The following is a 57113-nucleotide window of genomic DNA, read 5'->3' as shown; positions in this document are numbered from 1 at the left end:
TGACCGACGTCACGGTCAACCGCAGCACCCGCAACACCCGCCGCTACTTCGAACACGTCAGGAACTGGCCGGAACGGTTCGTCGTCCTCGGCGACGCCCTGGCGGCGTTCAACCCCATCTACGGGCACGCCATGTCCGTGGCCGCCCAGGCCGCGCTCGCGCTCCGCGACCTTGCGGCAGCCGACGGAGTCGACGCGCCCCACCTCGCGCGACGAGTCCAGAAGGCCATGGCCAAACCGGTCGCGGCAGCCTGGGACCTGGCACTCGGACACGACGTTTTCTATCCGGGAGTCAAGGGAAGTGCCCAGAACACCCCGACGCGCAAGGACAAGGTCCTGTCCGGCTACACCTATCGCCTGCTGAACACGTGCTGCGGCAGCTTCACCATGACCAAGGACTTCTTCGACGTCACCTCCCTCCAGGCCCCGCTGACCACCCTGGTCAAGCCGCGCGTCCTCCTCGGTGCCCTGCGCGGCCCTCTGCGCCCGCCCCTGAGCGGACCGCCCCTGACGGCCCAGGAGCTGGCGTTCGTACGGACCGCCGACCCGAAGTGAGAGGGAGCGCCAGGCGCGTGTGTGCGGGACATAGGTGAAACTTCAGTCGCTTCAGTCGCTCCGAGGGGGATGAGATGCCCGCTGAACTGCGGTCTTCCCGCAGCGACTCAGGACAACCGATGCCTGAGCGCCCAGTCGACGGTCTCCGGCTGGCCCGCTGGTGCGTCGCAGGCGGCTGGCCCGTGCTCCCCCTCACCCCCGGCCGCAAGACCCCTGCCGCGAACTGCCGCGACTGCGCCACCCCGGGCCATACCCACAGCGGCTGTCCCTGCCTGCCCGCCGGCCGCTGGTGCCACGGCTTCCACGCCGCGACCCTCGACGGCCGCCGTATCGAACGATGGTGGGGACGTACCCCGTCCCCGGGAGTCGGCGTCGCCTGCGGGCCGGCCGGCCTGGTCGTCATCGACATCGACGCCCACTTCGGCGAACTCCCTCCGCGCGACAGGATCCTGCCCGGCATCCCCGTCGGCGAGCACATCGACCTGTCCGGCCTGACCACCGGCTACCAGTCCCTCGCTGTACTCGCGGCGCTGCGTGGCCACACATCCCCGGCCGAGGACGCCTCCACCCTGCGTGTCCGTACTCCCTCCGGCGGCATGCACGTCTGGTACGGGGTCACGGACGGCCGCCGCTGGCAGTGCTCCACCGGCTCCGGCAGGCGCGCCCTGGCCTGGCAGGTCGACGTACGCGCCCACGGCGGCTACATCATCGCCCCCGGTACGACGACCACCGCCGGCACCTACCGGCCCGTCGGCACCGCACTACGGCCCGCCCCGCTACCCGCCTGGCTCGCCGAGGAGCTGCGGCGCACCGGCCACCTGGCCGAGCCCGCCGCCGCGACCCCCCGGCGGGTACCGCCGCGGGCGCGTCAGGCCGTCCTCGCCGCCGGCGGGGGCCTGGACCGCACCTCCCGTCTCCTCGCCGCGCTCCTTTCCGACGTCGCGGCCTGCTCCCAACTCCCGGAGGGGGTCGGGTTCACGGAGAAGCTGAACCGGGCGGCCTACACCCTTGGCGGACTCGCCGCCGCGGGCCACCTCACCGATTCCGCTGCAGAGCAGGCCCTGCGCGAGACGGCGGAAGCCGCCCGCCCCGGCCAGGACCGCCGTGCCGGCCAGATCATCCGCAGCGGCATGACCGCCGGCGCTCAGCGCCCCCTGCACCTTGGAGACCGTCGATGAGCCTGACCACCGGTACGCACGGCTCCCGCTATGCCTTCGACCCCGAGGCCGTCGCCGCCCAGATCCTCGCCCAGAGCAGGCCTGCACCCGTACCCGCCCCCAGCGCCGCACCAGCGCACGCCACTCCCGCGGGCCTCCTCCCCGACACCCTCACCGACCGAGGCAATGCCAAGCTCTTCGTGCGCCTCTACGCGCGCGACTATCAGTACGTGCCCGGGCTGGGCTGGTTCAGGTGGGATGCCACTCGCTGGCAGGCTGATGAGGACGACACCGTTGTCTGGGCGGCCGGTGACCTCGCCGAAGCCATCGCGACCACCGACCCGCGAGGCGTCCACAGCGACCAGGCCCTCCACAAGCACCGGCGCCGGGCACTGAGCACTTCCGGTATGAACGCGATGCTCACCCAGGCGAAGGCCGCCCCGGGCATGGTCCTGCGCGCGGAACTCCTGGACGCCGATCCCTACGCCCTGTGTACCCCGTCCGGGATCGTCGACCTCCACACCGGGCTCGTCCGCACCCCGCAGCCGGACAAGGACTTCCATTCCCGCTCGACGTCCACCGGCCCGAAGTCGCAGCCCACGCCGCGCTGGGACCGGTTCCTCGCCGACACCTTCGGCGGCGATGCCGAAGGCCGGGAGATGATCGACTTCCTGCACCTGATGCTCGGCTACTCCATCACCGGCGATGTCGGCGCGCAGGTCATGCCGTTCCTCTTCGGCACAGGCCGCAACGGCAAGTCCGTCCTCCTGGACGTCCTGATGAAGCTCCTGGGCGATTACGCGGACGCGGCCCCGCCCGGCTTCCTGATGGCCCGTACCTTCGACGGCCACCCCACCGAGCTCGCCGAGCTCCACGGACGGCGGGTGATCGTCTGCTCGGAGGTCAAGCCCGGCGACAAGTTCGACGAGGCCCGCGTCAAACTCCTCACGGGCGGAGACCGGGTCAAGGCCCGCCGGATGCGCCAGGACTTCTTCTCCTTCGCCCCCACCCACAAACTGTGGCTCATCGGAAACCACCGCCCCGAGGTCGGCACGGGAGGCTTCGCGTTCTGGCGCCGCATGCGCCTGGTCCCGTTCGAGAACGTCGTCCGCGACGACCGGAAGATCGACAACCTGGCCGACATCCTCGTCACCGAAGAAGGCCCGGGCATCCTCGCCTGGCTCATCGACGGAGCCCGCCGCTACCTCGCCGGCGAGAAGGACCTGACCGGCCCCGCCCCCGTCCGCATCGCCACCACCGCCTACGCGGAAACCGAAGACCACACCGGCCGCTTCTTCGAGGAGCGCTGCACCTTCCACACCGACCACCGGGCCGAGCAGGCCCGTCTCTACAACGTCTACCGCACCTGGTGCCAGAACGAAGGCGCGCCCACCATCTCCTCCCGCGCCTTCGCGGCACGGGCACGCGAGCTCGTAGGTCTGGCCTCACCCAAAGAAATGATCTTGTCTAACTCGAAGAAGTACTATCCCGGCATCGGCTTGCTGGCAGAGGAGGAGAACGCGTGAGCTCCCTCATCTCTGACGACGAGATCCACCACGAAGTCGACCTCATCTGGCTCGAGGACATCACCGAACTCGACTACGTCCGCCAGTCCCTCGACCGTCTTCCCACCCGCCGAGGCAAGCCCGCCTACCACCGCGACGGCCGCCTCGTCGGCTACGCACAGCTCAGCAGCCAGGCCAAACCCTCACGCTCCAGCGGCACCTTCCGCCGCCGCCTCTTCTGGCTCCTGCCCCACGACCGCGACACCGTCCCCGACGGCCTCTGCGCCACCGGTGCCCCCGCAGAAGCAGTCGACCCGACCACGCTGGCCGCCGGCAGCCGAGGCCGCAAGACCGACCGCTCCGAACGCCCGGCCCAGGCCGCCGAGGCCTGACCTTTAACGTTGGCGCGCGCCCGATGGCGGCAGAGTTATATCCAACTGGGTCATCCGGAGAGGCTCCGGGGTTTTACGCTGGGCCGGTGACCGAGACGCTGCCCCCGGCGGGTGTTGACCTCTTTGACGTCGAACGGCTCCGGCTCGCGGAGGTGGAGGAGCCGAAGCTGTCACAGTCGGATGCTCTGGCCAGAGACCGGGTTTGGGACCAGGCGGTCCAGGCCAACCCGGCCCTGTTCGACGGGCCCGTGGTGGCCTGTGCCGGGCTGGAGCGGACGGGCCCGCGCATCCTTTTCCTGTCCTGGGTGCGGGTCACCTACCGGCATTACGCGCTGCGTCGCGTTCCCGGCGCCACGGCGTTGCCGTCGTTGTTCGTGAATGTCGTCCAGCCGGCCGATGACGGCCGTGTGCTGGCGGTCAGGATGTCGTCCTCCACGGCTGCGCCGGGCCGCTGGCAGCTGCCGGGTGGTTCCGTGGAGCCGCCCCAGGACGGCGAGGTGCTGGACGAGTGGGGACTGGCGGGCCAGGCGGCGCGGGAGCTGGTCGAGGAACTGGGGATCGGCGCGGCCCCCGAGACGCTGGGGCTGTGGGTCGTTACCCGTGGGGAAAACAGCAGTGTCGGCCTGACCTACCTTGCTCCGGCTCTTCCCGAGGCAGCGGTGCGCGCGGCTTTCGCCACCGCGGCGGCAGCCGAGCGGGCCCAGGGGTGTGAGCCCGAACTCGACAGCATTGCGCTGGTGCGCTCACCGGATGAGCTGGCCGGCCTGACCGGGCCGCATGCGGACTACCTGGAGCCGGTCGTCCGTCGCTACACCGCCGGGCGTTGAGGCGCGGCGGGGCAGTTCAGGCGCCGGCGAGGAAACCGCGTCCACGTTCGTCGAGTTCGGCTACACACCGTAGGCCGCGGGCGCGGAAGCGTGCGAGGTCGCCGCGCATGCGTGAGACGGCCTTGCGGGTCCGGACCGATCGGACTCCGCCCATGTGGTCGATGGCCCGATGCCAGGTGGTGCACGCCTGTTCGATGCTGCCGCGTTTGAGGTGCATCTCGGCACCCGCCACCAGGTCCAGGGCGACGATCCGCGCGTACGTATCGGCCGGCCGGGCTGTGGCGGCCGGCGCGTAGTGGTCGGCGGCGGCCCGGTGGTCGCCCAGGGTCTCGTGCACCTTTGCGGTGCGGGAGTACACCGACGCAGCCGGCGGTCCCCAGGCCAGCGCCCAGAACGGCACTTCGTCGCCCGGGGCGCTGGTCAGTAGAGTGCGGGCGTGCTCGGCAGCGGCCAGGGCAGCTCGGTGTTTGCCGTTCTTGGCCAGGGTGTGGGCGTGGACGACGCGGCCGTCTCCTGGAAATCCGTGCCCGCCCCGAGCTTCGCGGTGAGGACGTCGGCTGCGGCCATGGCGGGATCCGGCTGCACGGCCTTCGCCTCGGCGGGACGTCCGGGAGCGGGCCTGGCGGCTGGCCGTGGAGGGCGGCGTGGAGGAGTCCCAGGAAGGCGCCGAGGTCACGGACCTGGCCGGGGGCAGTTCGACTCCCCGCACGTGGACGCCGTCCGCCCCGGGCAGGACGCAGCGTCGCCGATCCAGAGGGCCAGGAGGCTGAGGGCGGCCAACCGCGCCAGCCCTCCTGGCGGCCGTGGCCGGACGATCTGGGAGGACATGCGGGTCAGCGGCAGCTCGCCACCACCGGGCAGTCTCAGGATCGGACCTCTATGGCTGTGTGATGGGGAGCGGGTTGCCTGTCGCTCGATCAACGACTTTGCGGGCATCCAGCGGTTTCTCGAGCGTGAAACTCACCGGCTCCAGTCTGATGTTCGCCGTGCAGGCTTCCCCCTTCTTCTCATCTGTCGTGAGCGTCAAGGTCAGGGAGACCGCGGTGTCGGTCTCGGTCCCTGAGAGCCTGCCCTTCTGGCAGCCCCCCACCGGAATGACCGTCGTGAGGGTCCGGCCGTCCGCGCTGATGGTGGTCGCTTTCGTGATGGGCTGGGAGGCTGAGGAGGGCCCTGACTCCGGGATGCCGCCTTGGCCGGCTTGCCCACAGCCACCGAGTGCGAAAGCGCCGACCAGGGCCGCCAGGGTTGCCCGCGCGCGAAGTGAGCGTGGATTCATGCCGGTGTGACGCATCAGGCTTGCTCCCGGTTCCTGCAGGGACAGCAGCGCGTGAGGGCGGGTGGCCTCCTTCAGGATCGCCACCCGCCTTCACTGCCGAGTTACGTGGTCGGGTTCAGCTTCAGACCGAAGTGGTTGAAGATGTCCGTGGCCTCGGTCCAGTAGACGTAGTTGCCGGCGTAGGTCTGGTACGGGCTGGAGAGGGCAGAGACGACCCCGCGGGCCTGGCGTGTGGAACCGGTCTTGGTGAAGACCATGGTGCCGCTGTCGCCGTGGGCGACGGTCCATTGGGCGTTCGGAAGCCGGGTGCCCTGAACCCCCCTCGCGGTCCAGCCGTTGTCCATGGAGTAGGTGATGTCATCGTTGATGACCCGGATGCCGCAGACAGTGCCTTGCTGCATGAAGAAGGATGCCGCACCGCTCTGGCACACGTCGGGGTCACCGTTGTGCGAGTAGGCGTAGCTCGTCACCGGTGCGTAGCCGGTGGACTCGCTTACGTCGGCGTTGTTGTCGGCGCCGATGAGCATTTCGGCGTCCCAGTTGGTGGCGAGGCCGGAGACGGTGCCGACGTAGTTTCCGATCTGGCTGTTCAGGCCGTCGTAGAAGTGGCCGAACGCGGGAGTCGGGCCCGCTCCGGTGTAGATCCGCTCTCCGTCGTTGAAGCAGTGCCCGGCGGTCACCATGACACGGACGTTGTCGCTCTTGCGGACGGCGGGCAGGCCGGCCGAGCAGTAGGAGCCGCCGTTCGTGATCACGTCTCCGGCGATGAACGGGCTGCTGTCGTGCCACTTGATGTCGGCCCAGCTGGCGGGCGCGATCTTCTGGCCCTGCATGAAGTTCAGCGGCACGTCGCCGGCGTTCAGAGCCTTCGGGGTGCTGGCGATGGCCGTGGCCGGAGCATCGACTGCCACATCGAGTGAGGACCCCTCAGCATTGACCGCCACTGAGTGAATCTCGTAGGGGAGGCTCCTCGCCGCGGACTTGGCGAACAGCTTGTCCCGGGCCTCGTGCAGGGCGTCGAGGGTGTAGCGGACCTGCTCGACGACGATCTTCTTCGTGTCGATGCCGACATCAGTCTGCCGGGCCGCCGCGATGAGCTTCGCTGCGCGGGACGGATCGGTCAGGTAGACATGCACCACGTTGTGCGGGGCATCGATGCGCACGCCCGCGTACGTGTCGGACTGCTTGGCCTTGCCCGCAGTGTCGACGGCATCGGCGAGATGCCGCAGCGGCTCCAGCAGCTTCCCCCGCTGCTCAGGATCCATCGCGGCGATCTGGACCTCGGTGTGCTGCGCTGGTACGGGCTCGGCTTGGGCTCCTGGCGCGGTGACGGTAAGCAGCGCCAGACCGGCTGCGCCGATTCCGATCGCGGATTTCACGGTTCTCTTCACTGACCCCCCAGTTGCGAAGATGCGCAGCTCCTGACCACAGCCGCCCGATGACGCACTGGGCCCATGGTGTGGCGCAGGAGCCGCGTGGTGACGGTGGGAGCCTACTTCGAGAATCAGACTAACGTTCGCGATTTTGCGGCCGGTCTGCGATGCCACGGCGCGAGGCTGACCGGGATCAGTCTTTGAGGTGCAACGAGGTACCGCCAGTCGACAATCCAATTGAAGAGATGGGGCAGTTGAGGTGGCCGCCGACCCCCGGTGCAGACCGCAGGCCGTATGGGGCCGGTGGTATATGGCGGCAGCAGAATGGCGTGATCCAGCGCTCGACGACCCAGACCTGCATGCGGGTCACCACGAGTACCGACGCGGCGGCGCCCTGGCCTACCTCGCCGCCTACGACGTCCACCACGCCCGCGTCCTCGCGCGCTGCGAGCCCACCACCGGCATCGTGCCCTTCATGAACCTGGTCACCCAGGTCATGACCAGCGAGCCCTACGCCAGCGCGAAACGCGTCCTCTGGATCGTCGACAACGGCTCCTCCCACCGCGGCAAGGCCGCCATCGACCGCCTGGCCAAGGCGTTTCCCAACGCCGTCATGGTCCACACCCCGGTCCACGCCTCCTGGACCAACCAGATAGAGATCTTCTTCTCCATCCTCCAACGCAAAGTCGCCGCACCAGCAACATGGTCAACCCCCGCAGGACTTCGGGCTGTGACCACGTAGCCTGAGCGCGTTCAAAAATCGTGTTGGGGTGGGCCGGGCACTCGCGCCCGGAAACATGGTGGGGAACCAATCAACTTCAAGCGCATGGCAGTTGTGGCCGCCGCCGCGGCGGTCGGCCCGACGGTACTGGCCGCCACGCTCGCGATGGCGTAGGAGAAGCCCGCCGTCACCGCGCCGGACGCGGCACTCAGGGACGAAGCGCCGGGCACGGGGGCGCCCGACCAGTCGAAGCCCTCAGCAGGCGAGCCGAAGGCCGCTGCTCAGCCGGCTCCCGCGGGCAAGGCAGAGCAGAAGACCGCCGATGCCACCCGCGCTTCCGCGGCGGGCCCGAAGGTTTCGATGCAGGGCGTTCCGAAGAACTTCAAGCCCGGCGGCAGCCCGGTGCAGCTCACGGTGACCGTCGACAACCGGGGCGGTGGGGCCCTCGCCTCGTACGTCCCGGCCGTCGGAATCTCGCAGTACGACGGGATCGTGAAGCCCCAGCACATCAAGGCCGAGCGCCGCCTGCCGAACGGCACCTGGCAGCCTGTCACCCTCCGACTCGACCGCGGCGAGACGGTCTACGAGGTCGAACTGGGCGAGCGCGCCATCGCCCCGGACGAGGTGTACACGGTGGAGGTGCGCCTGGCCTTCACGGCGAACAGCCCGGCCGCCCCGATCGAGGTCTACGTAGGCGGCGAGGGCCGGAGCCAGGACGGCAGCCGGGTGACCTCCCGCTTCACCTGGTTCGACAGCGTGGTCGGCGAGGGCGGTGGCACGGGCGGTGGTGCGGAGACCCCGGTCTTCACCGGTCCGAAGCTCGGCCTGCAGGGGCTCCCGCGGGACGGCTTCCGGACGGGGCAGGACTGGCGCGAGTTCTCCATGCGCGTCGATAACACCGGGCACGAGGCCATCGACGACTACCAGCTGGATCTGACGCTCTGGGTGAAGGGCGGGTTCCTCAAGTAAGGAGACGTCGAGCCGGAGGTGTGCGCCCCGATCGCACCGGGAGGTGGGGCTGGCACCCGGTCGTCTCCGACGGTTCGGAGGAGGTGTGGACGCAGCGGCTCGCCACCGTCGACGTCGAGGAGAACGAGACCTTCGACCTCAAGCTCCGGATGATGTTCGACAGGAACACCGCGGCGCACGAGATCTCCCTGCGCACCTCGGGCCAGAACGGCTGGGGTGAGGGCTCGGTCCACTCGGAGGACGTCAGCCACGGTTCGTGGATCAGGCGAGCCGCGTCCGGCCATGTGTTCCTCGAAGGCCCCCGGCTCACCGTTGCCGGTGTGCCCCGGGACGGCTTCAAGACCGATCGCGTGGCGTAATTCCCCAACGCTCCCACCTGGGCCTTTGGCTCTCACGTCCACTCGTCGGCAGTCATGCTGGCCAGAGGTTGGCCACAGCCATGATCATTCGGTGGGTCCGTCACCAGGCCCGGGTTGCCGCAAAACGCTTTCCAACTAACCGCATGGCCGTACATGGGGTCGCGGCTGTGCGGCAGCCCAGACACAGTGCTTGCACGGCGGTGAGCCGAGGAGGCCGTCACCACACTGGACAAAGACCACAGGACAACCGACCCGCCAGCGACACGGGTGCTTGTCGTCCCGCGGCGGGGATCAGTACTACCCGGCGGAGCCCTGGTACCTACCGGAGGGTTCATTCCCGCGGGTGCGGGGAGCAGACCGGGACGCAGACCATCGCGGGCGCCAAGACGGGTTCATCCCCGCAGGTGCAGGGAGCAGTCCGGTTGTGTGGCTGGCGGGTGTCTGTGCAGGGGTTCATCCCAGCGGGTGCGGGGAGCAGGTCAGCCATGCTGCCCTCGAAGGTAACCACCACGGGTTCATCCCCGCGGATGCGGGGAGCAGTCCGCGTGCGCGCCCTCGATCAGCTCCGCCTTGGGTTCATCCCCGCGGGTGCGGAAAGCAGAAGGTCTCGGCGCACAGCCATGCGAACAAGTGGGGTTCATCCCCGCGGGTGCGGGGAGCAGCCGCCCTCGCGGGTCCACGGCTGCTGGGTCTGGGGTTCATCCCCGCGGGTGCGGGGAGCAGGGCTGCTCCGCGAGTGGCTGCGGGCGGCTGTCGGGGTCATCTCCGCGGGTGCGGGGAGCAGGCTTTCTGAGCTGGGACGTTATCCGGCCCGATCGTCTCTTTGCAGCACTTTCAAAGATCCCGGCATTTGAGCATAGGAGCGGCACTCCATAAGGCAGATAGCCGGCCGGCCACCCGTCTGAGTCCTCGTCTGGACCTCTGGCTCCATCGCCCGACAGCCGCGGTCCGGCTGGCCAGAGGAGGAGAGAGATGAGCATGGCTGAGCCCTCCGTGATTCCCCCTCGAAGATCAGCCGCTCCTGGAGCGCGAGAACCCGCCACTGGTGTGGGTGGTGCTGAGTGAGGCTGCCCTGCACCAGGAGTTCTTCCCCTCCTCTGACCTGCGATGTCTGGGGGCGAGGAGTCTGCACTGGGAGGGCTTGGGTGGTTGCCATCGTTCGTGGACGTTGCCGTCAAGCGCTGCCGTCAGGGAGCCAAACCGCATCTGGCGCTGAGCATGCGGCCAGAGCGCTGCTAGCTCGGACGGATAGGCAGCGAAACGTGGGGGCGTATATCGCAGATCTGCCTCTTGCCGGATTCTGCGGAAGTGAAGCAGAAGGCTTGGTAGCCCAAGTAGAGTTCCAGGTCAGAAAGCTGCTCCCTGCGCACGCGGGGATGAACCCCGGCAGGGGCCGAGGAACTCGACGATGGCGAGCCGCTCCCCGCGCACGCGGGGGATGAACCCTGGGCGATCGACTCGCCGCAGCGGATGACCTTCTGCTCCCCGCGCGCGGAGGGATGAACCCGTCCCGGGGACCGTCGAGGTCATCACCGATGACTGCGCCCCTGCACATGGGGGATGATCCCTGCTTGAGATTCTTCGTGGGAACGCGCTCAACATGGTCCTCGCGCACGCGGGGATGAACCCCAGTCGACGCAGATGACGTAGCTGTGCCAGCCCTGCTCCCCGCGCCTGCGGGGATGGCTTTGGTCTGCTCAGCGGCATGCGGGACCTTCCCCGCGTGGTCTTAGGCGAAGGAGCAGAAGGCGACCGCCGCATCATCTCCGGCCTTGTAGCGGGGCCAGCGCTGGCCGTGGGGGTCGGTCGCTTCCACTTCGCGAACCGTGCGGATGAGGGCTGCTGGCCCGTTCCCCCTGAGCTGGTCGAGCAGAGCTTCCCAGCTAGCCATCCGATACTCGGTGACCAGCCGCGAGACGCCATCCGACATGACGGCCGCCGACCGCACGTCGGCAGCGGCGACAGTGCCTGTCAGTGCGTGCGAGGCAGCTTCAGGTGCCGCTGCGGCCACCCAGTAGCCCTCCGGGGTGTTCCGGATCTTCCTCTGGGCAGCTACGAGCCTGGCGACGCTCGCGCGGTGCTCCGGCGTACCTGTCTGGAACTGTTCCGTCTCGGCCCGCAGGTCCTGGCGGACGTCATCGACCCGCAGGTCTGTCAGCACTGTCACTCCGCCGGTGCCCTCCAGAACGATGGGCGAGTCTGCGAGCACGAGGTGATCGAAGTAGCCCGGTAGCTCTCGAAGGATGGCCACGGTCGCCGACGGGGTCCCAGGATTCTTGAGGTCGCACTCGGGATGGAGCCTGGCCACTCCCTCCAGAGCTTCGGCTAGCCCATCCGCGAGCGGCCGGTCAGTTGCCGCCAGCGCTGCCACCAGGTGGCCGCCGAGTTGCGCGACGTACCAGGGCACGCCGTGGCGGCAACCGGTGTCTAGTCCCGCAGTACTGAGGCCGTCCAGCACGAGGGCAAGGGAGGGGGTGCCCCCCACCCAGTCCTCGTTGGGTGCTGATCCCCCAGGCTCGGTCGCAACGCTGACATACATGTCATGCCTCGTGTCGGTAGATGGGGCTGACTCGCTTGCTCTCCAAGACTTCCTGCGTCTTGGGGTCGTAGCGGCACGAAATCAGCGTGGAGAAGCGACGAGTGCGGACCTCCCGGTACAGCTCCGCCAGGTGGTTTTCGAGGTAATGCACCACCCCGTTGGCCCCGATGGCGTGGATGCCGGCGATGTAGATGAACGTCCCCCTGCCGTCGAGGCGCGGGAGGCGGGCAAGGTACCCGACGTCGCCCGCCGACCCGTCTTCGTCCATCGGCGATCGGTAGACCTCCTCCGTCTTCAAATCGACCAGGTGCCACGCCCGGTCTTTCTGGAAACGCAGGTTGTCGTCGCCCTCCAGTACCTGGGCGATGATCGGCGACAGTCGCGGCCCGCAGACCACGACGTGATTGTCGCGGCCCAGAACGGGATCACACCCTCTGACCTGCTACTTCTCTGACCTGGCGGTGGGTGTGGGATTTGAACCCACGGTGACATCGCTGCCACGACGGTTTTCAAGACCGGCGGCGACTGGCACACTCTGACGGCCCGGGTCGACAACACGGGCAAGAAGGCCCTCACGCAGTACGACCTCGGCCTCCGCATGTACCGCCCGGACGCCGCCCGGTGAGACCCCTCCCAGGTCATTGCCGAGGTCTACGCCAAGGACGCGAACGGCAACGTGGGCTGGCAGCCGCTGAAGACGGGGAACGGCGGAGAGACCCTCCTCGGCGTTGGGCTCGGCAGCCGGTCCGTGGCCGCCGGTGAGGTCTACGAGGTCCAGTTCCGCCTCCGCTTCGCCGGCGACACCCCGCCGGGAGACGTCGCCATCCAGGCGGGCGGCTTCGAGCGGGAGCCTTCCCCGGACGAGACCGTCGACTCCGAGTCCCCCGAGTACCGGACGGAGATCAGCTCCACGACGGACACCGGCACCGACGGCAACACCCCCAAGCCCAACGGTGGCTCCATGCCCGCGGAAGGCAACAGGGGCGGCACCACCAGCGGCGGCACCGGCACCGGCGGAACGCTCGCCGAGACCGGGACCGACGCCGCGACCGCCTGGGCACTCGACGGCGGGGGCACGGTCCTCGCACTCGGCGCGGCCCTCGTCGTGGGCACAGGCCGCCACCGCCGCAAGACCGCGTAGGCGCGGCCCGTACCGCCGGCCCGGACACGCTTCCCGCCGGAATCCCTTCGCCGACGGCGCCCGTGAGAGCAAGATGGGACCGGACAGAGGACACACCGCCTGGTCGGGCGTGATCTCAGCGGGGTGAGACAGATGGGCTGGCGGTACACGGACGCGGAGACTCCAGTGCGGCGGGGCGCCGACGGGCACCTGTACATGGCCGCGCAGGACGTCACCGCGATGCTCCGCGACATGGCGCAGGCGTTCGACCTGCAGGCGCAGTCAGGCGAGATCGCTTGGACGGCATCGGGCCAGGCGACCCCGGTCCGGCTGGACGGGGACACGATGCGCACGGTCGCGAGTATCCTCTGCGCGCAGGCCGATGAGATGGACGTCCAGCTCATCGCCATCGCAGGCCAGCACCCCTTCGGATAGCCGCCACAGCGGCTCTGCGCGCCGGGTGTCGACGCAGCGTTCCCCCCACCCTCTTCGGCGTACCCCGGGCCGCCCCGGGGTACCGGTCCGCCTCCGCCCAGTGGCCCTGCACGCCTCTCGGAGCCTGCCGACCAGGCCTGGAGCGGCAAGCCCCGCCCGCGGCAGCACTGGCAGCCAGGGCACAGGGTGCCATCCGACCGGACGACCCCCGTGCGACGGTACGAGCTGGTACTCCCGGCCGATGGCGCCGGCCTGAGTGCGAGCTTGTCCTGGACGTCTCCGGTCAAGCAGTTGGCGGCCGTCACGAGAAGGTTGCGGTGCGCGCTGGAGACGACGCTCGCGCCGCAGAAGTAGACCGTCCCCTTGGAGATCCGGAAGAGCACCCCGGCATCCGGCCCGTCCACGTCCTGCGTCGGCACGCGTGAACCCAGCGTCCCGCAGTCGGCGCCGCGCCTGCGGCAGCCGGGGGCTTCCACAAGCCGCGTGCAGCTGGTCGGTGGCGAGCCCGGGGTCGGCGGGCACGTTGCTGATGTGCGACAGGGACGGGGCTGGGGCGCCGCACCCCCCTCCTCAACCCACTGCGGCCGGGCGGCCGAGTCCGGCGACGAGCCATCCGGTACGGGCGCAACAGCGATCGAGGTCGGCGTCGACTCAATCTTGCCGTCAGGGCCGGCCCCGTCCACATCCGGGACTCGAAGGTGGACGGTGGCCGCGAGTCGGCCGTGATGCCCGGTTCTGGGCCGCGTTCCTCGGCGGGGTCACGGAGGCCTGAACCGCGCCCTCGCGGGCCGGAGCGGCAGAGACGACCGAGCCTCCTGGCATGGCTGCCAAGAGGCTCGGTCGTTCTACCCTGCCCGCCGGACGATCACCTGCCCTGCGGGAGGCAGGAACCGTCGGGGTTGCGCCCTTCGGCCCTGACGTCCACGTCCCCCGGGCGGATCGTGGCGGTGATGCAGATCCGGCCTTCGCCCAGGCCGATTCCGGTGGGCCGGTCCCCGCTCGCGGCCCGGACGTCGAGCCGTGCCGACGAGGGCGGCGCGAGCGCTGCCTTCGTGCGGTCGAGGAGTCGTTCCTCGGTCAGGCCGGACTCCCCCTGGAGCTCCTTGGCCAGCGTTTCCATGGCTGCTCTGCGGGGCTCGGCGGCCTCACGTTCGGCCGGGGTGAGCGACTCCCGCCCCGGCTCCGGCTTCGGGCTGCCGAACTGCGGACCGGCGTGCTCGGCGACCTGCCAGAGGAACACGCCGACGAGGCCGAGGAGGACCAGGACGGGGAGGACGCACCCCAGGAACAGGTATCGCCCTGTCCTCGGGGTACGGCCCCCGGGCTGAGTGGCCATCAGATGGCGCCGTATCCGATGTCGCGCAGCTTCTGCTCCATCACCTTCGCGTAGCCCGTGGTTCCGGCGGTCTTGGGGTGGAAGGACTCCCGGCTCAGGCACGTGCCGCCCGCGACGTCCCACATGCACGCCGACGGCTTGTTGCCCACCGAGTCGGGGAAGTCTCCGTTGTGGAAGTCCCCGTTCCCGTTGGGCCCCGCGACGATGGCGTTGATCCACTCGTCGTTGTCGCAGGTGCCGTGGTTGCTGAAGGTCGCGACGGGGTCGGCGTAGGAGACCCGCTGGACCCCCTGGACGGCCGCCGCCTGCCTCCCGTTGACGTACTTGGAGAGATCTCCGAGCGCCTTCTGCTCGTTCAGGTTGAACAGACCCGCCGCGATGCAGGCCCTGGTCCGGCTCATGAGTTCGGGGTAGCCCATGACCACGATGGTCGCATTGGTGGCGCGGGCCTTGATGCTGTTGACCAGTGAACCGAGGCTGGCGGTCAGCTTGTCCGCCAGGGCTTTGTAGCGCGGCATGAAGGTCGCGTCCGAGGCGCAGTCCCCGGCGCCGGCACACTCCATGACCGCTCCGACGAACGCTCCCTCGTCATTGCCTCCGATCGTCACGGTGACCAGGGTGGTGTTCTCGTCGAGAGCACCGGAGTCGATCTGGGCGATCTCGTGGAACTGTCCCTCCGAGCGGCCGATCGCCGCGCGATTGCTCCAGGATCCGGGTAGGCCGTCCCCCTGGACGTTCCACGTCTGCGCGCCCGAGCAGGCGACGAACGACAGCTCGGCGTCGGTGCTCCAGGCATCGCTCGCCGTTCCGAGCGCTGTCGAGGTGTTGGGCGGGGTGAGCTTGCGCGGCCAGGCGTTGACGCTGCGGCGGCAGGCGTTCCACCGGGCCTTGCCGTGTTCGGTGTCGGACTCCCACGAGTAGCCGATGCCCGGTCCCCCCACGGACCCGGAACCCTCACCGGAGGAGAAGGAGTCCCCGAGCGACGCCACGATGTTCTTCGGCTTGCCGGGCAGCGGCTGGAAGGCGACGGCGTCCCAGGCCACGTCGTCGTCGGCGGTGCCGTCGACAGTCTCGTTGCTCAGTGACACGCTGGGGGTGCCGCTGAAGTTGTACACACCCAGGGAGAGCCAGGTGTTGGCCTTGTGGAGCTGGTTGATGTAGCGGTCCTTGACGATGCCGTTGCCGAGGGCGATCCGGTAGTGGGCCTGCTGGGTTTCGGCACCGTTGTCGGGTAGGTGCACCATGACCCGGCTCCACTGGTTGAGGGTGCTCCCCAGGGTCCAGGTGCCGGTGACCTTCATCTGGTCGATGCGGTTGCTGCTGTTGCGGGTGTGGGCGAACCAGAAGTGGGCGCCGAACCCACCGCCCACCTGGTGGAGGTCCTCCTTCCCCTCATAGGTTCCCAGGGAGTCGACGAAGCTCCAGGACATGGTGCCCGAGTTGGTCCACGACTTGGAGCAGTCGCTGCGCAGGGCCGGCGTGCTCGCGCTCACGTCGTCGATGATCAGGGCGTTGGACGGCAGCCGGCCCGACGTCGTGCAGTCGGGCAGTCCGGAGTTACCGCGGCCCAGTTCGGCCCGGAGCGTCTTGTAGGTGAGCGTCTCGTTGCCGCACTCGACGGCGCAGGCGGTCTTCCACGAGGCGTTGGCGTGGTACCAGTACAGCTTGTAGCAGGCCTCGTCGGCGCACTGCGGCGGGCTACCCGCGTTGCAGCCGTTGCTCGCGTTGCAGAATGTGTCGAGCGGCGGCTTGATCGCCCGCGTGCGGGCTCCCGCGTCACTCCACCAGGCGGCCTGGTATCCGTGGGTGTTTCCGCTGTTCTGCTCGCCGGCGTCACTGTAGGACCGTCCTGTGTCGATGGGGTAGGCGGCCCACCCCATCACCTTCTCCGGGTACGGCCACTTCTGCGGGGTGGCGGCGTCGGAGTAGTGGTTGTTGTCCAGGAAGGCGTTCCGGTCGGCCGGGTACTTCGGGTTGGCCGGGTTGTTGAGCCAGCCCAGACCCCATTTGCCCCCGCTGTCGGGCTTGTTGAAGCCGAGGTTGTAGTTCCAGACCGCGGCGAACCAGTTCTCGATGTACTTGGGGTCGTCGTTGTTGATCTGGATGGTTTGGCCGGGGATGTGGAGCTCGCTCCACTTGTCGGCCAGGGTCTGCGCCGCGACCGCGATGTTGGCGGCGTAGTCCAGGGCGACGGCCCGCTGTTTGTCCGCGGACATCGCGGGGGGCTTGCCGGTTTGGACGCGGTCGGGAACGCTCATGCCGTCGGTCTGCTGGCCCATCCCGTAGCCGCAGTCGGCTTTGGCCCAGTTGATCGACCAGATCTTCGTCGGGTCGTACCCGGGGGTGCCTGGGTAGATGTTCGTCCCGTAGAAGTTCCCGATCAGCGGGTTGCCCGTCTGCCCGGGGAGGGAGTGGTAGGAGGCCTGCCACAGGTTGGACTCCTGGGCGAGTACGCCGAGGAGCACCTGGGCGGGGATGCGGCCCCCGGCCGGTCCACCGATGAGCGTGGACTGGGGGAACATCACCGACGGGGCGACCGAGGAGCCGAGGCCGTCTTGGGCGCGCCAGCCTCCCTGGGTCATCCAGCCACTGGTGAGATTGCCCCGGATGGCCATGTCCACAGCCCACTCGACCTGGTTGGGCGTGGGCTGCAAGGCCTGCTGCGCGGGGTCGTTGCGCGGCACCGAGCAGGTGCGGTCGGCGTCCACGGTCGAGGTGGAGGAGCCCGCCGCGGCCGCTTGCGCGGACATGGCGGACATGGTTGCTCCGGAACCCGCGGCCTTGGGGGCAGCGGTGCCCGGGAGGGCGGGCGAGGGCTGGTCGTCGCCTGATTCCCCGGCGCCGGGTACGACGAAGTCCACGGACTTGCCGGTCGCCGGTACGTGCGCCTTGATCTTGTACGGAGGTGCGTCGGAGGTGTCCGGTGCGGTGAGGGGATCGGCCACGTGGGAGCGCAGCGCGGCGGAGACCGCCTGGTCGACGACCAGCCGTCCGCCGGAGGAGACCTCGCTGCCCGCGTCCGCCGCGATCTTCGCGATCCCGGCCGGGAGCGAGCCGATGCCCTGGGGCTGCCCGGTGATGAAGAGCCGTCCCCGGGTGCCGGCCGCCAGGCTCACCGTGCCGAGGCCGCCGTGCGCGAGCTCGGTCACCTTGGTGCCGGCGGCGCGGCGCACCCGCACGCTCTCTCGGTCGCGGTCCAGGAAGGCGACGGCGCCACTTGCATCGGGATGGATGCGGAAGGCCGGACCGGAGGTCTCTGCGAGCAGTGTCCGGGTGCCGTCGGGCGTGATCCTGGTGAGTTTGCTGCCCAGGGCGGTCACCACGGAATCGCCCACGGGGACGGCCGATGTCGCCTCCCCTGGCACGGTCACCTCACCCGCTACCTTGCCCGTGGCCGCGTCGAGCCGCAGCAGTCGGGTCTTGCCCGCCTCCGCGTCGGCGGACTGGGTCAGGACCGCCGCTTCCCCCGCGCCGCAGCCGGGGTTGAAATAGGCGAGCGACACCGTTTCGCTCAGTTTTGTCACCATGTGGGTTTCGAGGTCGACAACAGCAGCGAAAGCGCCCCGGTCGAACAACGCCGGAGTATTCGTGAAGGCCCGCGGTGCGTACGCGATCACTGCGCGTTTACCCGAGCCCGTCACACAGACGTTGCCTATCCAGGCGTCCGCCTCCAGCCCCTCCTCCCGCAGCGTGGCCGCTTCACGCCACTCGTAACCGTTACCGCTGTCGGAGACCAGGACATGCAGCCCGTACGCGTCGCCGATAACGGTGACCGCCCGGTCGTCGGCGGTACGCCAGCCCTCGCCCAGTGTGCCGTCCCGCTTCGTGGCGGGCACCGAGGTCTGGCCCTGGGTGGCGGAAGAGGGGCTTGGTTGACCACCGGCAGCACCGGGGTTCGGCTGCGCCACCGCGGGTGCCTGTAACAGGCTCGCGCTGAGCGTTGAGAGCACGAGCCCGATGAATAGACCGGGCATACGTTTTTTTCTTTTCACTTGAATGACTCCCATGAAGCCTATCGGGGTGGTTGCGAAGAGAGCGGCCGGGGCAACTCACGAATGAGCTGTCCCGGCCGCCTCTTGCGTCATTTAGTTCTGATCCCCTGCATCCGAAAGCACTGAGGATGATTTGACCACAGATGCTTGGTTGGTCTTCTTCAGACCCTCAAGCGATGACTGATCCTTCTTGATGGCTTGTTGCTGCAGTCGCGTCTCGACGTCGAACCAGACTTTTTCTACCTTCTGCTCCTTTCGGCAGGCCACGTCGGCTACTGCGGTCTCTATCTCCAGCTCGGTGACGACATTCTTGTCGATGAACTGAGGGTCGTCATGCGCGTCTTTGGGAGTCGCATAGCTGTATCCCTTGGACTTCATGCATGAGGACCATCTGGCAAACACATCAATGACTTCCGGGTCTTTGAGTGACTGCCGGAATGAGTCCGCGTCGACCTGTGAGGCCGAAGCTGATTTCTTCAGCTGGGGCGCCTTGGCGTCAGCGTCGCCTGCGCACTTCATCAGGACCTTCTGGTCTGCGCCCGATGAGTCAACGGCGCCAACACTGACTGCGGCATCGTATTCCTTCTGGATGGCTTCGTCCGGATGATATCCGCGTTTTGCCGCCAGTTCAGCCTTGTGTACCCCGTAGCGAGAATCCATGGGGGAGGTGCCGTCCAGCTGTGGCAAATCTGGGGCAGGCGTCCAGTTGGGATATCCGGCGGAGGCCATGCAGGCGTCGATCAGAACGTCACGTGCGGCGCCAACCTTCTTGATGTCTGCCGCTGCTGGGGTATACGCCTCAAGGGGAAGACGCCACGTCGCTACATCGTCAGGTTTCCCTACGACAGCTGCCGCCACAGGCCCCACCTCTGGGCTTCCGGATGCCTGTCTGGACGAACTCTGGCTCTCCAGTGCCTGCCACCCACCGATCCCCAATCCCACGACGATCAGGGCCGCACCCGCAGGCACGCCAAAACTTTTGATTCCAGTCCGATTCTTCACTCTGTTTCTCCTCGGATGCCTGAGTCAGGTGTCGCTTAGCCCCAAGAGAAGGACGCGTTCTCGTTGTAGACGTAGTTGAACCGGTATTGCGTGTCATTGAGTGGTGGCAGTTCATCCCGAGGGCCACTGAATCCTCGATTGAAGTGAATCCTGGCCCAATATTTATAGTGCCAGTTGTCGCCCGAGGCCGCGTTGTTCTTGATTCCTTCACCATATCCGCGCGGAGGGGTGCCAGCCCCGGTTCCGCAGAACCAGAGCGCATAGTACTTGAGGTCCCAGCTTGCTTGAACCGAGGAGAAGTCGTACACGTTGTACCCGATGGTTCGCCATGATCCAGTCTGGCCGGAACCATAATATATGGCGAACTTAAATTCCGAGTCGTTGATTAACTTGCAAGCGCGCTGCGGGTCGGAATTTGCGAAATCCATCTGCTGTGGAGATTCGCCGTCGGCGCTGGATGGCGTTGCGCATGATGCCACAATTGCGGCAGCGGCGACCAGTGTTGCGAACTTTCTCATTCGTTCCCCCCTGAGCCGGATTGGTGTTGCCCATTTCGCTTCTGGCGTCGAACTCAATCCGACTGTTGAAAGTGGCTTCTCGTGATCGTGTGAGAGAGTGGAACTGGTCGTGGAGCGCCATGGTGTGGCACAGCGCCCGAAATTGGTCCGCGGTTCCCCCCTCCCGGTGGCCAAGATGCGATCAAGGCATTACTCACGAGACGTTAGGACTTCCGGCAGTGCCCGGCCAGCGGTTTCGCAGCCTCCGGAAGGGGTGTCACACGGAATGGCTGATTTGGGTCTCTGTGGGCCACCAGCTGTCTTGAGAGCAACTGGCCCCACAGGCAGGGCGGTGACCTGCACGGTCTCCGCGTCGGGCTCGCCCCACGTGTCCGGTTTGGCGAAGCGGAACTCCTTGCCGTGCTTCGGCGGCCGCCCGCCCTGGGGGTAGGCCAGCGCGTACTCCAGTTGCGTAGGTGTCGGACGGCGCATGACCCTGTCCGAGCGCATCCGTCCGAGCACCTCGATGGGCAGGCCGGCAAGGAGGTAGGCCATGCGCGGGGCGTCGTAGCCGGCGTCGAACACGACCAGGATGTCCGGGTCGCCGTCCTCCCACTGGCCCTGGCCGATCAAGTCGTTCACGACGCGGCGGACCTGCCGGGCGGTGACCTCGGCGACATCGTCGTGGGGGCCGAGGCTGGTCGGCGCGTCCGGACGCAGCCACGGCGAGACATCGACCGCCAGGACCAGGCGCCCGTCGGCGGCCTTCGGCTGCGGCAGCACGGCCAGTGCCTTACGCAGCCTGTCCGCGTCGATGCAGCCCTGGTTGAGCGCGTCGTACAACGCGCCATGCCCACCCCGGTGCTCGGCCAGCAACGTCAAATCGACCGGCGAGGTCACCGGGCCGTCCTCACAGAGCATCGCGTCGCAGAGCTCGAACAGCGTGTCAGCGCGCCGGGTCAGACATCCGTAGAAGTCCTCCCGAAAGTGGGAGGTGAAGTCGAATGCCTCGTCCCGGCCATCGTGATGCAGCAGACTCATTCCCCACGGCCTTCGCTGGTCAAGTGCCTTCTTGGTCGGAGCACAGGATCAGACGGGGGCCGTGTTCACGTCCCCAGAATCCCCGTACGAGCGATCACGTTCGGGGCATCGTTCGGTCAGCCGGGGAGTCAACGAGATCAAGCGTTCTCTTCGGGCCCAACGTGGCGAAGGACTGTCTCGTGCTCGCCTGCGGCGACGAGCCCGTCGATGACCTTGACCATCGACTGCACACCCGCGTCGCGCACGATGAGGCCATCCCAGCACCACCAGTAGTCGCCCTCTGGTTCGCCAGCCTGCCGCTGACGGTCCATGATCCGGTGTACCTCGTCGAGAGTGAACACGGTTCCAGACCAGCGATCGCCGTCATCACGGATGACCCACATGTCCACATTGCAGACCTCGTCGAGGTCCTCCCCGGCACCGGGCACGAAGCAGATCTCGTATCCGTCACGTCTGACTCGGTAAAAGGGGCCGTCCCACATGCTCGCTCCGTAGCGTTCTGTCTCACGCCGCCTTCATCAACAAGCCGGACGGCCGACCAGTACACCACGCACCCCTTGAGGGCACAGCAGCAGGTTAAAAAACAAGCTAATGGCTCTTTGATGAGGTGGTCAGTCCGCCCCGGGAGGCCTCGCGGCCCTCTGTGTCCACACGGATGCCACCCCCTCTTCGGGGTGGTCGGCCGGGGGTGTGTGCCGGGCTCCGGCCGCGTGCTGGTGGGCCCGGCAGCTGGTGGAGCCGACGTTGACCGCCAACGAGCCGTCCGCGTCCCGGGCAGTGGCATCGACGCCGGCCTGCAACGCTCGCAGGATCTTCAGCCAGGTGCCGTCGGCCGACCAGCGGGGGTGGCGCTCGTAAACGGTCTGCCAGGTTCCGTAGTGTTCGGGCAGGTCACGCCAGGGAATCCCGGTCCGTGTCCGGTACAGCACACCATTGACCACGGTGCGATGGGCTTCGTCAGTTCATGCCGACGCACCATGACCGACTCATGCCCTGAACGGCAACAGATCCACCATCCCAGTAAGACCCACCAGACGCCGTCTAAACCTTGGCGAACCACTCCGCCTGGGCGCTTCAGGCTCCCAGATGAGCTCGTAGCTCACGCCTCAGCTCCGCCGAACACGCGGGGGTACGCCTCTCCGCTCCTCTGGGCCCGTCAGCAGCCCACGATCTCGTTGGCACAGCCCTGCACATTCGTGGGGTCGAGGGTTTTGAGCTCCCAGACGATAAGGCCCATGGGGTCGCCGGACGCTGGTGCGACTGTCATCGTGACGGGTGGGCCGGCGGGGAAGTTGATGTGTACCGGGAGCTTGCGCGCGGTACCCGCGCAGGTGACGTCGACTTCTTTCTTCGAAGGTTCCCGGGTGAGGGAGACCGTCACCTTGCGCACGTCCGTGCTGTCGCAGACGACATCGAGGCGGTAGGGCTTCTCGCCGCTCGTCTCCAGTTTCTCGTTCATGCCCGAACCGACGTGGGGAGAACCGAACCGCACACGTCGCGCTGAGGCGTGATCGTCCTTCAGGGCCGCTTGGGCCCTTTGCAGGGCGTCGTCCGGCTCCCACACCGCCTCGGGGGCAGGGTCCTCCCCCTGCCCGGTGCATCCGGCGAGAGCGGTGGCGACAGCCAGGAGGACGAGGAGCTTCGGTATGCGCACGGAGGTGTCCTTGGTTCGTGCGGTGGGGGGCTCCGGTCCAGGCGAAGCCCCCCACCGTCAGGAGGAATTAGTGGCTACGTCGGTACAGCTCTGGTCCACACACCTTGGCACAGGGGTCGTCCGGACGGACAGCGCCGTTTGCCGCGGCTGTGAAGCCTGCTGCGGCTGGTGGCACGAGCTGGTACTCGCGGCCGACCGCGTCGGCCTGGGTGTTGCCGTACACGGTGACCTCGCCGTCCGACCAGCGAACGAAGAGGTCGTCTTCCCAGTCGTTCATGCCGTACTCGCCCAGGGCGATCACCCGCGCATAGGTCCATGTCGAGCTTGAGGCGACGACGCTCTCGTTCTGCAACCGGCCTGTGTTCACGTCGGGGAAGACGCTCACCTTCCCGCTGGCCCATACGACCAGCAGGTCGTGGTTGGGGGTGGCGCCATTGCTGTCGCCATCAAGGTCGCCGCCGGTGATGAGGTTGGCGGTCTTCCAGAGATCGTTCGGCGCCGCGAGCTGTTCTTCGGCGTGCAGTCCGGCGCCGTCGATGTCGGTGTACTTGGTGACCTCGCCGTCGTTCCATCGGACGATCAGGTCATCGGGCCATTGGTTGCCGCCGTACTTGCCGGTGGCGAACCCGCGGGCGTACTTGAAGACCGAGTCCGCCGCGGCGACGTTGATCTCGTTGGGGAGGTGCTGGTCAAGCGCGGTGGGGAGCTTGGTGTTCTGGCTGACGTCGGGGTAGATGGTGACTTCGCCGTCCACCCACTTGACCATGAGGTCGTAGGCGTTGGTGCCCGCGTAGTCGCCTGCCGTGATGACGTCCGCATAGTTCTTCCACATGTCGTTGGGCCCGGCCAGCTGCGTCTCGCAGGGTTCGTCGGGCTTGCAGCCGGCGTAGAAGCCGAAGTTCTGGTCGCCGGGGTACAGCGTGACCTCTCCGTCGTCCCATTTGACGACGAGGTCAGAGTCGCCGAACTCCTGGGAGCTGGTGTGGAAGGAGCCGGACACGGCACCGGTGGCGTGCTTCCAGAGGTCTCCCGTGCCCATGGTCCCGCCGGTGGGCTTGTCGGGCTCGTAGTCGTTCACTGCCTGGTTGTAGAGGCGGATGATGTCCGCGTCGAACTGGGAGGAGTAGGACTCGTCGTCGATGGTGCCGCCGGTCTTCCATCCGCCGATGACGCCGATCACGTCTCCGCGCTTGCCGTCGAAATTGCGAAGGAAGGGGCCGCCGGACACACCGCCGGCGTAGCCCTTGCAGGCGATCTTCAGGAACCGCCCGGAGAAGCCGGTGGTGTTCGTCGAGGGGCAGACGAGCGGTGCCTTGGATCCTCCGGGGAAGCCGAAGAGGCTCACGTTCTTCTGGCTGAGCTGCTGTGACGACAGAGTGGTGAGGGAATTGCCCATGCCGGTGGCGTTCTCCAGGAACTGCCCCTTGGAGTTGGGGCCGACCCGCATGAACGCGAAGTCGAGATCGTCCGCCTTGGACGGCCCTTGGCTAAGGTACCTGCCGTCGATGTAGAGCTTCCCCGCCACTATCGGGAAGATGCCGTACGGTGCCACCCCCCGGTTCGAGTCCGCAGGGTCCGGCTTCCATCCGGGCGCGAAGGCGAGGCGCTTCCAGCGGTCGTTGTCGTTCAGGCAGTGTGCTGCCGTGAGCACGAGCGACTTGGTGGGCGAGGACACGGAACTCGCCGAGCAGAACTGGTCGCGTCCGCCCGGGTCCGACTGGGGATCGTCATCCTCGTTGATGAGGAACACGCCCACCGTCGCGATGCCATTGTTGTCGAAGTGCGAAGGTGCGACTGTGGCAAGGGCGTTCTCTCGCGCCACTCCTGGGGCGGACTGCTTGGCGCCCTTGGGAGTGGCTTTGGCGATGCGTTCGGGTGTCCAGTACGCCTCGGCCTCCTTGGCGGCCGCGATCTGTGCGGGCGTCGCCTTGAGGCCGTCGCCTTCAGGGGCCGCCGGATCCGACTGCTTGGGGGGCAAGGGGGAAGGACTGGGAGTGCCGGAAGGCTTGGGGCGGGGGGCCGGTTGCGAGGGGGAGGCGCCGGGCGGCGTGATCGGCGGTGTCACAGTCGGCTTGCTGCCGCGCACGGCCTCGTCGTAGAGGGCCTGGACGCTGTTGTCAAAGTACGCACTGTGGATCGCGGAAGGGTTTCCGGGAGCTGCGATGCGCTGCGAGACGCCGATGAGGTTGCCGACGCGTGTCGTTGCGTCGTAGTCGGCGATGAACACCGAGCCCCCGGCGATTCCCGCACCGGCCGGGCCGCAGTCCAGCCGCAGGTACGGGTTCGGGGCGCCTGCCACGTTCGCCTCGGACGTGTCGCCGGTGCATGCCTCGGTCGGCCGCGTGGCCCAGGCGCCGTGGCCTGCGACCCGAACACCCCTGTGGGTGTGGCCGGCGTCCGTCAGCAGTCGGTGGCCGGGGACCGTGTCCTCGAGTTGGTCGCCCTTGATGCCCGTGTCGACCATGGCGAAGCCGACAGTGACACTCGCGGCGGCACCGCCCGAGTCGGAGCCGGTCCACACGAGGGACCGGTTTCCCTGCCTCTTGACGGTGTAGACGCCCTTCGGTACCTCCAGGGTGCCGGAGGCGCTCTTGAGGACCTGCGGCGCAAAGGCGAGCTTGTCCGCCGGGTCTCCGGTCAGGCAATCGGCAGCCGTCGCAAGCAGGTTGCGGTGCGGACTGGAGATGACGCCCGCACCGCAGAAGTACAGGCCCTTCTTTGTCATGCGGAACAGGACCCCGGTGTCCGGACCTTCCGCGTTCTGTGTCGGAAACCGGGATCCCAGTGTGTGGTCCGTGGGTTCCTTACCGCCCTGCGGGTTCCACGGCTGGGCCGCTGCCATGCGCTTCGATGACAGGAGAGCCTGTGCTTCCTTTGCGGTCCAAGAGGGGGCGGCATCGGGCGACGGTCCTCCAGCCGAAGGCCCAGGGGCGGAAGGCTGCGCCACCGCACCTGTTGCGGCCGACAGGAGAATCGCAGCTATACACGCCCCGGCCCCGAGAGACCGGAACGCTGTATTCACTTTCACGTACTAGACCCTTCATTCGAAGAACTTCGAGGCGGGCCAACAGGAAGCCGCCTCGATGATCGTTCGAACATAGGGTCGTTCTAGTCGTGTAGGAATCTATTTTTGTGGACCGCGCCAGCCAGGGTGGCTTGATATTGGCGGTGGCAATAATTCCGCTTCCTGTGGTCGCCGAGATATGAAGAGTGGCTGTTTTGGCTCTTAGAGCTCGTAACAGGATCTTGCCGAGATGTCCTGGTCAGCCGTGACCGGTGTGACGATTCGGCCGTTCGGGATGGTGTGAGTACTCGGCCGTGGATCGTGGATGACGACTTGTGGGCACTGATCGAGCCGCTGCTGCCGCCCTGGCCGACGAGGTCACCAGGGCCGCGGCCGGTAGCTGACCGCCTGTGCCTGCAGGGCATCTTGTACGTCCTCTGCAACGACATCGCCTGGCAACTCCTGCCCCCTGAGCTGGGGTTCGGCTCCGGACAGACCTGCTGGCGAAGACTGGAGCGTTGGCGGCAGGCAGGGGTCTTCGACCAGCTGCACCGCATCCTCCTCTCCGAGCTGAACGCGGCCGGCCGCCTCGACTGGTCCAGGGCATGCGTGGACGGATCCCACGTCCGGGCGAAAAAGGGGGAGCTGACACCGGTCCGTCGCCGGTCGACCGGCGGAAGACGGGCAGCAAACACCACCTGATCTGCGACGGACGCGGCACCCCGCTCAAAGTCATCACGACCGCGGCGAACCTCAACGACGTCACCCAGACCCTCGCCCTGGTCGACGGCATCCCACCCGTGGCAGGCCGACCCGGCCGGCCCCGCCGACGTCCCGATGCCCTGCTCGGAGACAAGGGCTACGACTCCAACCCCAACCGCGATGAGCTGCGAAAACGCCGGATCCTGCCGGTCATCTCCCGCAAGGGAGCCCCGAACATCAAGGGCATGGGCAAGCTCCGCTACGTCGTGGAACAGACCTTCGCCCTGCTCCACCAGTTCAAACGACTCGCCGTCCGATGGGAACGCCGCACCGAACTCCACGACGCGTTCGTCTCCCTCGCCTGCAGCCTCATCTGCTGGCGACGCCTCAACAAGCCCGATTCATGATCGTGTTACGAGCTCTTAGCGTCACGTAATTCCCCACCCCGGCGGTCACGAGTCCCCATGGGGACGGCGACCGTGGGCGCCTCCAAGCCTGCAGCCCGAAACCCGGTAGACGCGGCAGGGATACTGCCGTCATGGCCGTTACTCAGCAGCTCGCCCGCATCCCCGAGGGATATCTCGCCGCCTGCCGTCAGTCCGCCGCCGCGTCATCGGACCGCGATCCCCACTGGGATCCACCGGCGTACGACGTACTGGACCTGGACTGGGCACCGGCGCTGCTGAAACGCGTCGGCGAGGTGGCCGGACTCGAAGCGGTCCATCGCGATGCTCTGCGCCAGGCCACCGACGGCGACACTGCTCTTGACCTCGGCTTCCTCAACACTCACCCACACGCCATAGCCCCCTTCGGGGACGTCCCCACCGGCCTGGCTGCCTCTCAAGTGGCACGCGTCTCCGAACTGCTTGGCCAGATCGACATGCCCCTCCTTCTCGCCGCCCTGCCGGCCGACGAGCGTGACGCCGCATCCTTGATCGGCCAGGTGGGCTCCATCACCGGAGGTCTGAGGGCGTACCTGCTTCAGCACTTCAACGCGTTGCGTGACTTCTACCTCGACGCAGCCAAGCGCCACCTGCTCGTCGTGCTCTGGTGGGACTGACCCGCGACCCACCAGGCGTCCTCACCACGAGCACCTGGGGAATTTCATGACCGCCGGGCTGGGGAATTGCGTGACCGTCCACAGCAAGGAGTGGCGCCAGGCAGGAGGCGAGGTCGAGCGTGTGGCCGCCCTCACTATCGAGTACAACCTGCGCATCATCGGGGTGTGCGACGAGAGCACCAACATCGGCAAACGCGACGCCTTCCTGGCCGCCCTCGCCTACACCAACCTGCACCGCCGCATCGAGCTCGCCGACCAGCTGGTCAAGTGGGTGAAGATCTACGACACCGGCCTGCACGTCACCACCGCCACGTCGAAGACCGACCAAAGCGGCGTCGGAGCCGCAGAGTTCATCGAAGACCGCGAGGACCTCCAGCTCGTACGCCGGGCCCGCGCCTGGCTGTCCGTCCTGCACGAGCTCGGCGCCGCGGGCCCCAACCAGCCGCTCTTCCGGGCCCTCACCCGCGGAGGCAACCTCGCCCCCCGCACCCACGCCACCAAACGGGGCGAACACATGAAGGGCGGCTCACTCAACGAGCGCCTTCAGCACCTCGCGGCCAAGGCCGGCATCCCCTATATCGAGGGCAAGAAGGTCAGCGCGCACTCCTGGCGGGCGGGGGCCAACACCGACATGATCGAAGCCGGGGTCCCGCTCGCCGACCGTAACCGGCGCGGCCGCTGGGCCGACGGCTCCACCACCGCCGACACCGTCTACGACCGCCGCCACCAAGCCGGAAAGGGCGACCCGCTCAGGAAGGTGCCCCTGTACGGAGGGCCGGAGACTTCCTGAGTCCTCACAGGCCGAGGAGCCGCAGGACGGCGAGAAGGGCGCTCGCGTCGTAGCTGGGCCTGCTGTGAATCCGCTGAGTCGGTCTCTCCTGGGCGGACCGTAACCTTGGCTTCTGCAACATCCGCCCCCAGCGCGCAGTTGCCCGTGCGGTTCCCGCAAGGTGCGGCCGCGGACCGGGTTCAAGGTCGTCCCGGCCCACAACCGGACCTGTCAGTGCGGGCTTGGTCCGGGTTCGTGCGCCGAACGGATCAGCCGACCGGGCGTCGTGTCTCTTCACGGACTTTGAGGGCGGTCTCGGCCATTTTGCCGAGGTCGACGGACCATGGGTCCTGCTGGGAGGTCTCGGGGGTGACGATCCCGACGCTCGCACCGGTGTTCTGGTCGGCCCAGACGCACATGGGGAGGGTGATCTTGGTGCCCTCCGGTGTGGAGGTCAGAACCTGACATGTCAGGGTGATGCCCGAGCCGGCCGGTGTGACGTCCCGCGGCGGGACCACCAAGGTGGTGTCCTTGCCGTCGGCGGCGCCGGCCGCCATCTTCCGTCGTATGTTTGCGGGGTCCTTGAACTGGCCGTAGAGACCTGAGAAGACAAGGATGCTCGTTCCGGCCGGGGAGTCCGAGGTGTACTGGCCAACAGCCGGCTTGACGTTACGGGCCATCGAGTCGTGGGTGCCCCGCAGCGCGTCCTTGCCTCTGGTCTGTGAAGCGTCCTGGGCCAGCTCGAACCGGCCGTCCAGCAGGGTCTTGGGCATGGTGAGCTGGTACTCGGCGTCGGGGAAACTGGATCCGCTTGCCTGGTACCCGTCGTCGGCCAGCAGGTTCACCAGGAACCCGAGGATGCCCAATCCCACCAGCACGACCGCCACCACGGCGCCTGTCCGGTTGGTGCGCGGCGGCGGGCCCACCGGAGGCTGCCCCCATGGGCCCTGGCCGACGAGTGGCTGCGCCGGGTAGAACTGCCCCGGATACGGCGGCTGGTGCTGCTGATGTGGCGGGACCGGCGGAGGGTAATGCTGGCCTCCGTACGGGTTCGGGGGCTGCGGGGGTCCGTACGGACCCGGAGGCTGAGACGGCGGCATGGTCATGACCACAACCTACGTCGGCTCGGCGCCCGACAGATGCGCGGGAGGCGGCCGTCCAGGCCGGCGGGCCGGCAATACCAGGTCCGGTTTCGTCGATGCCCCATCCACCGGTCGAGTTCCGGCAGGTCCGGGCACTTGGCCAACTGGTGCGCGCCCAGCCGTGGGGACCAGCGGTACAGCCGTCGGCGCTAAGCCTGTGATCATGGACTTGGCGCTCAGATAGTCTGTGTCAGATCGAGGGCCTACCGCAGCTCGGCGTTCGGGTCGGGCTGGGACTGGAGCCGTGCGCGCAGCTCGATCTCCTCGTGGGTGAGCGGGTCCTCTGGCTGGCGAATGCGGACTGGCTAGGGCCGCCGCGGCAGGCCGTCATCCACCGCGCCGGGCCTCGGCTTCCGCGAGGGGGGCAGGAGGCGTTCTTCGAGGGCCACGTCCACGCTCTCAACGTGCTGGGCGGAGTGCCGACCTCGAAGGTCCGCTACGACAACCCTAGGGCCGCCGTCGCCCAGGTGCTGGGCTTCTCCCGGCAGCGGGTGGAGGCCGAGCGGTGGACAGCGTTCCGCTCGCACTATGTCCATGTTCCCGTGGGCTCCCGCCGCATCCCGGCTGCGTCAGCGACCTCGATGGCTGTGTGATCTGGGGCTTCCGGTCTCGGGACACGGTCGGGTGATTGCTGCTCGTTTCTCAGAAATCCTGAAGTCTCCTCAGCTGTCATGGCGGAGTCGTTGGATAGCTGAAGAGGGGTAACGGGATGGCACTGGCCGTCGTGCGCGATCTGCGGCCGGAGCTCCGGCTGGAGACTTCCGAGGAGGTTGCGGCCTTCGAGCAGGATCTGCTGGCTGAGTTCGTGCTTGCGCGGGCCTCTGCCGGAGTCCTCGACGACACCATCCGCAGCGATGTTGGCCCCGTTCTTGGCCTGCCGGTTCGGTCGGCCTTTGTGGGGGATGGAGGCCCACGACCTCGACCGGTATTTCGGGCGGCACCGTCGCGACTCGGCCTCGGGCACCAAGGTCCGCCAGGCCGCGGCCTTCGCCGTGTTCCTCGAGTTCCTCGAACTCCGGCACAAAGCCGGCATCCACGCGGCCACCAGCTTCGTCGTCGAGTCCCCGCTGGATGAGATGAACCGGCCCCGCGGTGGCGCCTCCGCGAGGCTGCGGAGCCCGCTGCCAGAAGCGGAGGTCACCGCGCTCTTCGGCGGCTGGCGGTGCGACATGGAAGAGGCACCCAAGTACGCTCCGGCCGCACGGAACTACACCGCCTCGCGGCTGGCCAGCCTCATCGGACCGCGGATCTCGGGTGGCATCAGTTCGGCGACGGTGTACATGCCGCGGGCGGGCCTGGGCCTTGAGGGGCCCCTTAGCTCGGGTTGTCGGCCCGACACCTGGCTCACGGATTAAATCACCACGACGCACGACCGGACCCCCTGCGCTGACAGCCGAGGGGGTCCGGTCGGTTGAGGCCTCGCGAATTTGTTCGGTACGACTCGCGAACAGAATCCAACCCGGGGGTGGGTGGAGCGGCTTCGCGTAGTCAGTCTGCGGCTGGGCGCCAGTGGGAAGCACCTCGCACTGCTGACCAAGCTCCGCAGCCCCAGATGCCAAGGCTGAGGATCAGCACGCCGCCCAGCAGATACGCAAGTACCGGCCACGACAGTTGCGCGCCGACATTTGGGTCTGTGTAAGGGCCCGACAGCCAGAGGTACACCAGTCCCCCGAGGGCTGCCGCAATAACGGTAGGCATGAGCAGTACCCACGCTGCGACGGAGACGAAGAGTCCGCGGCGTCCTGTGAGCACCCCGAGCGGGGCGAACGATCGGCTGTGCCGCAAGAACTCAGCGATGCTGTTGAGCCCGATGGCCAGGCCGACGACGATCAGGGCGAAGGAGCCGAAGAGTGCGACCCAGTTCACCCGCGTGTTGCGGAGTAGGGCACTGCTCAGCCATCCCCCTCCCGGGGCCTCCACAACGGTGGCCACGGCAAGGTGGAGGTTCGCAGCTTGTTTCACCGCGGGGATGTCCAGGTCCTTCCCCGACGGCGACAGGAGCACCAATTGGCTGCTCTCTTCGGCGGGAAGCTCGCTGACGAGGGGGCCCGGCCTCAACTCGATTCGGCCGCTAGGCGCGTACCATCTGGCGAGCTCGGCCAGTCTGCCATCCCGATCTGCCGTGGTAGCCACGGAACCGTGCCCGCCGCAGTCCTGGCGGATTGCCTGGAGCTGTTCGCATGGAGCCTGGAGAACGGACAGCACGGTTCCGTCGGGGGCCGGCCCTGTTCGCAGGGAGAAGACGGCCGAGTCCTTCGGGAGACTGGCAATGAAGACTGATGTGCGCGCGTTATCGCGGGGCGTAGCGATGGTGAGCACGCTGGTGCCGATGCGCTCGGCAGTCGCCTGCGCGGCAATCATGGGCTCGCTGAGCCGGCTGGTGTTGAGCTGGACCTGGCCGATCAGCCCAATGGCGACGACGAATCCGGCGACAAGTCGCGCGGTGACGCCGGGCTGGGCAGTCAGCCACCGGCCGGCGACCAGAGTGCCCGTGCCGCCGTACTGGCGTCCGAGCCGCCCGAGGAATCGTCCCAAAGCCGCCACCGTCAGAGCGAGGACGGAAGGAAGCGTAGCGAACGTGACCAGAGCGGCGACAAAGTAGATGGCAAGGAACAAGCGGGGGTTGCCAGGCGCGAGCAGTCCAGGGCCGCGGGTCGCGAGCATCAGCGCCACCGGGAAAAGCGCGGGCCACCAGCGGGGCAGCCTGCGGCTTCTGCCCCCGGGGCGGGCGCTCGAGCGTGACGAATTGTGCCGGTGCAGTACGACAACCGACACAAGGACCACCAGGACGCATGCGGCGGCCGTCAGCCCCAGTGGTACCGCTGCCATGCGGATGCTTGCCGCGGGGATGGTGAATCCGGTGAACGGCAAGGAGACATGTGCTGCCACAACGCCCACGAGCGCACCCATGCCAAGAGCTGCTCCGAGGAGGACCGGCAGCCCTGCCTCACCCAGGTTGACCAGCGACCGAGCCGTCCGGCTGGCACCGAGAGCATCCAGCAGCGCGGCCCTTCGGTCCCGTGCCTCACCGCCTGCTCTGGCGGCGATCACCACAAGCACTGCTGCAGGAAAGAGCATCAGCCCGACGACGGCGAGGGCAAAGAGCGCCAAGGGCTCGGTGAAGAGCTGGTCACCGACGTACGGGCCCTTGGCGCCGTACCCCGTGATGGTGAACATCTTGCCCTCGTCAGCCAAGGCCGCAGGCGGGCGAACGTAGGCCAGCCGCTCCGAGGAGCTGGACAGACCGGCCTCGCTGATCCGGCCCACGTCACGTCCCAGACGTCCAGCGATGCCCTCCGCTGCGCCGGCCTTGGCGAGGGCCGGGGACAGCACAGCCTCTCCCGGGCCGGGCCAAGCCGCCACCCCGGGTGGGGGAGGTGCGTCAGACCTGAGCGGAATTACCGTGACCACCGAGTACTGCAATCCGCCCACGATGTCGAAGCCGGGCTTCCACAAAGCGATCGGCTTCTCCGTCGGGTGACCTTGGAGCACGCGCGGGCTGCGCGCTTGGGACTGCTGCGCCATAGCGTCGTAGACGGCAGCAGCAGACACCAACGCCCCTGCTCCCAAGGTGAGGGCCGCCGCTGCGCACAGCAGCGCGACGGCTCGGATCAGACCGCCGCGGGAGCCGGCACCCGCGGCTTGGCCGACGCGCAGAAGCTGTACAGCCAGGCGCTTGCCGCCCTTCACTCCTCACCACCGACTTCATCGGCCGGGACCAGCCGCCCGTCCGACAGAACGAGGCAACGGTCGGCCCGTTTGGCGATCTCAACGTCGTGCGTGACGACCAGCAGCGCGCAGTTCCATCGCCGGGGCACGGAGAAGAGCAGCTGGGCTACGGAGTCCCGGTTGCGAGTGTCCAGAGCGCCCGTCGGTTCGTCCGCGAGGAGAACCGCAGGCTTGTTGATCAACGCGCGCGCCACCGCAGCTCTCTGCCGCTCGCCTCCAGAGAGCTGAGACGTGGGCGTGCGGTCGCCGGGCACCCCAAGCTCGGCCAGCAGTGAGCCCGCGTCCGCATACGCCTGGGTGTGAGGCACCCCCGCCAGCAACGCCGCCATTGCGACGTTCTCAACCGGTGTCAGCTCAGGCAGCAGCTCACCGAACTGAAAGACGACACCCATGTGTTCGCGCCTGTGCCGGGCCAAGCCGCGCTGACTGAGTTTCGTGATGTCCGTTCCCGCCACACACACGCTCCCCCTCTGGGGCTTGACCAGCCCCAGGGCGCAAGCAAGCAAGGTACTTTTGCCGCTGCCGCTCGGACCCATGACCGCCACAGACTCGCCGGCCCCCACTTCGAGCTCCGCACCCTCAAGTAGCTGGCGATTTCCGACCCGGCAGGACAATCCATGCACGGTGAGGGAGGGAACCCCTGTCTCTTCCGCACTCCGGTTCCTGGCCGTCACGGCGGCACCTTGATCTGACATCCCTACCTCATTCGCATAAACGGGGATCGGGCCGACCGCACGGTGCGGCCGACCCGATGACTTGAGCAGGCGGAGCTATCGCTTACAACTCTCGACGATCCGCCCCGGCCACAATCACGCGGCCCAGGGGCCGCAGGTGTCGGAGGCCCACTGCTCCTGGCGGCACGCCCGGATCTGGTAGATCCCGGAATCAGCGGTCGAGGAAGCGGTCGTGTCGAAACCGCTCTTGTTCCACAGGGTCCTGGTGGAGCCGGGGTCCGAGTAGCGGTAGTACTGCCCGTACGCGGCCCGACTGTCGGCGCTGTTATCAATAACATTGGCGGTGTCATTGGTCACGCTGTTCGTCGTGGTGTAGGCATACGACCCAGCCGTCTGCGAGGTCAGGGCGAACGCCGGAGCGCTGCCGAGTACTGCCACCAGGCCGGCCCCGGCCACCGCAAGGCGTGCAACGCGCTTGTTCATTGTGTTCCCCTCCCGCAGGCCCTACTTGGGCCCCATTGACGGGCCCTCACACGAGGACCTCGAACGAATATCGAACACCTTGCGTGACCGAAGATCCACTGGTCGTATCTTTAATGTCTGAAACACGGCTGCCCGTAAGTGCCGGTGGCTTGAACGCATTTTCTACGGAAACGTGCTTCATCAGGGCACGGTCTACGCCGCCAGCGCGGAGGCGTACCAACGGCCCGGCGGTCCCAGCTTGGGCGAAGCGGCTCACTCCGCCGGACTCCGAAACCCCGGCCCGCTCGAAGATGGCGATCGACCGGCTGATCGCGCAGCGGGAGGTGCACCTGCGGGAGAAGACGTTGTGGCGGATGCTCTACGAGACCGCTGCCCGCGCGGAGGAGATTCTGGGCGTCAACATCGAGGAGCTGGATCTCGCCGGGCGTCGGGCTCCGGTGAAGGCCAAGGGTGCTCGTCCCCGTACGCGTCGTCGCGGCGCCGTCCGCGCGGACTTCGTCCTGGAGACGGTCTACTGGGACGCGGGTACCGCCCGGCTGCTGCCCCGCCTCCTCAAGGGCCGTACTCGCGGCCCGGTGTTCGTCACCCACCGCAAGCCGGGGCCCGGCAAGGTCGTCAGCCCGCGTGATATATGCCCGGACACCGGGCTCACCCGCCTCTCCTACGGGCAGGCTCGGATGCTGTTGGACGAGCGCACGACCCTGGGCGGCAAGCCGGGCGCGGGCTGGGATCTGCATGAGTGGCGGCACTCCGGCCTGACCCACCTCGGCGAGGGCGGGGCGAGCCTGCTCATGCTGATGGCTGGCTGTGACGACTTGGGGGTTCTGGCACACATTCCGTGAACGATCTTGAATGGGGCTCCATCAGCCTCCCGTGGCATCCAATCCGTGCAGCTCACGTGCCTACGAGGACCTCCACGCCGAGTGTCTTGAGTTGTCCGATGACCGTGTCGTGAGGATCGGCGTCGGTGATCAGCCCGGTGATCTTCTCCCACGGCAGGACGCGGTACGGCGAGGCCGTGCCGATCTTCTCGCAGGAGGCGAGGATGTAGGTGTCCGCGGCCCGCGCGGACAGGGCACGCTTCATCGCCGCCTCCTCGGCGTCCCCCGTGGTCAGTCCGGCCTCGGGGTGGACGCCGGTGACGCCGAGCAGGCACAGGTCGGCGGAGACGTTCTGCGCGGCCTCGACCGCGGCGGCGCCGCAGGTGACCGCCGAGTGCTTGAAGACGCGCCCTCCGAGGAGGAAGAGCTCCGCCCGCGGGTGGTCGATCAGAGCCGTGGCGATCGTCGGGCTGTGGGTGATGACCGTGCAGGCGAGGTCCTTCGGGAGCGCCCGCGCCACGGCGAGGGCGGTGGTGCCGCCGTCGAGGATCACGGAGCCGCCCGGCCGCACCAGTGCGGCGGCCACTGAGGCGACCTTCCGCTTGCCGTCCGGGGCCACCGCCTGCCGGGCGTCGTAGTCCACCACTGCGGGAGACGCGGGCAGCGCGCCACCGTACACCCTTTGGCACAACCCCTCGGCGGCGAGATCGCGAAGGTCACGCCGCACGCTGTCCTCGGAAATGCCCAGTTCGGCGGCGACGTCCTTGGCCACGACCTTTCCCGTGCGGGCGAGCAGATCGAGCAGGTGCTCGCGTCGTTCAGCAGCCAGCATTCACGTTCCTTCCTGTTCTTGCACGATTCTGCATGTATCTTAGCCGCCGTGACTGACAAGCCCCTGCTCATCCTCATCGCAGGTCCCTACCGTTCCGGCACCGACGGCGACCCGCAGGCCATGGCTGCCAACCTCGCCCGCCTGGAAACCGCGGCCTGGCCGGTCTTCGCGGCCGGACATCTCCCCGTGATCGGCGAGTGGATCGCCCTGCCCGTCCTCCGCTCCGCCGGCGCGGGCCCCACCGACCCCCTCGCCGACCAGGTGCTCTACCCGACCGCCGACCGGCTGCTCGACCATTGCGACGCCGTGCTGCGCCTGCCGGGCGAATCCGCCGGTGCCGACCAGGACGTCGCCACCGCCCGCCACCGCGGCCTGCCCGTCTACCACGACGTCGCCGAGATTCCCCGCCGCACCCCGCAGGAGACCATGTGACGAGCAGCCCGGGTGTCGACACCCGCGATCACCGCGGACGCACCGGTCTCCACCTCGCCGGACGCGACCTCGACCGCAACCCCGACGTCCGGATACGCGACGTCGAACTCACCTCCCAGGGCTGGCACGTTCTGCGCCGCACCACCTTCGACTACCGGCGCCGCGACGGACGGTGGGAGACCCAGCAGCGCGAGACCTACGACCGCGGCAACGGCGCCGCCGTCCTGCCCTACGACACCGAACGCAGCCGCGTCCTGCTCACCCGCCAGTTCCGCTACCCGGCCTACGTGAACGGCCACCCCGACGGCATGCTCATCGAGGCGGCGGCCGGACTGCTCGACGCGCAAGACCCGCACACCGCGATCCGCCGCGAGAGCGCCGAAGAACTCGGCATCAGCCTCGGCCCGCTCACCCACGTGCTCGACGCCTACATGAGCCCGGGCTCCGTCACCGAGCGCCTCCACTTCTTCGCCGCCCCCTACACCCCGGCCGACCGGACCGGCACGGGCGGAGGACTCGAGGAAGAGGGCGAGGACATCGAAGTCCTCGAACTTCCCTTTGCCGAGGCCCTCGCCATGACCCGCGACGGACACATCACCGACGGCAAGACCATCCTGCTCCTGCAATGGGCAGCCCTGTGCGGGCCCTTCGCCCGACAGCAGAACGTCTGAAAGTCCGCCTTCGCCAGATACGCCCAGGAAGGCAGAGCGTTCGATTCGGGCTACCACTACGGGACCTTCTACGACCTGCACGGGGTCGGCGAGGAGGGCAAGTCGTTCCCGATCCTGGACGGCGATCCGGGCGAGGGTTTCGTCCGGTTCACCGCCAAGATGCTGCAGAGGTCCGAACTCGGCCAAGAGCACACCGATGCCGCCCGCGCGCTGGCCCAGGAGCTCGTCCAGGGGCAGGTCTCCTTGATGCTCCAGACCGGGGACTACCTCATCGTGAACCAGCGCCGCTTCCTGCACGGCCGGGAGGCTCTCCAGAGCGGCCAGGCGAACGTCCTGGCCGGGGACCGCCGACTGCTGTCCCAGTTGTTCCTGCGCACGGCATCCGGCACCGGCTCTGCCGCATAGCCCGCCGCTCGGGCGCCGGCGCCCCGCCGGAGTCCCGCCCTTCGGGGCCCGCCGCCGATCACGCGGCGCGGCCACGGGGCGGGGCCCGGTCGGGCTAGATGCGGGAGTTGCGCACCGACTGCCACATGGCACCGGCCAGCGCCCGCGTGGCCCGCGGGACCGACAGATGCTCGTGCTCGCGGTACAGCGCCCAGTTGTACTGGACGAGGGAGAGCTTGTTGGAGGACAGGGATCCTGCCTGGTGGGCCCTGTACACCGCGAGCGGCTCGGCCAGACCGCGGGCGTCGGCGCCGTCCCGCATGATCGACAGCCAGAGGGCGTAGTCCTGGCGCTTGCGCATTTCCGGCATCAGCCTCGTGCCCAGGACGTTGCGGTCGTACATGGCGGTGAGAGCCCCGATGTGGTCTCTGACCAGCATCGCGCGGTAGTCCACGTGCTCCCGCGCACGGACCACGCGCCCGTTGGGGACCCAGTCGGTGCTCTCGCCGTCGTAGTCGGCGTCCATCTTGAAGTACGAGGTGAACGTCAGCGGCGCGGTGGCCTGGACCGCGAAGGCGAGCTGCTTCTCGGTCTTCTCCGGCAGCCACATGTCGTCGCTGTCGAGGAAAGCGATGTAGTCCCCGCAGGCCCGCTCGATCGCACGGTTGCGGGCCCGGCCGGCGCCGCCCTGCTCGGGTGCCCGCTCCGGCAGGACGCGCTCGTCCTGCCGGGCGAACTCCGTGAGCAGGTCCATGGAGCCGTCGGAGGACTGGTCGTCGGTGACCAGCAGCTCCAGGTTGCTGTGGGTCTGGGTGAGCACCGACCGGACGGCCGCGCCGAGGGTTGCCGCCGAATTGTACACGGGCATCACGACAGACACCAGGGGCACAGCACTTCTCCTTGCCAGACCAGGAACGACCCCCCCATTCAAGCACCGCAACCGAGTAGGAACTGCCATGCGGATCGTTGTCGCTGGTCAGGGCTACGTCGGGCTCCCCCTGGCCGTACGCGCCGCAGAGGTCGGTCACCGCGTCGTCGGCTACGACGTCGACCTGGACCGCTTCCGGCGTCTCACCGCCGGCCACTCGTCCCGAACGGTGATGTGCACTTGCCGCACTTCTCGGCGGGCTCGTCGGGTTCCGAGGCAGGGCTGGGCGGGGCGGACAGCTGCCACCTGATCTGCCGGCAATCGCAGGACGGATCGCCCTGGCAACTTCTGCCGATAGGCGAGTGCGCGAACCGCTGGTGTCCGCACGTGGAGCACCGGGCCCCCGGTAACTGCTCTGTCATGGCCGCACGCTAGGCGAAGAAGGCGGGCTGGACCAGGCCCGCCGGTTCGGGTTCCGCTGTCTTCGGCGGGTCGCGAGGCCGCCACTGGCTTCGGACCGCGGATTTCCCACGCTCAGTGTTCGGTGAGAAAGGTCAATGTTCGCTGCGAGAGGTCAGCAGGGTGGCAGCGGGGCGGTGAATTGATCCCACAGTGGTTCGAGCAGACAAGACGGCACAGCGGGCACAGGCCCTCCGGGGATCACTGAGCGTAGAGAACGCCATGCTCGTGCCTGCCTCCGCGTCCGGGATGGCACCCCACCGCAGCCAGCACCATGCGCCGGTTTACGCGCGTGCGTCTGGCTTTTGGCCCCTCGGCTGACGACCAGCAGGTCGGCTGCTCCGGACAAGACCCACCGCCACAACCATCAGCATGATCACGACCAGATTGGGCCCGTAGGAAACGTCCATGAATCCCACGGCGCCCGGGTGTGACCGCACCTCGATGGAGCCTTCCGGGACGGTATCCGCCAGCAGCCCGTGCATCCACGCCAGGACCGCCCCACCGGCCACGCCCACTGCCAGCAGAGCCCCGGCACTCATGCCCGACCGGCGACCAGCACGCCACCAGCCCCGCACCGTATCCACCGCCCCGATGATCAGCGCAATCCCGAGCGCACCGGACGCGGCCATCCAGGACCCGGCAGCAACCGCGCCCAGCACCGAAGCGGCGAGACTTCCAGGCCCCCGCCCCGTCAACGCCTCCATAGACCCCTCCGGCGGGGCCACGCCGCGTGCCAGCAGCCAGCTAACTCCGCCCAGGACCGCCAGGCCGGCCGCACCCCGTGCCCACAGCACCCCGGCACCCCGGCGCCCGCTTCGTCTCCCCACCAGTTCCCCCAGACTGCCTCGTTGCGGATGTCAACCTACCAATCGGTAGGACGTTGGTCTGCGGACACGCCGGGAAGCGGTGGGTGGCTGTAAACCTCTACCTTGCCGCTGCACTCGTGACGCTCCGTATATTCATCCGCTGCGCGACCAGCCGCTATCGCTGGGACACTCGCCCCACGACCCGACGCCTCAAGTGACCCATTTGCCGGTCGGTCTTATGCGGAAGACCTGACTCTGGCTGACGTGGAGCGGGTCGAGGCTTTCCTTGTGGCTCGCATCGCACGGGCGGCAGCCGCCACGCGGGGCAGTGACGAGCGTCAGGCCGCCCGCGCGGTGCAAGGGGCGCTGCTCGTCACTGCTGGGAACCTCGGTCACCATCTCCGTGAAGACACCGTGCCGCTTGATCCTCAGGAGGAGGCCAAGCGGCGTCTGCTGGTCCAAACAGCCTGGAACACTCTGTACGCGATGGTTCAGCCCTGGATGTGGCACGACGAGTACGACCAGCTCCGGTGGCGCCCGGCCAGACACTGGGATGCCCAGGGGGCTGAAGCGTACGAACGGCGCCTGCGGGAGGTGTTCGAGCACGAGCGAGGAACCCGATGACCGCGCTGCCTCCGGATTTACCGCGCGCCGACCGGAGGGGCGCTGTGTCGTTTGGAGTCGCGGCGCGCGGGCGTCCTGGATGCCGAGCTCGTCGAGGATCAGGACCAGACCGCCAGTGCCGGGCTGGTCGCGTACACCTCGGTCGCCGCGGTGCTTGCCGTGCTGGAGTGGGGCGCCGGGGAGCCCATCGGGGCAGCCCAGCCGAAGAAGACGACCGCCGGTATCGGAGGCGGCAGCCCCGCAGGGCTGCCGCCGAAGGAGGCGAGTCAGCCAGCGTGACGCCAGTGGCTGACGTCGACGGCTCCGTCCTCGGCGCCGATGTGTGCATACATGGCGAGGTGCTCAGGGGAAAGGAAGACATTCTTCTTCTCGCTGAAGAACGCCTCGTCGTACCAGGAAACGTTGAACAGGAAGGTGCCGCCTCCCTCGCTGCGGCGCTCCACCCAGGTGCGCTGCCAGTCGTAGAGAGAGTCGGGCTGCTCGGCCAAGCGCTCGTCCGAGGTGCGCAGCGTGTTGGACGACTCTCAGCATGAGCAGGAACAGTGGGTTGGCGACGCTCACGATGGAGATGTTCCGGGAAGGGCCTGGACGCTTGAGAAGTGCTGGTGCGCGACGACAAAATGCACACGAACAGCAAGTCGTGGTCTATGCGTCGGGCGGTGTCCATCGCTTGATGACGTTGGGCAGCGAGTGCGGTGTAGGCCATGCCTGGATCCGGATCTCCTCCATGTCTTCGGGCTCGTCCTCGCAGTCAGGGTCGGGGAAGGCCGCGGCTTCGAGATTCCGCCGAGACGTCCGGACGCGGGTCCATCCGGCCGGCATGTCGAAGCGTGCTGCGTCGGGGATGAAGTCGGTGCAGCCCAGCACGACCATTCGTCCCGAGGCCAGGTTGAGGCTTGCCTCGACGACGTGGTCGAAGTCGGTGCTGTCATCGTCCGGCTGGCCCGTGAGGAGGTCGATGGTGACGTCGACGGTTACGTTGACAGCCGTGCCGATGGCCAGGGCGTGTTCGGCGACGCCGAGCCCGTCCAGGACGGCCTGTTCGGTCCACACGTCACCGATGCCGGTCTCGGTTGCCTCGGAGTCGTCGTCCAGGACGTGGATCTGGAAGTAGTCCGCGAAGAGCTCAAGGTTCGTCGCCACCGAGGCATCATTTCTGCTGCCCAGGCAAGGCAGTACGGCGGGGTGAGGCTGTCTTCGACGAGGCCGGTGGCCGGGTGATCTGAACATGAATGCTGGCCCGTCTGGAGAGGCCGCCAACAGCTGACCGGCCTCCCTCGGCCCGCGGTGATCGATCGGTGTGTGACCGATTCCGTGACTGGTGGCCGGACCGCTCGTGACCGATACCGGGCCCGGTGACCGATCCGGGCTCCATCGGTGACCGGTCATGACCGATCCGCGGCGATCGGTCACCCGTCCTTCGTGTCTGCTGTGACAGCCTTCTGGGCAAGCCTGCGACCTGAATCCCTGGGGCTTGCCCACCCCGAGGGGAGGCTTGCCGGGAGTTGCATGGGCCGGTCACGGGGAGGCTTGCCCAACCCCCCTGCAGGCTTGTCCAATCGGTCATGGGAGGCTTGCCCAGCCTTAGGGCAAGCCTCCCATCTGCGCTTTTAGCTTGCCGTTTAACGTCCGCCGTCGAACGGGGCTCGAACTTGTTCGGTGTTGCCCCAGTTCACCTGATGTGTGAGGGGCCGCGGGCCGATCCTGTGCTGAGCGACAACGCAGCACGGAGGCCGGGATCGTGGGACTGGTCGAGCATGAGGTGCAACGAGACGCGTTCACGGTGGTGGCGGAGTTCCGGTCGGAGTTGTACGCGTGCCTGACCGCACGGAGCGACGCCCTGTTCGAGCTGTGCGACGCGCTTTTGTGTACCGACGGTCCTGTCCGCACCTTCGTGGAGCTGGCGCTAGCTCCCGAGCATCGACGCGGGCACGGGGCCTTGTACTCCGGGATCAACCACGGTCGGATCGACGTCGCCCGGCTGCGGCGTGCACTGACCAGTGTCCCTCTTCCCCGAGCCGGTGACGGCCGGCTGGTGCTGGCGGTAGACGTCTCGCCGTGGTTGCGACCGGACGCCGACACCTCCTCGGACCGCTCCTTCTGTCATACCTTCGGCCGGGGCCTGGGCAAGCACCAGATGGTGCCCGGCTGGCCGTACTCGATCGTCGCCGCGCTGGAGACCGGCCGGACCTCGTGGACCGCGCTGGTCGACGCAATCCGGTTGGAGCCCGGCGCCGACTTGGCCGCGGTCACCGCCGACCAAGTCAGAGACGTCGTCCAACGTCTCGTGGACGCCCGCCAGTGGCGCGACGGGGACCCGAAGGTCTTGGTCGTGCTGGACGCGGGCTACGACGCGCCCCGCATCGCCCACCTCCTGGCCGACCTGCCCGTGGAGGTTCTGGGCAGGCTCCGCTCGGACCGGGTGATGCGTAAGCCCGTTCCCGTGCCGTGGATCTGCCCGCCGCAGGGCGGCCGCCCGCCCAAGCATGGCGGTGAGTTCGTCTTCGGCCGGCCCGAGACCTGGGGTGATCCAGACGCGGTCACCCTCACGGACACCGACAGGTATGGGACGGCGACGGCGCAAGCATGGGACCGACTACATCCCCGGCTCACCCGCCGGGCGGCATGGGGCGATCACGAAGGGCCGCTGCCGATCATCGAGGGCACCGTGATCCGCCTGTCGGTCGCGAAGCTGCCCAGCGGCGGTGTGAACAAGCCCGTCTGGCTGTGGTGGTCGGGCACCGGCGCCGATCCCCAGGAGGTCGACCGCTGTTGGCAGGCGTTCCTTCGTCGGTTCGACGTGGAGCACACCTTCCGACTGCTCAAGCAGACTCTCGGCTGGACCCGACCCAAACTGCGGGACTCTCAGGCCGCCGACCGCTGGACCTGGCTCGTCTTGGCCGCGCACGCTCAGCTCCGCCTCGCCCGCCCGCTCGCGCGGGATCTGCGTCGGCCGTGGGAACGTCCGGTGGAACCGAACAGACTCACCCCTGCCAGGGTCCGTCGCGGGTTCAGGAACCTGCGGGCGAAGACCGGCACGCCAGCCGGTGCACCGAAACCGACACGCCCTGGCCCCGGCAGGCCGCCCGGGTCGAAGAACCGCCACCCAGCACCTCGCCACGACGTCGGCAGAGTCCTGGCCACAGGGGAGGCATACGCTCGGCCGGCGCATCACCAGAAAGGAACCAAGCCCAGACGGACAGGATGAGCGACGCGTGGTCCGTCCGGACACTGGCAAGTCCAGGCCCGGTAATCCTGGCCACAGGCCGGGGTGGCAGGATCTTGCCGACAGTGCTGCACGAGGAGGCAACGTGGACGACCGCTCGAAGCATGACCACTCCGGTTGGGAGGCGGTCGTGCTCGCAGCTCGGGAGCGTGCCCGCTCGCGACAGGCACTCATGGTCGAGCGCTTCGGCCTGTCAGGAGACGTGCAATACGACTGGTCGATGGACGACGCGCAGATCACGTGGTCGCGCGACGGCAAGGTGTTCCTCACCGGCCGACTCACAGTGATCGGCAGCGTCAGCGTTTCCCAGCAGACCTGGCTGTGGTCCTGGGCGAACGAGTCACTCCCGCACGCCGCCCTGGGCGACATGGAGAGGGTGCGGCAGTTCGGCGAGGAGAACGACTACCCCGTCCTTCCATGGACAGGCTTCACGTACGACCCCGAACTCGTCGCTGAGGCTCGAATGGTCGCGGCCTCCGTGCTCGACGCCGAGGGACTGTGGGCGGAGTCGATGGACGACGTGCAACTCCACTTCATGATCCATGACCTGGCACTTGCTGCCGAGCGACAGTGACGGCTGCACGGATTCCCAGGCAGCTGGCGCCGGCCGCCGAACGTTAAACGACAAGCTTAGGGCTGCGGGCAAGCCTTCGGGCAAGCCGGTCTGAGGAGAGTTCACGGCACGGGATCCGAAAGGAGACGTGCCGTGTACGACGTTTCGCACTCCGCCGCCGGCGGCGGGTTCTTCGACCGGCTGGATGCCGACTGGGCGGCGCTGTGCGCGGACCCCGCCCTCCTGCGAGCGGTGAGCGACTGGGTGATCGATGGCCACTTGACCGACGGCATCGCGGCGGTGACCGATTCCTGGGCCGCCTCCCTGACGCCCTCCCAGCTCCTGGCCGCGCTCCGCCCGACGGCGTGACCGATGCGCTGACCGGTGCAGTCCTGCGCGCCCTCCTCCAGCGCGCCGCTGGCCGTGACCGATCGGCCGCTCTCGCAGGCCGCGTCATCGTCCGTGTGAGTTGGGGGTGTAGTGGCGGGGTTTGGGCGTCAGCGATGCGTGATGGGTTTCTTGCCTGGTACAGCATGGTTCCTGGCTGTGTGATGGCTGTCATGGGGTGACCAAGGGGATGCCATTGGTCGGTAGCACGTGGGTGGTGTGGCTGTCACCGGGTTGAAAGTTCCTGTGTTCGGGGTGGCTTGCTTGGGCTGTGCTGGTGGGTATGGGTGCTCGGTCGGGTCGTGGTGTACGTGGTGAGCCAGCGCTCCCTGCTGTCGGTGTGGGCGCGGGTCGGGGTGTGGTGGTTCGGCGTCTGCTCGCGGTGGAGGAGTCGGGGGTTGTATCGCGGCTGCATGTGAAGGTTGCTGCGGAGCTTGCTGGGGTGTCGGAGCGGACGGTGCGGCGTTGGCTCGCTGAGGGGCGGGCGGGGCGGATGGAGGCGAGGCCGCGCGGGAACGGGTTCGCGTTGAGTGATGCGTTGTGGGCGGTCCTCGCGGAAGAGGGCGGGAACGTTTGCGGCTTGCATCGGCGGATAGAGCGGGCACACGCCGATGGTGGGCTGGAGGAGTGGGGTGTCGGGCGCGTCCCTTCTGTCTCGACGCTCCAGCGAGTGGTGCTCCGTGATCTGCGGGCGGGGCGGGTGCTGGAGGTGGCGAGGCCTTCCCGGAACTGGGTCGAGGCCAGCCGGTATGAGCGGGTTCTGGCCGACCTGAAGCTGCCGCGGGCGGGTGAGGGTCTGCCGGTGGTGGACGCGGTTTCGGAAGTCCCAGCTGTTGCCGAGCCGGACGAGGAGGACACCGGTCCGCCGCGGGGTGGGGTGCGGCTGTTTGTGCCGGGTGCGCGGGTGGTGTCGACTGCCGAGGTGGCTGCGGTGGTGGAGGCGGTGGGGCACACGGTCGCGGCGCGTGGGATTGGGTGTGTGTTCGGGGATCCGGGGGTGGGGAAGACGGTGGCGGTGCAGCAGGCGTTGCATCTGCTGCCTGACAGGTGCCGGTGTGGCGGGCGGTGGTCGGCGTGAAGCGGGGCCTGCCACAGATGCGGGCTTCGCTGCTCGACGCGCTGGGGCTGGCAGCGGGTTCTCTCTCGCACCGTGCGCAGCCGGCGGACCACGCCCTCGGAGAGGCGCTGCGCCGCCCCGGGGTGCTGTTCCTCGACGACGCGCAACGCTTGTCCCCGCCGCTGCTGGACTACCTGCGGCTGCTTTGGGACGAGCCGGGTACGGCGGCTGCGATGCTGCTGTGTGGGGCGGGCGCGGAGCGGGTGATCGCGCGGGCGCCTGCGTTGCGGTCGCGGGTGCTGACCTGGCACCAGGTTCCCGGCCTGGACCAGGAGCGGCTCGCAGAGACGCTGGCAAATGTTCCATGACGTGTGGGAGGGCGTCGATCCGGCGGACGTGGGATGGGCGGATACGACGGTGGCGCGGGGCAACTTCCGTACCTGGGCGAAGATCACCTCGCACGTCTACGCCCTGGCCAAGAGAGGCCGGGATGTACGCGTGGACCGTGCGTTGATCGAGCAGGCCTGCACCCGGCTGGGCCCCTACCCGTAACGGCCGGCGGCGCAGGATCGAAAAGGGAGACCAACAGCGGGCGGTAGGGAGCAGTTCCATGATCAGTGCATCCGAGGCGGGAACGTCGGCACCGCTGGGCGTGCCAGAGCCGGTGCCTGAGCTCCAGGGTCCGGCGCTCGCCGCGTTGCGCGGTCCTGCGGTCCTGCGGTTCAGCGGCTACTGCGGCTGCGGGCACAGAGGCGGCTTTCACGGGGGCACGTGCGCCTTGCGGGGGAGTGTCTGGGGGTGTCGGAGCGGACGGTGTGGCGGTGGCTCGCGCAGGCCGACGCCGAGCCCCGTATGGCGGCCTGTCCGGGGGCGAGATCGGTGGACCGGTTCGAGGTGATGTCGCAGGTGCGGGTGCTGCTCGCGTACTGGCGGGGCAACGCCTCGGCGGTCCACCGGCAGCTGGTGGTCCGCGCCCGTGCCGCAGCCGGTGAGCCGGTCACCGCGGTGCCGGGCGGGGCGCTGATGGAGGCGGTGCCCTTGCTCGATCCGGTGCCGTCGTTGTCGACGTTCCTGCGCGCGGTGCGCCGTGACCTGACCGCGGGTGAGCGCGCGGGTCTGGCCCGGGGGCCGGAGGCGGCCCGGGCTCACGATGTGTTCGGGCGCAGGCCGAGGCTGTGGCGGAACCACACCTGGGAGGCTGACCACGTCCAGGCGCCGCTTGTGGTCTATGCGGACGGGGAGTTGGTGCGCCCGTGGGTGACGTGGTCTATCGACGTCGCGACGAAGGCCATCACCGGTACCGCCGTCACGCCTGGCCATCCTTCGAGGGCCTCGATCCTGGCAGCTCTGCGCGCTGCCGTGCTGCGCACCGGTTCGTACGGTCCGGCGGGTGGCATACCCGAGCATGTGCGTGTCGACCGCGGCCGGGATTTCCTGTCGAAGACTGTCCTGGCCGCTTTCACCGACCTGGAAACCAAGTTCGAGGATCTGCCTGCGTACAGCCCTCATCTGAAGGGCACGGTGGAGAACCTCAACCGGTGCGCGGACCGTATGCTCTTTGCGGTCCTGCCCGGCTACACCCTCACCCCCAAGCCCCGGCGCGCCAAGAAGAAGCCCGATCCGGACGAGCCGCCGGTGCCGCTGACCTTCGCGGAGTTCACTGCCGAGGTCTTGGACTGGGCGCGGTGGTGGAACACCGAACACCGCCCCGCCGGCCTTGCCGGTCGGACTCCTCTCGATGTCTGGCAGGCCGACCCCACGCCGCTATCGGACATTCCCGAGGCTGCGTTGTGGGGGTTGATGCTGGAGGACGACGGCCGGGTGCGGAAGCTGAGCAGCCACGGGGTGCGCTGGCGCGGCCGGGACTACCTCGGTGCGTGGATGGCCGGCCAGGCAGGCCGCCACGTCAGGATCCGGCACATGCCCCACCACGATCATGAGATCGAGGTCTGCAACCCGGCCGGCCGCCACCTGGGCACTGCCCACCTCGCGGACGCCGCTACCCCGGAACAGCTCGACGAGCTGCGCCGTACCCGCACGGTGCGGGCCCGCTGCCTGCGCGAGGACGCGAAGAAGGCCGAGGCCCTGCGCCGGCAGCGCTTCGCCCCGGCCACCTCTCCCACGCCCGCGCAGCGCCTTGGTGCCATCACGGCGACCGAAGCCGATCAGGAACTCGCCGCGGCATCCGACAGCGACATGGCGGCCTTGGCCCTGCCGGACCTCATCCCGCCCGCCCCGCCGCCCGACGACTGGAACACCCCGGCATCCCTGCGCCCTGTCACACGGAAGGAGAAGCGATGACGAGCCAGATGCCGCCGCGGGAGACCGATCACTACACTCAGCTCGCGGACGTGGCGGTCGTCACGACCCGCGCCCTCCTGGCGGCCCGGGAGAACATCGCGGACACGATCGACGCCAGGGCGATGATGTGCCTCCACGGTCCAGCCGGCGTAGGCAAGACCCTTGCCGCGAACGTCTGCCTGCGTGAGCTTGAGCGGACCCGGGGCGAGGAGGTCTGCCGGATCGCCTTCCGCGCCCGCCCCACCGCCAGAGCGGTGCGCCACGAGCTCTTCACTGCGCTCGGCCTGCCAGGCGAACCACCGCGTCACCCGTCCGAGTTCGATCGACTGCTTCTGGACTCGCTGGCAACCCAGCCTCGTACGCTCGTCGTGGACGAAGCTCAGTGGCTTAATCGAGAGACGTTCGAATATTTCCGGTTCGTCTGGGACCACCCGTACTCGCAGATCGCGATCGTCTTCGCTGGCGGCGAGGGAGCGCATACGGTGCTGCGGAAGGAGCCGATGCTCTCCTCGCGCATCTTCATCTGGCAGCACGTCACCAAGCTCACCCTGGAGGAAGTTCGGCAGGTCATCCCGCTCTACCACCCCATCTGGGCGAGAACCGAACCCGAGGACATCGCCTTCGCCGACCGCCACGCGGCACACGGCAACTTCCGCAACTGGGCCAGACTCACCGCCCACACCCTGACCGCGCTCGAACGGACAGGCCGCGACCATCCTGACCAGGAAGTGCTCCGCTGGGCCTTCAGCAAGCTGGGCAGTTGACACCCCCACGCAGTCCCACGAGTTGCGACAACTGTCGGCGCTCAGTGAAACTGAGTAGTCGTCATGCTCCTGACCTGGTGTTGTGCAGGTTGGTTGAGCGTGTTTGTGGCTGAGTGGCTCACTGAATCTGCGCAGTGTCGGGGTGTGGAATCCATCTGACCTGGTGGTTTCCTGGCTTGGGGTGTGGCTGCGCAGGTTGGTTGGGTACTGCGCAGTTTCATTGGTTGTTGGTAGGTGGTCGGGGTGGTTGGTATCCGAGTTGGGTGAGTTCGACGGTGTGTCCTTCGCGGCTGGTGGGTTTGGTGTGGTGGCGGTAGGCGGTGTCGTTGGTGGGGTGGCGTGGGGCGTATTGGATGTAGCGGGCGAGGTCTTCGGGGTAGTGGGCGGGGTTTTGTAGCCATCGGCGGTTCAGGAGGCGGGCGATGGTGGTGTGGAGGGGATGGGACTGGCCGGGCCGGGTCTGGTGGTAGCGGGTGGAGGGCCGGCGGACGAGGAGCCCGGCCAGGGTGATGGTCTCGGGGTAGGTGATCGCCTCGCGGGCCAGGGCTTCCCACATGGAGGCGTTCTCGCTGCCGATGAGGTGGGCGCGGTCGGGCCAGATCCGTTCGGACTTGGGGGCGCGGCGGCGCCAGCGTTCGGTGAGGTGGGCTGCCTGGGCGACGGCATCGTCGGCGTCGGGCCCCCAGCGGCGGGTCAGTCGCAGGTGGGCGTGGTGTGCGCGCACGATCTCGGGAGTCTTGTGCAGGAGAGCGTGGGTGTGGGGGACGGGCACGCCGTTCAGGGTGTGGGGGCCCAGAGCCCAGGTGCGGTGGCGGGTGCATACGAGGTGGTGGTGGGGGAGGTAGCGCGGGACGGGCTGGGCTTGTCCGGTGCGGGCGACGGTGCAGTGCGGGCATCCGATGACGGCGGGAAGGCTGGAGGGGCGCATGGCGCCGCCGGGCCTGGTTTCAGCGGCGGAGCCCCGGTCGCGGTGGTCCTTCCAGCACGGAAGGGCGTGGGTGAGGTGAGCGTCGGGGATGCTGGTGTACTGGCTGATGCGGGCCCGCGCGCCGGCGTTGAGGTAGAGCTCGCTGCGCGCGTGCGGCCCGTAGTCGCCTCCCTGGACGGGATGGACCTTGGGCGGGTGGATGCGCAGCCCTCCCAGGAGCTCGCTGGTGGTGAGGTGGTGCGCGCCGGCGAGGCGTTCGATGAATGAGGCGTTGGTCTCGAAGGCCAGGGGCCGGATACGCCGCAGTGCCTGGTGGGTCAGGTCTGGGAGTGGGCGCGGCATGTCAGCGCCGCTTGGCGGGCTGGGGGGTGTGTTCGGCGAGTTCATCGAGTTCGATGTCATCGAGGAGCCGTTTGGTGATCTTTTCGGTGCCGTCGAGGATTGCGGTGATCGCCGCTTCCCGTACGAGCGCGGACAGGCTGCCGATCCGGCCGCCGGTGCGCAGGTGGAGGTACGGCGCGTGCCGGGCCAGCGCACCGGTGCGGTGGGCGTCCAGGCGCAGTGCCTCGTCCATGCCCCGGATCAGCCCTTCCCACGAAGCACGTTGGGCAGAGCTGCCGTGTCCCAGGGGCGGGTTGCGAACAGTTTTGAAGCGGCCTGCGATCTGCGCGCCCCTCACTCCGGTCAGCAGCGGTGAGGAGTCGAGGTTGACTCCTGCGTAGACGAAGGTCGCGGGGATGCGTTCGCTGAGGTGTTTCATCTGGTCGGAGGTCTCGGCGCCGGTGCGGGTGCGGGTGTTGAGGAGGTGGACGTCGTCGATCAGGACGAGTCGGGTGCCCAGTTCGTTCAGGGTGGCGCAGGCGATGTCGGTGATGCGGGCCTGGTTCATGCTCGCGGTGATGGGCAGGTCCAGGTACCGGGCGAGTTCGGACACGAGCATTTTCGCGGTCGCGGCCGGGGGGACGGAGAGGAACACGACCGGCAGATGATCCTCCGGCGTGCCGCGGCGGGACCGGTCGGCGAGGTGGAAGGTCCGGCCCAGCTGCTGCAGGGTGGTGGTCTTGCCGGTGGTGGGCGGTCCGGAGAGCAGCAGGCCTCGGCGGGCGGTGCCGTTGTGACAACGGTTGAGGATCATCAGCCTGCGCAGGGTGAGGGAGGCCTTGGCCATGGTGGGGGTGGACAGGATCACGAACCGGGAGTGGTAGTCCAGGCGTTCTTCTGCACTCCACGGTCCGGTGCCGGGCAGACAGGGCGGCTCGGTGTCGACGAACTGCGTCCATTCACGCCAGGTGGTCGGCGACGCGTAGGGGACGCCTTGGCTCTGCTGGCCGGCGGCTGTCACCACTGCTGTGCCTCTTGGTGTGCGTCGAAGATGCTCCAAGCCGCTGGCGGCGTCGCGGGATCGGCGACGTCGGGAGTGGGGTCGGCGTCCTCGTCAGTATCCGGGATCTGCCCGGTCAGATCGTCCAGCAGGTCCGTGTTCGCCTTCCGGTGTTTCGTGTGCCCCGTCTGCGCTTTCCGCCGCGATTGCGCGGGCTGGTCGTTCCCGCCGGGTTCGCAGGTGGTGCCGGTGCGGGCGGCTGGGGCGAGGGTGTCCGGCGCGCTGCTGGACCGGCGAGAAGTGCCGGTACCGCCTACTCCTGTGTCTGCGGAGTGTGCGCGGCGAAGGAGCTCGTCCAGGTGGCGGGCGAGCTGCTCCTCGTGTTCGGCCCGGCCTTCACGCTGTTTGACCACGCTGCGGATGTGTCGCCAGGTGGTGTCGGTGAACGGCTTGGACACCAGCCCTTGATGGATCCAGGTGACCGGCTCCCAGCCGTGGGGGAGCCTGACCCAGCACTGCCAGGGCTCGTAGGGGTTGTGGTGGACCTCCCACTTGCCGTCCGCCGCCGTGGAGCGGTGGCGGTGCCCGTTCAGTATGGGCCCGTCGTAGGTGCGGTGTTCGAACCGGATGCCCTCGTCGCCGATCACGCACCGCCTGGAGGGCAGCAGCTCGATCCAGTCGGCTCCGGTCAGGGGGACGGGCACGTGCCCGGTGATACCGACGAGCGCAGCCCACATCTCGTTGGGAGTGAGCGTCAGGCGAGGCATGAGCGGGTGCCGCAACCGCTCGTGACGCCGTTCCTGCCACCCGCAGACGACCCATTCGTCCAGTAGGTCCTGGAGTTGAGGCAACGTCCAGCAGGCTTCGTCCTCCACGGTGCTGCCGCGCGTGGCGAGGCTGTTGCCGGTGTATCCGGCGACGTACTGCGCGAACAGGGTCCCGATCGCTCCGAAGCCCCGCTCCACGTGTCCTTTGGCGTGCGCGGACGCCGGGGGACAGGGCTGGACGGAGATGCCGAGGTGTTCGGCGGCGGCGAGGAAGCAGCGGGAGACGAATACCTTGCCCTGGTCGATGACCACGGTCACCGGCCGGATGACCGGCCTGGCTGCCGCGCCCTGCATGCGGGCGTCGATGGAGACGAGCCGTTGGTGTGGGATGACGGAGGCGGCCATGGACAGGTACTCGGGCCAGTGGGGCCGCATCGGCTGCGGCACGAGCGTCTGCGCGAGGAGCACGGCAGCGTCCACCGCCTTGGTGCCTTTGGGGCGCAGGACGGCCGCAGTGATGCTGCGGGTGGCCACGTCCACCGCCATCGTCAGCTCCGGTCGCCGCGCCTGTCCGTCTTCGCACACGACCATCACGTCCAGCAGCGTGCTGTCCATCATCACCAGCTCACCGGGCGCCATCGCGTGCGTCGGTGTGAACACCGGCACGGGCCGAGATGCCCTGCGCCGCTCGCCCGCTGCTGTCAGTGCGAGGCCCTGCTGCTCGGCGACGGCCCGCACCAGCCGGTTGAACGTGGCCGCCGGCGGCACCGCCACGGTCCCGGAGCCGTGGGTGTCCTGCAGCAGCCAGGTCACCTGCCGCCGTAGCCGGCTCAGCGTTCCGGTCGACCGCCCTTGCTGCTGAGTCAGCGCGCCGATGATCGCGGCCACCACGCGCGGATCGGCCTGTCCGAACACCGACCGCTCCCGCTTCATGCGGCCGTCGACGAGCCCCCATACCCCTTCCTCGCGGTAGCGGGCCCGCATCCTGCGCACCGTTGCCACGCTGACCGCCTGGCCGGCCGCGGTCAGCTCGGCCGCCTTGACCGCTTCCCGCTCGGCGAGCGAGTGCACGGCCGGGTCGTACCCGGTGCGCGGGGGCCAGTCCTGGTGAGGGCCGACGTGCCCGGTCTCGACTTCCAGAACGTGCCGCTCCCAGGCCAGGGCCTTCTCCCGCACCTCAGAGTCGAGCCCGTCCAGCGGGCCGTGCACCGGGACCCGGCGGCGTGTGGAGCGGGGGTGGTCCAGGACGTCGAAGTCCGGAGCTCCGACTACCTGGGTGAGCAGCAGGACCTGCACGCCGGCGTCTTGCTCGGCGAGCAGCCGGCAGCGAGGCCCGTCCAGACCGGCCAGGACGTGGATCCGGTCCTCGAACCGGATCCGGTCGCCGACCTTCACGATGCCCACCACCCGCTTCACCGTTCCCCTCCCAGGCGCCGCCCGGCAGTGCTGGCGGTCACGAGGGTGTCCTCGTTCAAGGGACGGTCCCAGTCCATGGTCAGCAGGCCTTGCCACAGTTGGTGGTAGACGGCCGGGAGCGTCGCGATCGGGTCCCCGAGCCGGAGCGCGCCCCTGCCCAGCGCGGTGGGCTCGGGGAATGCCCGCCGCAGCCGGGTGGCGGAGATCCCGACCGAGCATCGGGGATGCCGGTAGCCCGACAGCCACCGTGCGTTGGCCGTGACCACCGGATCCGCGGCAACCGCGAACCGGTGTTCCCAGCCGGCTTCCCGAGCACACGCCTCAACTACCCGCGTCCGGGTTGTGAGCCGTCCGGACGGTCCACCGCGCCCGGGGCAGTCCACGAGGTGTATCGCGCCGTCGGCCAGAGCCACGGCCAGGTCAGGGGCGTGGGTGACGAGCCTTCCCTGTTCCTCCCACACGAACTCCACCGGCCGGCATGCGATGCCCGCCACCTGCGGATCGCGGTCCAGCAGCATGACGGTGTCCCGCATCGCCGCGGTCCCGTACCCCACCAGACGGCCAGTGGTCGCGGACCACCACCACCCCGGGGCAAGGCGCCGCCCTCGGCGCACCGGGAAGCCACGCACGGGCGGGCAGTCCATAGGCCGCAGCTCTCCCGCTGTGGCCTGCCACGGCCGCTGGACGACGACTCCGTCGGGTCCCACGAACCGCACGTTCACATGGCGCGGATGCACCCCGCCCCCTCAGCGCTCCGGCCGCCACCACAGGCAAGCCCTTTCCCCAGTGAAGAACGGGCCGACCGATCTGCGCAGTGCGCAGATACACCAGGTCACACGATGAGGTGAAAACTCTCAGATCAGGCCGGGCGGATCATCCGGTCCTGCCGGGTCAAGCGACGGCGCGGGTTCCCGCTTCGCGATGCGGGCCCCGCCTCACGCCTGTCCATACCTTGTGGGGCGTGTGAGCCCTCTGGTCGTAGTCACGAGCCGGCTGAATGTGTGTGCAGGGCTTCCTGGGCGTCCGCACACGTCCACTGTTCCCCGGGCGGGTGCTTCACGATGTTGAAGCGGTCGGGATGGGAGGCGAGTATGGCGTGGACCGACCAGGACGCATCCCCTTCCTGCCGTCCAGCCGGCTTCAGTTCCGGCGCTGTGAGCGGATCCAGCGGCCGCTGAAGGGAAGCCGAACACGTAGCGATTGAGCAGGCGCACTTGAGCGTTCGCATCATGTGTGTCTGCGTGTGTGCATGGATCCGCCTGGGAAAACGCTGAGGCTGTCACCTCGGGAGAGGTGACAGCCTCAGGGCGGGTCCGCGCGCCAACACGGAGCAGCCGAAGTCCCGATCAGCGTGGTTTGCAGCCAGTAGCCGTCAGGGGGACAGTCCAGGCGGTGTCTAACCGGCCTGATGTGCTCCAGCGTCATTCAGAGGATCCCGGTAGAGCAACTTTGAGTTGGACAGATCCGAGCCAACGTATGGCTTGTAGCCGTGGCACTGGCTGAAACAGGTCGCTTTTAGTTCGCCAGGGTGGACTTGCCGACGGACGCCGACGGCAAAACCCGCAGGTCAGTTACGAGCGACAACCGCTTGAGCCTTGGCCCATTTACGACAGCGCATAAGCCGATGTACTGGAACGGGTGTGAGCCAAAGCAGCCCGTCAACCGGTCCGTCCGCCTGTTCGTGCCTACCGGGCTGAGATGATTGGGGCTGCACGAAACTCGTGGGGGGAACGCCAAATACCCCTGCGTGCATGCCTTTTGCAGCCAGTAGCCGCAGCTGGCGAGGCGCCTGCCAGCGCCTCGCCAGCTCAGTCACAGTCAGGGGAATGGCTCTTGCCCAGGAAGCCCATTAAGACCGGTTCCGGCACGCTCGAACGGGCTACGCCCCAAGCGCCCGCCGCTGAGCCGACTCGCCTCACCCTTCCTCTTGTAGCCGGTGTGATCTCCTTCCCTGCTCTCGGCACCGTGCTGGCCATCGCCGGCATGCCGACCGCAGACATCTACCCCCTCCTCGGGTACTGCGGAGCCATTGGTACCGGAGTGCTCGTCTCGGCCAGCGGAGGAAGAAAGCTGATCACCGGGCTTGCGGAGCTGGTGCTCCGCGTGAGTCAGTGAAGGGGTTGCCATGGGCCGCTCCGAGAATCCGGTGGACTACTCCGTTCCTGAGCGAGGCCACCTGGCCGCGCAGCTTCGGGAGTCCCGTCTTTCCGCTGAGCTGACCTACCAACAGCTCTCTGTTCGGAGTGGGCTGTCGTCCGCCACGCTGAAGCGTGCGGCCTCAGGCAGCAAGACCCCGACCGAGGCCACCGTTATCAGGTACCTCAAGGCATGCGGTGGCTCAGACCCCGAGATCGCTGCCGGAAAGGTCTACTGGCGTCGGGCCCGTGCCGCCGAACGCGGGTTCGTGGGTAGAAGTACGCCCAGTGCCTCGCTCATCGGTACGCAGGGAGAACTGAGTCAGGCGCTGGTGTGCCTTTACCAGAGGGACGGCGCCCCCTCACTCCGTGAGATGCAACGCCGCGCGGGCAAGGAGTGGCTCGCTATCAGTAGCGCTTCGAGAATCATCAACCGTCAGGCTCTCCCGACCACCCCCGCACAGATGCAGGCGTTCCTGCGGGCATGTAGCGTCCCCGAGAAGCAGCAAGGACCCTGGCTGGACACATGGTCCAGACTCGTTGGACCGGGGCGGTTCGCTGTCGTCAGGAGCGAGCGTCTGGAGAAGTGGCGGCTGCTCAGGAACGCTGTCGTCCACGGGGACTCTCAGGTGCTCAGCGAGGTCGCGTACAGCGACTCGATACCGCCCCGTCCCGGGGCCGCTGGCCGATCTGGGCCTTCGACCATGTGGGACCGCCTGCTCTACGAGTCGTTTGTCACCCTCGACTACGAGGTGTTCGGCAAGGTGAGTACCACGCTGATCCGCTGATCCTCCTTCTCGACCGCTGTGTGGCGAGGTCTCCTCGCTGCGAGCCACCAGTTCATGTCTGTATCCGACTGCCATTTTGAATCAGCTGGGCGGCTCGTGGTTGGTCATGTTGTTGTTGGCAATGTGGGGCGGGCTGGTTCTCGCATCCGAGATGGCACGGTACGAGTTCACTGCGAAGAATCGGGGGCAGTCGGATGGCACTGGAGTTTCACTTGATGTGAGGAGTTGCCGTGACCAGCTTTGTCATTACCAGCTTTGTCATTACGGCCCCCCGGTACGTTCGTGTCGGACGTTGCCGATTCCGTCCCCTTTGCTGTCGAACGAAAGCTGGCCCCGCGGCACACGGAGGTCAGTGAGAACGAGGGACTGCGTCTCCTCACGCTGAACGAGGACGGCACCTTCTCCATCCGGCTCGAGGTCGAGGCCCCGGATAAGTACGAGGCTGAGCTCGATGCGATGCGGATCGTCACGGCAGCCCTGAAGGATGCCGGTCTTTCAGAGTCTGGCGCCCCGCTCGGCCCGCCGGCCGTGACGGGTATCGACAGCGGCTTGTGATCGCCCTGCTGAGCGAAGAGCATTCCCGCCGAACGGTCCGGGGAACGGCGCAGGACAAGGGCTGGAGAAGAACGGATGGCCCGTAGCGTTCGAGCGAGACCTGAAGCGATCGTCACTTTGGAGGGGCTGATGGAGGCGAAGAGTGCGTGGCCGGAGCTGACCGGGAAGCCGGCAGAGAAGGCCCGCGAGCAGATCCAGGCGCAGTGCCCGGAAATTGTGGTCCATATGGTGCCGGAGGGCAGCATGGTGACGATGGACTTCAACGAGCAGCGAGTAAGGCTATTCGTGAAGGACGGCAAAGTGGTTCGGGAGCCCAGACGCTGTTAGTCCTTGCTGCCAGCCTGGCCTGGGGAGCTGGCCAGGGGTCCGGGAGGCGGATCCGGAAGGACCCTGGGACGGGGGAGCGGAGCGGACCCGCCCAACAGGCCGAAGGCCCGGACCCCGTGAAACGGGGTCACCTCCCGTGCGGAGCACGGGAGGCTTGGAGCCTGCGAAGCAGGCCCGCTCTGGTGGAGCGCAGCGGAACCAGAGCCAGTCCGCAGCGAAGCGAAGGACCCCGGCCGAAGGCCGGCCCCTGCTCGGCTTTGCCGAGCAGGGGCCGAGCAAAGCGAGGCGTGTCATTGCTCCGGAGCGAAGCGGAGGAGCCAGCGCCGAAGGCGCTTCGGCCGAGCGAAGCGAGGCCGTTCAGTCCTGAGCGCGCAGC

General features: G+C 68.1%; 56 protein-coding genes and 4 pseudogenes (1 of these 60 running past the window's edge). 33 read left to right on the top strand and 27 right to left on the bottom strand.

From position 1 onward, the window contains the following. The 5 genes from ACFV0Q_RS03310 to ACFV0Q_RS03290 all read left to right on the top strand — a co-directional run. Positions 1-554 carry the final stretch of an NAD(P)/FAD-dependent oxidoreductase gene (locus ACFV0Q_RS03310; RefSeq protein WP_384999680.1) on the top strand. Its footprint begins 880 nt before the window's first position, so the window shows 554 of its 1434 coding nt (coding positions 881-1434); its start codon lies off the left edge, out of view; it ends in the stop codon at positions 552-554. A 119-nt stretch (positions 555-673) separates the two neighbouring features. Continuing rightward, a complete protein-coding gene (locus ACFV0Q_RS03305; RefSeq protein ID WP_384999677.1) occupies positions 674-1732 on the top strand; it encodes a bifunctional DNA primase/polymerase in 1059 nt (352 codons plus the stop codon). After that, complete coding sequence (locus ACFV0Q_RS03300) at positions 1729-3237, top strand: phage/plasmid primase, P4 family (RefSeq protein ID WP_384999674.1); 1509 nt, start codon at positions 1729-1731, stop codon at positions 3235-3237. Before ACFV0Q_RS03305 ends, ACFV0Q_RS03300 begins: the two co-directional genes overlap by 4 nt. Beyond that, positions 3234-3608 (top strand): DUF6009 family protein, encoded by a 375-nt coding sequence (locus tag ACFV0Q_RS03295; RefSeq protein WP_384999671.1) that lies wholly within the window; start codon positions 3234-3236, stop codon positions 3606-3608. The genes ACFV0Q_RS03300 and ACFV0Q_RS03295 overlap by 4 nt, the downstream gene beginning before the upstream one ends. Before the next feature lie 86 nt (positions 3609-3694). After that, positions 3695-4435, top strand: a complete 741-nt coding sequence (locus ACFV0Q_RS03290) for an NUDIX domain-containing protein (RefSeq protein ID WP_384999669.1) — start codon at positions 3695-3697, stop codon at positions 4433-4435. Between the two features lie 16 nt (positions 4436-4451). On the opposite strand, the gene ACFV0Q_RS03285 is transcribed toward ACFV0Q_RS03290, so the two are convergent. From ACFV0Q_RS03285 to ACFV0Q_RS03275, 3 genes are all read right to left on the bottom strand, one after another. Beyond that, positions 4452-4793 (bottom strand): hypothetical protein, encoded by a 342-nt coding sequence (locus ACFV0Q_RS03285; protein WP_384999666.1) that lies wholly within the window; start codon positions 4791-4793, stop codon positions 4452-4454. Between the two features lie 519 nt (positions 4794-5312). Beyond that, positions 5313-5795: a hypothetical protein gene (locus ACFV0Q_RS03280; RefSeq protein WP_384999663.1), complete on the bottom strand. Its 483-nt coding sequence runs from the start codon at positions 5793-5795 to the stop codon at positions 5313-5315. Between the two features lie 17 nt (positions 5796-5812). Continuing rightward, the gene (locus ACFV0Q_RS03275; RefSeq protein WP_384999660.1) at positions 5813-7090 is read right to left on the bottom strand and encodes a peptidase; all 1278 of its coding nucleotides are present in this window, start codon (positions 7088-7090) and stop codon (positions 5813-5815) included. Between the two features lie 304 nt (positions 7091-7394). Here ACFV0Q_RS03275 and ACFV0Q_RS03270 point away from each other — a divergent pair, with 304 nt between their 5' ends. From ACFV0Q_RS03270 to ACFV0Q_RS03260, 3 genes are all read left to right on the top strand, one after another. Then, complete coding sequence (locus ACFV0Q_RS03270) at positions 7395-7826, top strand: transposase (protein WP_384999657.1); 432 nt, start codon at positions 7395-7397, stop codon at positions 7824-7826. 339 nt (positions 7827-8165) lie between these two features. Further along, the gene (locus ACFV0Q_RS03265) at positions 8166-8774 is read left to right on the top strand and encodes a hypothetical protein (protein WP_384999654.1); all 609 of its coding nucleotides are present in this window, start codon (positions 8166-8168) and stop codon (positions 8772-8774) included. A gap of 20 nt (positions 8775-8794) precedes the next feature. After that, positions 8795-9133: a hypothetical protein gene (locus ACFV0Q_RS03260; RefSeq protein WP_384999651.1), complete on the top strand. Its 339-nt coding sequence runs from the start codon at positions 8795-8797 to the stop codon at positions 9131-9133. Positions 9134-10862: 1729 nt separating this feature from the next. Here the strand turns inward: ACFV0Q_RS03260 and ACFV0Q_RS03255 are convergent. Both ACFV0Q_RS03255 and ACFV0Q_RS03250 read right to left on the bottom strand, forming a co-directional pair. Further along, positions 10863-11672: a hypothetical protein gene (locus ACFV0Q_RS03255; protein WP_384999649.1), complete on the bottom strand. Its 810-nt coding sequence runs from the start codon at positions 11670-11672 to the stop codon at positions 10863-10865. Position 11673: 1 nt separating this feature from the next. Further along, complete coding sequence (locus ACFV0Q_RS03250) at positions 11674-12069, bottom strand: hypothetical protein (RefSeq protein WP_384999646.1); 396 nt, start codon at positions 12067-12069, stop codon at positions 11674-11676. 279 nt (positions 12070-12348) lie between these two features. Between ACFV0Q_RS03250 and ACFV0Q_RS03245 the strand changes: the two genes are divergently transcribed. Next, the gene (locus tag ACFV0Q_RS03245) at positions 12349-12813 is read left to right on the top strand and encodes a hypothetical protein (RefSeq protein ID WP_384999643.1); all 465 of its coding nucleotides are present in this window, start codon (positions 12349-12351) and stop codon (positions 12811-12813) included. A 123-nt stretch (positions 12814-12936) separates the two neighbouring features. After that, positions 12937-13227: a hypothetical protein gene (locus ACFV0Q_RS03240; RefSeq protein WP_384999641.1), complete on the top strand. Its 291-nt coding sequence runs from the start codon at positions 12937-12939 to the stop codon at positions 13225-13227. A gap of 865 nt (positions 13228-14092) precedes the next feature. Here ACFV0Q_RS03240 and ACFV0Q_RS03235 read toward each other — a convergent pair. The 9 genes and pseudogenes from ACFV0Q_RS03235 to ACFV0Q_RS03195 form a co-directional block, all read right to left on the bottom strand. Further along, on the bottom strand, positions 14093-14563 hold the full coding sequence (locus ACFV0Q_RS03235; RefSeq protein WP_384999638.1) for a hypothetical protein: 471 nt from the start codon (positions 14561-14563) through the stop codon (positions 14093-14095). Further along, the gene (locus tag ACFV0Q_RS03230) at positions 14563-18399 is read right to left on the bottom strand and encodes an SGNH/GDSL hydrolase family protein (protein WP_384999635.1); all 3837 of its coding nucleotides are present in this window, start codon (positions 18397-18399) and stop codon (positions 14563-14565) included. Before ACFV0Q_RS03230 ends, ACFV0Q_RS03235 begins: the two co-directional genes overlap by 1 nt. Before the next feature lie 249 nt (positions 18400-18648). Next, on the bottom strand, positions 18649-19557 hold the full coding sequence (locus ACFV0Q_RS03225) for a hypothetical protein (RefSeq protein WP_384999632.1): 909 nt from the start codon (positions 19555-19557) through the stop codon (positions 18649-18651). A gap of 35 nt (positions 19558-19592) precedes the next feature. Continuing rightward, a complete protein-coding gene (locus ACFV0Q_RS03220; RefSeq protein WP_384999629.1) occupies positions 19593-20075 on the bottom strand; it encodes a hypothetical protein in 483 nt (160 codons plus the stop codon). A gap of 330 nt (positions 20076-20405) precedes the next feature. Continuing rightward, positions 20406-21095 (bottom strand): annotated as a pseudogene (locus ACFV0Q_RS03215) (transposase); the annotation flags it as partial. Positions 21096-21232: 137 nt separating this feature from the next. Then, complete coding sequence (locus ACFV0Q_RS03210; RefSeq protein ID WP_365550752.1) at positions 21233-21577, bottom strand: hypothetical protein; 345 nt, start codon at positions 21575-21577, stop codon at positions 21233-21235. 329 nt (positions 21578-21906) lie between these two features. After that, positions 21907-22045, bottom strand: a pseudogene (locus tag ACFV0Q_RS03205) (transposase); the annotation flags it as partial. Between the two features lie 206 nt (positions 22046-22251). Next, the gene (locus tag ACFV0Q_RS03200; RefSeq protein WP_384999626.1) at positions 22252-22749 is read right to left on the bottom strand and encodes a hypothetical protein; all 498 of its coding nucleotides are present in this window, start codon (positions 22747-22749) and stop codon (positions 22252-22254) included. A 67-nt stretch (positions 22750-22816) separates the two neighbouring features. Then, complete coding sequence (locus tag ACFV0Q_RS03195; RefSeq protein WP_384999624.1) at positions 22817-25696, bottom strand: hypothetical protein; 2880 nt, start codon at positions 25694-25696, stop codon at positions 22817-22819. Positions 25697-26071: 375 nt separating this feature from the next. On the opposite strand from ACFV0Q_RS03195, the gene ACFV0Q_RS03190 reads away from it, so the two are divergent. From ACFV0Q_RS03190 to ACFV0Q_RS03180, 3 genes are all read left to right on the top strand, one after another. Continuing rightward, positions 26072-26862 (top strand): IS5 family transposase gene (locus tag ACFV0Q_RS03190; RefSeq protein ID WP_384999724.1). Its coding sequence is split into 2 segments (ribosomal slippage): positions 26072-26387 and positions 26387-26862, totalling 792 coding nucleotides; the frame shifts between segments, so codons are not numbered across the junction. Between the two features lie 131 nt (positions 26863-26993). After that, positions 26994-27515 (top strand): DUF1877 domain-containing protein, encoded by a 522-nt coding sequence (locus ACFV0Q_RS03185; RefSeq protein WP_384999621.1) that lies wholly within the window; start codon positions 26994-26996, stop codon positions 27513-27515. A gap of 70 nt (positions 27516-27585) precedes the next feature. Continuing rightward, complete coding sequence (locus ACFV0Q_RS03180; RefSeq protein ID WP_384999618.1) at positions 27586-28305, top strand: hypothetical protein; 720 nt, start codon at positions 27586-27588, stop codon at positions 28303-28305. A 248-nt stretch (positions 28306-28553) separates the two neighbouring features. On the opposite strand, the gene ACFV0Q_RS03175 is transcribed toward ACFV0Q_RS03180, so the two are convergent. Next, positions 28554-29162, bottom strand: coding sequence for a hypothetical protein (locus ACFV0Q_RS03175; RefSeq protein WP_384999616.1), 609 nt, complete (start codon positions 29160-29162; stop codon positions 28554-28556). Between the two features lie 1166 nt (positions 29163-30328). Here ACFV0Q_RS03175 and ACFV0Q_RS03170 point away from each other — a divergent pair. Then, positions 30329-30781, top strand: a complete 453-nt coding sequence (locus ACFV0Q_RS03170) for a hypothetical protein (RefSeq protein WP_384999613.1) — start codon at positions 30329-30331, stop codon at positions 30779-30781. 133 nt (positions 30782-30914) lie between these two features. Here ACFV0Q_RS03170 and ACFV0Q_RS03165 read toward each other — a convergent pair whose 3' ends face one another. The 3 genes from ACFV0Q_RS03165 to ACFV0Q_RS03155 form a co-directional block, all read right to left on the bottom strand. Then, a complete protein-coding gene (locus ACFV0Q_RS03165) occupies positions 30915-33116 on the bottom strand; it encodes an FtsX-like permease family protein (RefSeq protein WP_384999611.1) in 2202 nt (733 codons plus the stop codon). Next, a complete protein-coding gene (locus tag ACFV0Q_RS03160) occupies positions 33113-33829 on the bottom strand; it encodes an ABC transporter ATP-binding protein (RefSeq protein ID WP_384999609.1) in 717 nt (238 codons plus the stop codon). The genes ACFV0Q_RS03165 and ACFV0Q_RS03160 overlap by 4 nt, the downstream gene beginning before the upstream one ends. A 135-nt stretch (positions 33830-33964) precedes the next feature. After that, on the bottom strand, positions 33965-34312 hold the full coding sequence (locus tag ACFV0Q_RS03155) for a hypothetical protein (RefSeq protein WP_384999606.1): 348 nt from the start codon (positions 34310-34312) through the stop codon (positions 33965-33967). 218 nt (positions 34313-34530) lie between these two features. On the opposite strand from ACFV0Q_RS03155, the pseudogene ACFV0Q_RS03150 reads away from it, so the two are divergent. Beyond that, positions 34531-35115, top strand: a pseudogene (locus tag ACFV0Q_RS03150) (site-specific integrase); the annotation flags it as partial. A 91-nt stretch (positions 35116-35206) separates the two neighbouring features. On the opposite strand, the gene ACFV0Q_RS03145 reads toward ACFV0Q_RS03150, so the two are convergent. Beyond that, the gene (locus ACFV0Q_RS03145; protein WP_384999603.1) at positions 35207-35965 is read right to left on the bottom strand and encodes a DeoR/GlpR family DNA-binding transcription regulator; all 759 of its coding nucleotides are present in this window, start codon (positions 35963-35965) and stop codon (positions 35207-35209) included. 48 nt (positions 35966-36013) lie between these two features. On the opposite strand from ACFV0Q_RS03145, the gene ACFV0Q_RS03140 reads away from it, so the two are divergent. The 3 genes from ACFV0Q_RS03140 to ACFV0Q_RS03130 all read left to right on the top strand — a co-directional run bounded on the left by ACFV0Q_RS03140 (position 36014) and on the right by ACFV0Q_RS03130 (position 37473). Beyond that, on the top strand, positions 36014-36397 hold the full coding sequence (locus ACFV0Q_RS03140; protein ID WP_384999600.1) for a DUF4406 domain-containing protein: 384 nt from the start codon (positions 36014-36016) through the stop codon (positions 36395-36397). After that, a complete protein-coding gene (locus ACFV0Q_RS03135; RefSeq protein WP_384999597.1) occupies positions 36394-37068 on the top strand; it encodes an NUDIX domain-containing protein in 675 nt (224 codons plus the stop codon). Before ACFV0Q_RS03140 ends, ACFV0Q_RS03135 begins: the two co-directional genes overlap by 4 nt. Before the next feature lie 159 nt (positions 37069-37227). Beyond that, complete coding sequence (locus ACFV0Q_RS03130) at positions 37228-37473, top strand: hypothetical protein (protein ID WP_384999594.1); 246 nt, start codon at positions 37228-37230, stop codon at positions 37471-37473. 94 nt (positions 37474-37567) lie between these two features. Here ACFV0Q_RS03130 and ACFV0Q_RS03125 read toward each other — a convergent pair whose 3' ends face one another. After that, positions 37568-38341 carry a glycosyltransferase family 2 protein gene (locus ACFV0Q_RS03125; RefSeq protein ID WP_384999591.1) on the bottom strand — a complete coding sequence of 258 codons (774 nt, stop codon included), beginning with the start codon at positions 38339-38341 and terminating at the stop codon, positions 37568-37570. 67 nt (positions 38342-38408) lie between these two features. Here ACFV0Q_RS03125 and ACFV0Q_RS03120 point away from each other — a divergent pair. Beyond that, positions 38409-38540 (top strand): annotated as a pseudogene (locus tag ACFV0Q_RS03120) (nucleotide sugar dehydrogenase); the annotation flags it as partial. Positions 38541-39063: 523 nt separating this feature from the next. Here the strand turns inward: ACFV0Q_RS03120 and ACFV0Q_RS03115 are convergent. After that, entirely contained in the window at positions 39064-39486 is a 423-nt protein-coding gene (locus ACFV0Q_RS03115) for a hypothetical protein (RefSeq protein WP_384999589.1), read from the bottom strand. A 366-nt stretch (positions 39487-39852) separates the two neighbouring features. On the opposite strand from ACFV0Q_RS03115, the gene ACFV0Q_RS03110 reads away from it, so the two are divergent. Together ACFV0Q_RS03110 and ACFV0Q_RS03105 are read left to right on the top strand one after the other, a co-directional pair. Further along, the gene (locus tag ACFV0Q_RS03110) at positions 39853-40212 is read left to right on the top strand and encodes a hypothetical protein (protein WP_384999586.1); all 360 of its coding nucleotides are present in this window, start codon (positions 39853-39855) and stop codon (positions 40210-40212) included. 51 nt (positions 40213-40263) lie between these two features. Beyond that, positions 40264-40491, top strand: coding sequence for a hypothetical protein (locus ACFV0Q_RS03105; protein WP_384999583.1), 228 nt, complete (start codon positions 40264-40266; stop codon positions 40489-40491). Here the strand turns inward: ACFV0Q_RS03105 and ACFV0Q_RS03100 are convergent. Both ACFV0Q_RS03100 and ACFV0Q_RS03095 read right to left on the bottom strand, forming a co-directional pair. After that, entirely contained in the window at positions 40479-40700 is a 222-nt protein-coding gene (locus ACFV0Q_RS03100) for a hypothetical protein (protein ID WP_384999580.1), read from the bottom strand. The two genes, ACFV0Q_RS03105 and ACFV0Q_RS03100, sit on opposite strands and share 13 nt — an antisense overlap. Positions 40701-40857: 157 nt before the next feature. Beyond that, the gene (locus tag ACFV0Q_RS03095; protein ID WP_384999577.1) at positions 40858-41355 is read right to left on the bottom strand and encodes a hypothetical protein; all 498 of its coding nucleotides are present in this window, start codon (positions 41353-41355) and stop codon (positions 40858-40860) included. A 598-nt stretch (positions 41356-41953) separates the two neighbouring features. Here ACFV0Q_RS03095 and ACFV0Q_RS03090 point away from each other — a divergent pair. The 8 genes from ACFV0Q_RS03090 to ACFV0Q_RS03055 all read left to right on the top strand — a co-directional run bounded on the left by ACFV0Q_RS03090 (position 41954) and on the right by ACFV0Q_RS03055 (position 48500). Further along, positions 41954-43420, top strand: coding sequence for an NF041680 family putative transposase (locus ACFV0Q_RS03090; protein WP_384999574.1), 1467 nt, complete (start codon positions 41954-41956; stop codon positions 43418-43420). Between the two features lie 103 nt (positions 43421-43523). After that, on the top strand, positions 43524-44012 hold the full coding sequence (locus tag ACFV0Q_RS03085) for a DUF6882 domain-containing protein (RefSeq protein WP_384999572.1): 489 nt from the start codon (positions 43524-43526) through the stop codon (positions 44010-44012). Between the two features lie 132 nt (positions 44013-44144). Further along, positions 44145-44360: a hypothetical protein gene (locus ACFV0Q_RS03080; protein WP_384999569.1), complete on the top strand. Its 216-nt coding sequence runs from the start codon at positions 44145-44147 to the stop codon at positions 44358-44360. A gap of 688 nt (positions 44361-45048) precedes the next feature. Further along, a complete protein-coding gene (locus tag ACFV0Q_RS03075) occupies positions 45049-45456 on the top strand; it encodes a hypothetical protein (RefSeq protein ID WP_384999567.1) in 408 nt (135 codons plus the stop codon). Continuing rightward, positions 45453-45803 carry a hypothetical protein gene (locus tag ACFV0Q_RS03070; protein WP_384999564.1) on the top strand — a complete coding sequence of 117 codons (351 nt, stop codon included), beginning with the start codon at positions 45453-45455 and terminating at the stop codon, positions 45801-45803. Before ACFV0Q_RS03075 ends, ACFV0Q_RS03070 begins: the two co-directional genes overlap by 4 nt. After that, positions 45793-45987 (top strand): hypothetical protein, encoded by a 195-nt coding sequence (locus tag ACFV0Q_RS03065; protein ID WP_384999561.1) that lies wholly within the window; start codon positions 45793-45795, stop codon positions 45985-45987. The genes ACFV0Q_RS03070 and ACFV0Q_RS03065 overlap by 11 nt, the downstream gene beginning before the upstream one ends. 180 nt (positions 45988-46167) lie before the next feature. Then, positions 46168-47736: a Mu transposase C-terminal domain-containing protein gene (locus tag ACFV0Q_RS03060; RefSeq protein ID WP_384999721.1), complete on the top strand. Its 1569-nt coding sequence runs from the start codon at positions 46168-46170 to the stop codon at positions 47734-47736. Then, positions 47733-48500 carry an AAA family ATPase gene (locus ACFV0Q_RS03055; protein ID WP_384999559.1) on the top strand — a complete coding sequence of 256 codons (768 nt, stop codon included), beginning with the start codon at positions 47733-47735 and terminating at the stop codon, positions 48498-48500. The genes ACFV0Q_RS03060 and ACFV0Q_RS03055 overlap by 4 nt, the downstream gene beginning before the upstream one ends. 217 nt (positions 48501-48717) lie before the next feature. On the opposite strand, the gene ACFV0Q_RS03050 is transcribed toward ACFV0Q_RS03055, so the two are convergent. The 4 genes from ACFV0Q_RS03050 to ACFV0Q_RS03035 are packed head-to-tail and all read right to left on the bottom strand — an operon-like array spanning position 48718 to position 53639. Further along, positions 48718-49770: a TniQ family protein gene (locus ACFV0Q_RS03050; RefSeq protein WP_384999556.1), complete on the bottom strand. Its 1053-nt coding sequence runs from the start codon at positions 49768-49770 to the stop codon at positions 48718-48720. Between the two features lies 1 nt (position 49771). Then, a complete protein-coding gene (locus tag ACFV0Q_RS03045; protein WP_384999553.1) occupies positions 49772-50773 on the bottom strand; it encodes a TniB family NTP-binding protein in 1002 nt (333 codons plus the stop codon). Continuing rightward, positions 50767-52932 (bottom strand): transposase, encoded by a 2166-nt coding sequence (locus ACFV0Q_RS03040; RefSeq protein ID WP_384999550.1) that lies wholly within the window; start codon positions 52930-52932, stop codon positions 50767-50769. Before ACFV0Q_RS03040 ends, ACFV0Q_RS03045 begins: the two co-directional genes overlap by 7 nt. Continuing rightward, entirely contained in the window at positions 52929-53639 is a 711-nt protein-coding gene (locus ACFV0Q_RS03035; RefSeq protein WP_384999547.1) for a TnsA-like heteromeric transposase endonuclease subunit, read from the bottom strand. The genes ACFV0Q_RS03040 and ACFV0Q_RS03035 overlap by 4 nt, the downstream gene beginning before the upstream one ends. A 1231-nt stretch (positions 53640-54870) precedes the next feature. On the opposite strand from ACFV0Q_RS03035, the gene ACFV0Q_RS03030 reads away from it, so the two are divergent. The 4 genes from ACFV0Q_RS03030 (at position 54871) to ACFV0Q_RS03015 (ending at position 56737) form a co-directional block, all read left to right on the top strand. Then, positions 54871-55047, top strand: coding sequence for a hypothetical protein (locus ACFV0Q_RS03030; RefSeq protein WP_159038078.1), 177 nt, complete (start codon positions 54871-54873; stop codon positions 55045-55047). Between the two features lie 10 nt (positions 55048-55057). Next, complete coding sequence (locus ACFV0Q_RS03025; RefSeq protein WP_384999543.1) at positions 55058-55855, top strand: helix-turn-helix domain-containing protein; 798 nt, start codon at positions 55058-55060, stop codon at positions 55853-55855. Positions 55856-56137: 282 nt separating this feature from the next. Next, positions 56138-56410 carry a hypothetical protein gene (locus tag ACFV0Q_RS03020; protein WP_384999540.1) on the top strand — a complete coding sequence of 91 codons (273 nt, stop codon included), beginning with the start codon at positions 56138-56140 and terminating at the stop codon, positions 56408-56410. Positions 56411-56539: 129 nt separating this feature from the next. Continuing rightward, entirely contained in the window at positions 56540-56737 is a 198-nt protein-coding gene (locus tag ACFV0Q_RS03015) for a serine protease inhibitor (protein WP_384999537.1), read from the top strand. The last annotated feature ends 376 nt before the right edge of the window (positions 56738-57113 follow it).

The sequence above is a fragment of the Streptomyces sp. NPDC059564 genome, assembly GCF_042735575.1.
Lineage (GTDB): Bacteria > Actinomycetota > Actinomycetes > Streptomycetales > Streptomycetaceae > Streptomyces.
This window is presented reverse-complemented; position numbering and strand designations above follow the sequence as displayed.

What these genes read in the sequence shown, in the direction of transcription:
- ACFV0Q_RS03305 (WP_384999677.1), top strand. Translation starts at nt 674, where the DNA reads ATGCCTGAGCGCCCAGTCGACGGTCTCCGGCTGGCCCGCTGGTGCGTC.
- ACFV0Q_RS03300 (WP_384999674.1), top strand. Translation starts at nt 1,729, where the DNA reads ATGAGCCTGACCACCGGTACGCACGGCTCCCGCTATGCCTTCGACCCC.
- ACFV0Q_RS03270 (WP_384999657.1), top strand. Translation starts at nt 7,395, where the DNA reads ATGGCGGCAGCAGAATGGCGTGATCCAGCGCTCGACGACCCAGACCTG.
- ACFV0Q_RS03265 (WP_384999654.1), top strand. Translation starts at nt 8,166, where the DNA reads ATGCAGGGCGTTCCGAAGAACTTCAAGCCCGGCGGCAGCCCGGTGCAG.
- ACFV0Q_RS03255 (WP_384999649.1), bottom strand. Translation starts at nt 11,672, where the DNA reads ATGTATGTCAGCGTTGCGACCGAGCCTGGGGGATCAGCACCCAACGAG.
- ACFV0Q_RS03235 (WP_384999638.1), bottom strand. Translation starts at nt 14,563, where the DNA reads ATGGCCACTCAGCCCGGGGGCCGTACCCCGAGGACAGGGCGATACCTG.
- ACFV0Q_RS03220 (WP_384999629.1), bottom strand. Translation starts at nt 20,075, where the DNA reads ATGAGAAAGTTCGCAACACTGGTCGCCGCTGCCGCAATTGTGGCATCA.
- ACFV0Q_RS03210 (WP_365550752.1), bottom strand. Translation starts at nt 21,577, where the DNA reads ATGTGGGACGGCCCCTTTTACCGAGTCAGACGTGACGGATACGAGATC.
- ACFV0Q_RS03185 (WP_384999621.1), top strand. Translation starts at nt 26,994, where the DNA reads ATGGCCGTTACTCAGCAGCTCGCCCGCATCCCCGAGGGATATCTCGCC.
- ACFV0Q_RS03170 (WP_384999613.1), top strand. Translation starts at nt 30,329, where the DNA reads ATGGAGGCCCACGACCTCGACCGGTATTTCGGGCGGCACCGTCGCGAC.
- ACFV0Q_RS03155 (WP_384999606.1), bottom strand. Translation starts at nt 34,312, where the DNA reads ATGAACAAGCGCGTTGCACGCCTTGCGGTGGCCGGGGCCGGCCTGGTG.
- ACFV0Q_RS03145 (WP_384999603.1), bottom strand. Translation starts at nt 35,965, where the DNA reads ATGCTGGCTGCTGAACGACGCGAGCACCTGCTCGATCTGCTCGCCCGC.
- ACFV0Q_RS03130 (WP_384999594.1), top strand. Translation starts at nt 37,228, where the DNA reads ATGCTGCAGAGGTCCGAACTCGGCCAAGAGCACACCGATGCCGCCCGC.
- ACFV0Q_RS03115 (WP_384999589.1), bottom strand. Translation starts at nt 39,486, where the DNA reads ATGGAGGCGTTGACGGGGCGGGGGCCTGGAAGTCTCGCCGCTTCGGTG.
- ACFV0Q_RS03065 (WP_384999561.1), top strand. Translation starts at nt 45,793, where the DNA reads ATGTTCCATGACGTGTGGGAGGGCGTCGATCCGGCGGACGTGGGATGG.
- ACFV0Q_RS03055 (WP_384999559.1), top strand. Translation starts at nt 47,733, where the DNA reads ATGACGAGCCAGATGCCGCCGCGGGAGACCGATCACTACACTCAGCTC.
- ACFV0Q_RS03050 (WP_384999556.1), bottom strand. Translation starts at nt 49,770, where the DNA reads ATGCCGCGCCCACTCCCAGACCTGACCCACCAGGCACTGCGGCGTATC.
- ACFV0Q_RS03025 (WP_384999543.1), top strand. Translation starts at nt 55,058, where the DNA reads ATGGGCCGCTCCGAGAATCCGGTGGACTACTCCGTTCCTGAGCGAGGC.
- ACFV0Q_RS03015 (WP_384999537.1), top strand. Translation starts at nt 56,540, where the DNA reads ATGGAGGCGAAGAGTGCGTGGCCGGAGCTGACCGGGAAGCCGGCAGAG.